This is a genomic window from Streptomyces sp. NPDC090499, assembly GCF_044769305.1.
GTDB lineage: Bacteria > Actinomycetota > Actinomycetes > Streptomycetales > Streptomycetaceae > Streptomyces.
Window position 1 is genome coordinate 84,838 of the sequence record NZ_JBIVXP010000016.1, and the last position, 56,546, is coordinate 141,383.

51 protein-coding genes and 1 pseudogene (1 of these 52 running past the window's edge) are annotated in these 56,546 nt (G+C 71.3%); 30 read left to right on the forward strand and 22 right to left on the reverse strand.

The window, feature by feature from the left end; translation table 11 throughout:
- Positions 1-166: 166 nt before the first annotated feature.
- From ACIQVL_RS39350 to ACIQVL_RS39360, 3 genes are all read right to left on the reverse strand, one after another.
- Positions 167-1,645 carry a purine-cytosine permease family protein gene (locus ACIQVL_RS39350; protein ID WP_403477775.1) on the reverse strand — a complete coding sequence of 493 codons (1,479 nt, stop codon included), beginning with the start codon at positions 1,643-1,645 and terminating at the stop codon, positions 167-169.
- 79 nt (positions 1,646-1,724) lie between these two features.
- Positions 1,725-2,717 (reverse strand): ADP-ribosylglycohydrolase family protein, encoded by a 993-nt coding sequence (locus ACIQVL_RS39355; protein ID WP_403477776.1) that lies wholly within the window; start codon positions 2,715-2,717, stop codon positions 1,725-1,727.
- Entirely contained in the window at positions 2,714-3,433 is a 720-nt protein-coding gene (locus ACIQVL_RS39360) for a GntR family transcriptional regulator (protein WP_403477777.1), read from the reverse strand. The genes ACIQVL_RS39355 and ACIQVL_RS39360 overlap by 4 nt, the downstream gene beginning before the upstream one ends.
- A gap of 184 nt (positions 3,434-3,617) precedes the next feature.
- Between ACIQVL_RS39360 and ACIQVL_RS39365 the strand changes: the two genes are divergently transcribed.
- From ACIQVL_RS39365 to ACIQVL_RS39385, 5 genes are all read left to right on the forward strand, one after another.
- Positions 3,618-3,824 carry a DUF2180 family protein gene (locus ACIQVL_RS39365; protein WP_351716927.1) on the forward strand — a complete coding sequence of 69 codons (207 nt, stop codon included), beginning with the start codon at positions 3,618-3,620 and terminating at the stop codon, positions 3,822-3,824.
- A gap of 73 nt (positions 3,825-3,897) precedes the next feature.
- Positions 3,898-4,344: a Fur family transcriptional regulator gene (locus tag ACIQVL_RS39370; protein ID WP_403440614.1), complete on the forward strand. Its 447-nt coding sequence runs from the start codon at positions 3,898-3,900 to the stop codon at positions 4,342-4,344.
- A 211-nt stretch (positions 4,345-4,555) separates the two neighbouring features.
- The gene (locus tag ACIQVL_RS39375; protein ID WP_403477778.1) at positions 4,556-5,791 is read left to right on the forward strand and encodes an MFS transporter; all 1,236 of its coding nucleotides are present in this window, start codon (positions 4,556-4,558) and stop codon (positions 5,789-5,791) included.
- A 95-nt stretch (positions 5,792-5,886) separates the two neighbouring features.
- Positions 5,887-6,555: a Type 1 glutamine amidotransferase-like domain-containing protein gene (locus tag ACIQVL_RS39380; protein WP_403440619.1), complete on the forward strand. Its 669-nt coding sequence runs from the start codon at positions 5,887-5,889 to the stop codon at positions 6,553-6,555.
- A 135-nt stretch (positions 6,556-6,690) separates the two neighbouring features.
- A complete protein-coding gene (locus ACIQVL_RS39385) occupies positions 6,691-7,173 on the forward strand; it encodes a hemerythrin domain-containing protein (RefSeq protein WP_403477779.1) in 483 nt (160 codons plus the stop codon).
- 157 nt (positions 7,174-7,330) lie between these two features.
- Here ACIQVL_RS39385 and ACIQVL_RS39390 read toward each other — a convergent pair whose 3' ends face one another.
- The 5 genes from ACIQVL_RS39390 to ACIQVL_RS39410 all read right to left on the reverse strand — a co-directional run bounded on the left by ACIQVL_RS39390 (position 7,331) and on the right by ACIQVL_RS39410 (position 12,670).
- The gene (locus ACIQVL_RS39390; protein ID WP_403477780.1) at positions 7,331-8,311 is read right to left on the reverse strand and encodes a hypothetical protein; all 981 of its coding nucleotides are present in this window, start codon (positions 8,309-8,311) and stop codon (positions 7,331-7,333) included.
- 184 nt (positions 8,312-8,495) lie between these two features.
- Entirely contained in the window at positions 8,496-10,217 is a 1,722-nt protein-coding gene (locus tag ACIQVL_RS39395) for an MFS transporter (protein WP_403477781.1), read from the reverse strand.
- Positions 10,218-10,392: 175 nt separating this feature from the next.
- Positions 10,393-10,797, reverse strand: coding sequence for a MarR family winged helix-turn-helix transcriptional regulator (locus ACIQVL_RS39400; protein ID WP_403477871.1), 405 nt, complete (start codon positions 10,795-10,797; stop codon positions 10,393-10,395).
- A 158-nt stretch (positions 10,798-10,955) separates the two neighbouring features.
- Positions 10,956-11,912 (reverse strand): ornithine cyclodeaminase family protein, encoded by a 957-nt coding sequence (locus ACIQVL_RS39405; protein ID WP_403477782.1) that lies wholly within the window; start codon positions 11,910-11,912, stop codon positions 10,956-10,958.
- Complete coding sequence (locus ACIQVL_RS39410; RefSeq protein WP_403440633.1) at positions 11,909-12,670, reverse strand: IclR family transcriptional regulator; 762 nt, start codon at positions 12,668-12,670, stop codon at positions 11,909-11,911. Before ACIQVL_RS39410 ends, ACIQVL_RS39405 begins: the two co-directional genes overlap by 4 nt.
- Before the next feature lie 185 nt (positions 12,671-12,855).
- Between ACIQVL_RS39410 and ACIQVL_RS39415 the strand changes: the two genes are divergently transcribed.
- Both ACIQVL_RS39415 and ACIQVL_RS39420 read left to right on the forward strand, forming a co-directional pair.
- Positions 12,856-14,169 carry an amidohydrolase family protein gene (locus tag ACIQVL_RS39415; RefSeq protein ID WP_403477783.1) on the forward strand — a complete coding sequence of 438 codons (1,314 nt, stop codon included), beginning with the start codon at positions 12,856-12,858 and terminating at the stop codon, positions 14,167-14,169.
- On the forward strand, positions 14,166-15,272 hold the full coding sequence (locus ACIQVL_RS39420) for a dipeptidase (protein WP_403477784.1): 1,107 nt from the start codon (positions 14,166-14,168) through the stop codon (positions 15,270-15,272). The genes ACIQVL_RS39415 and ACIQVL_RS39420 overlap by 4 nt, the downstream gene beginning before the upstream one ends.
- 15 nt (positions 15,273-15,287) lie before the next feature.
- On the opposite strand, the gene ACIQVL_RS39425 is transcribed toward ACIQVL_RS39420, so the two are convergent.
- Positions 15,288-16,511, reverse strand: coding sequence for an MFS transporter (locus ACIQVL_RS39425; RefSeq protein WP_403477785.1), 1,224 nt, complete (start codon positions 16,509-16,511; stop codon positions 15,288-15,290).
- A 54-nt stretch (positions 16,512-16,565) separates the two neighbouring features.
- Here ACIQVL_RS39425 and ACIQVL_RS39430 point away from each other — a divergent pair, with 54 nt between their 5' ends.
- Positions 16,566-17,312, forward strand: coding sequence for an AraC family transcriptional regulator (locus ACIQVL_RS39430; RefSeq protein ID WP_403477786.1), 747 nt, complete (start codon positions 16,566-16,568; stop codon positions 17,310-17,312).
- 61 nt (positions 17,313-17,373) lie between these two features.
- On the opposite strand, the gene ACIQVL_RS39435 is transcribed toward ACIQVL_RS39430, so the two are convergent.
- The gene (locus tag ACIQVL_RS39435) at positions 17,374-18,729 is read right to left on the reverse strand and encodes an RICIN domain-containing protein (protein WP_403477872.1); all 1,356 of its coding nucleotides are present in this window, start codon (positions 18,727-18,729) and stop codon (positions 17,374-17,376) included.
- A gap of 291 nt (positions 18,730-19,020) precedes the next feature.
- On the opposite strand from ACIQVL_RS39435, the gene ACIQVL_RS39440 reads away from it, so the two are divergent.
- A complete protein-coding gene (locus tag ACIQVL_RS39440) occupies positions 19,021-19,284 on the forward strand; it encodes a DUF2630 family protein (protein ID WP_403440649.1) in 264 nt (87 codons plus the stop codon).
- Positions 19,285-19,458: 174 nt separating this feature from the next.
- On the forward strand, positions 19,459-20,409 hold the full coding sequence (locus ACIQVL_RS39445; protein WP_403477787.1) for an amidohydrolase family protein: 951 nt from the start codon (positions 19,459-19,461) through the stop codon (positions 20,407-20,409).
- A 43-nt stretch (positions 20,410-20,452) separates the two neighbouring features.
- Here the strand turns inward: ACIQVL_RS39445 and ACIQVL_RS39450 are convergent, their stop codons facing one another.
- From ACIQVL_RS39450 to ACIQVL_RS39460, 3 genes are read right to left on the reverse strand one after another with little or no spacing between them, the layout of a single operon-like run.
- Positions 20,453-20,977, reverse strand: a complete 525-nt coding sequence (locus ACIQVL_RS39450; protein WP_403477788.1) for a hypothetical protein — start codon at positions 20,975-20,977, stop codon at positions 20,453-20,455.
- 45 nt (positions 20,978-21,022) lie between these two features.
- A complete protein-coding gene (locus ACIQVL_RS39455) occupies positions 21,023-21,688 on the reverse strand; it encodes a nitroreductase (RefSeq protein ID WP_403440657.1) in 666 nt (221 codons plus the stop codon).
- Positions 21,689-21,741: 53 nt separating this feature from the next.
- Positions 21,742-22,371, reverse strand: coding sequence for a TetR/AcrR family transcriptional regulator (locus ACIQVL_RS39460; protein ID WP_403477789.1), 630 nt, complete (start codon positions 22,369-22,371; stop codon positions 21,742-21,744).
- Between the two features lie 83 nt (positions 22,372-22,454).
- Here ACIQVL_RS39460 and ACIQVL_RS39465 point away from each other — a divergent pair, with 83 nt between their 5' ends.
- From ACIQVL_RS39465 to ACIQVL_RS39485, 5 genes are all read left to right on the forward strand, one after another.
- Positions 22,455-23,252, forward strand: a complete 798-nt coding sequence (locus tag ACIQVL_RS39465) for a sugar phosphate isomerase/epimerase family protein (protein WP_403477790.1) — start codon at positions 22,455-22,457, stop codon at positions 23,250-23,252.
- A complete protein-coding gene (locus ACIQVL_RS39470; RefSeq protein WP_403477791.1) occupies positions 23,252-24,370 on the forward strand; it encodes a Gfo/Idh/MocA family protein in 1,119 nt (372 codons plus the stop codon). Before ACIQVL_RS39465 ends, ACIQVL_RS39470 begins: the two co-directional genes overlap by 1 nt.
- Positions 24,371-24,639: 269 nt before the next feature.
- A complete protein-coding gene (locus ACIQVL_RS39475) occupies positions 24,640-25,368 on the forward strand; it encodes a FadR/GntR family transcriptional regulator (protein WP_403477792.1) in 729 nt (242 codons plus the stop codon).
- Positions 25,369-25,619: 251 nt separating this feature from the next.
- Positions 25,620-26,777: a DUF3103 family protein gene (locus ACIQVL_RS39480; protein WP_403477793.1), complete on the forward strand. Its 1,158-nt coding sequence runs from the start codon at positions 25,620-25,622 to the stop codon at positions 26,775-26,777.
- 105 nt (positions 26,778-26,882) lie between these two features.
- The gene (locus ACIQVL_RS39485; protein ID WP_403477794.1) at positions 26,883-27,317 is read left to right on the forward strand and encodes a VOC family protein; all 435 of its coding nucleotides are present in this window, start codon (positions 26,883-26,885) and stop codon (positions 27,315-27,317) included.
- A gap of 91 nt (positions 27,318-27,408) precedes the next feature.
- On the opposite strand, the gene ACIQVL_RS39490 is transcribed toward ACIQVL_RS39485, so the two are convergent.
- Entirely contained in the window at positions 27,409-29,037 is a 1,629-nt protein-coding gene (locus ACIQVL_RS39490) for a carboxylesterase/lipase family protein (RefSeq protein ID WP_403477795.1), read from the reverse strand.
- A 77-nt stretch (positions 29,038-29,114) separates the two neighbouring features.
- Positions 29,115-31,565: a glycoside hydrolase family 3 C-terminal domain-containing protein gene (locus ACIQVL_RS39495; RefSeq protein ID WP_403477796.1), complete on the reverse strand. Its 2,451-nt coding sequence runs from the start codon at positions 31,563-31,565 to the stop codon at positions 29,115-29,117.
- 186 nt (positions 31,566-31,751) lie between these two features.
- On the opposite strand from ACIQVL_RS39495, the gene ACIQVL_RS39500 reads away from it, so the two are divergent.
- Positions 31,752-32,903: an ROK family protein gene (locus tag ACIQVL_RS39500; protein ID WP_403477797.1), complete on the forward strand. Its 1,152-nt coding sequence runs from the start codon at positions 31,752-31,754 to the stop codon at positions 32,901-32,903.
- A gap of 186 nt (positions 32,904-33,089) precedes the next feature.
- A complete protein-coding gene (locus ACIQVL_RS39505; protein WP_403477798.1) occupies positions 33,090-33,665 on the forward strand; it encodes a hypothetical protein in 576 nt (191 codons plus the stop codon).
- Between the two features lie 73 nt (positions 33,666-33,738).
- On the opposite strand, the gene mgrA is transcribed toward ACIQVL_RS39505, so the two are convergent.
- Positions 33,739-34,782, reverse strand: a complete 1,044-nt coding sequence (gene mgrA, locus ACIQVL_RS39510; protein WP_403440685.1) for an L-glyceraldehyde 3-phosphate reductase — start codon at positions 34,780-34,782, stop codon at positions 33,739-33,741.
- A 470-nt stretch (positions 34,783-35,252) separates the two neighbouring features.
- On the opposite strand from mgrA, the gene ACIQVL_RS39515 reads away from it, so the two are divergent.
- The gene (locus ACIQVL_RS39515; RefSeq protein WP_403477799.1) at positions 35,253-37,718 is read left to right on the forward strand and encodes an endonuclease/exonuclease/phosphatase family protein; all 2,466 of its coding nucleotides are present in this window, start codon (positions 35,253-35,255) and stop codon (positions 37,716-37,718) included.
- 111 nt (positions 37,719-37,829) lie between these two features.
- On the opposite strand, the gene ACIQVL_RS39520 is transcribed toward ACIQVL_RS39515, so the two are convergent.
- Positions 37,830-38,480 carry a dihydrofolate reductase family protein gene (locus ACIQVL_RS39520; protein WP_403477800.1) on the reverse strand — a complete coding sequence of 217 codons (651 nt, stop codon included), beginning with the start codon at positions 38,478-38,480 and terminating at the stop codon, positions 37,830-37,832.
- A gap of 314 nt (positions 38,481-38,794) precedes the next feature.
- Here ACIQVL_RS39520 and ACIQVL_RS39525 point away from each other — a divergent pair, with 314 nt between their 5' ends.
- The 8 genes from ACIQVL_RS39525 to ACIQVL_RS39560 all read left to right on the forward strand — a co-directional run bounded on the left by ACIQVL_RS39525 (position 38,795) and on the right by ACIQVL_RS39560 (position 46,597).
- Positions 38,795-40,810 carry a discoidin domain-containing protein gene (locus tag ACIQVL_RS39525; protein ID WP_403477873.1) on the forward strand — a complete coding sequence of 672 codons (2,016 nt, stop codon included), beginning with the start codon at positions 38,795-38,797 and terminating at the stop codon, positions 40,808-40,810.
- A 106-nt stretch (positions 40,811-40,916) separates the two neighbouring features.
- On the forward strand, positions 40,917-42,092 hold the full coding sequence (locus ACIQVL_RS39530) for a cytochrome P450 (RefSeq protein WP_403477874.1): 1,176 nt from the start codon (positions 40,917-40,919) through the stop codon (positions 42,090-42,092).
- A gap of 106 nt (positions 42,093-42,198) precedes the next feature.
- On the forward strand, positions 42,199-42,645 hold the full coding sequence (locus tag ACIQVL_RS39535; RefSeq protein WP_403477801.1) for an excalibur calcium-binding domain-containing protein: 447 nt from the start codon (positions 42,199-42,201) through the stop codon (positions 42,643-42,645).
- A gap of 265 nt (positions 42,646-42,910) precedes the next feature.
- A complete protein-coding gene (locus ACIQVL_RS39540) occupies positions 42,911-43,507 on the forward strand; it encodes a hypothetical protein (RefSeq protein ID WP_403477802.1) in 597 nt (198 codons plus the stop codon).
- Positions 43,508-43,598: 91 nt separating this feature from the next.
- Entirely contained in the window at positions 43,599-44,024 is a 426-nt protein-coding gene (locus ACIQVL_RS39545) for a DUF1153 domain-containing protein (protein ID WP_403440699.1), read from the forward strand.
- 110 nt (positions 44,025-44,134) lie between these two features.
- A complete protein-coding gene (locus ACIQVL_RS39550; RefSeq protein ID WP_403477803.1) occupies positions 44,135-44,698 on the forward strand; it encodes a hypothetical protein in 564 nt (187 codons plus the stop codon).
- Between the two features lie 269 nt (positions 44,699-44,967).
- A complete protein-coding gene (locus ACIQVL_RS39555; RefSeq protein ID WP_403477804.1) occupies positions 44,968-45,429 on the forward strand; it encodes a VOC family protein in 462 nt (153 codons plus the stop codon).
- A gap of 181 nt (positions 45,430-45,610) precedes the next feature.
- The gene (locus ACIQVL_RS39560; protein WP_403477805.1) at positions 45,611-46,597 is read left to right on the forward strand and encodes an NAD(P)H-dependent flavin oxidoreductase; all 987 of its coding nucleotides are present in this window, start codon (positions 45,611-45,613) and stop codon (positions 46,595-46,597) included.
- 54 nt (positions 46,598-46,651) lie between these two features.
- Here the strand turns inward: ACIQVL_RS39560 and ACIQVL_RS39565 are convergent, their stop codons facing one another.
- Positions 46,652-47,269, reverse strand: coding sequence for a TetR/AcrR family transcriptional regulator (locus ACIQVL_RS39565; protein ID WP_403477806.1), 618 nt, complete (start codon positions 47,267-47,269; stop codon positions 46,652-46,654).
- Positions 47,270-47,652: 383 nt separating this feature from the next.
- Here ACIQVL_RS39565 and ACIQVL_RS39570 point away from each other — a divergent pair, with 383 nt between their 5' ends.
- The 3 genes from ACIQVL_RS39570 to ACIQVL_RS39580 all read left to right on the forward strand — a co-directional run bounded on the left by ACIQVL_RS39570 (position 47,653) and on the right by ACIQVL_RS39580 (position 52,123).
- The gene (locus ACIQVL_RS39570) at positions 47,653-49,089 is read left to right on the forward strand and encodes an aldehyde dehydrogenase (protein WP_403477807.1); all 1,437 of its coding nucleotides are present in this window, start codon (positions 47,653-47,655) and stop codon (positions 49,087-49,089) included.
- Positions 49,090-49,125: 36 nt separating this feature from the next.
- Positions 49,126-50,739: a GMC family oxidoreductase gene (locus tag ACIQVL_RS39575; RefSeq protein ID WP_403477808.1), complete on the forward strand. Its 1,614-nt coding sequence runs from the start codon at positions 49,126-49,128 to the stop codon at positions 50,737-50,739.
- A 229-nt stretch (positions 50,740-50,968) separates the two neighbouring features.
- Entirely contained in the window at positions 50,969-52,123 is a 1,155-nt protein-coding gene (locus ACIQVL_RS39580) for a tyrosine-type recombinase/integrase (protein ID WP_403477809.1), read from the forward strand.
- Positions 52,124-52,414: 291 nt separating this feature from the next.
- On the opposite strand, the gene ACIQVL_RS39585 is transcribed toward ACIQVL_RS39580, so the two are convergent.
- The 4 genes and pseudogenes from ACIQVL_RS39585 to ACIQVL_RS39600 form a co-directional block, all read right to left on the reverse strand.
- Entirely contained in the window at positions 52,415-52,885 is a 471-nt protein-coding gene (locus ACIQVL_RS39585) for a tyrosine-type recombinase/integrase (RefSeq protein WP_403477875.1), read from the reverse strand.
- Positions 52,783-53,151: a hypothetical protein gene (locus ACIQVL_RS39590; protein ID WP_403440853.1), complete on the reverse strand. Its 369-nt coding sequence runs from the start codon at positions 53,149-53,151 to the stop codon at positions 52,783-52,785. Before ACIQVL_RS39590 ends, ACIQVL_RS39585 begins: the two co-directional genes overlap by 103 nt.
- Before the next feature lie 89 nt (positions 53,152-53,240).
- Positions 53,241-53,906 carry a transposase gene (locus ACIQVL_RS39595; RefSeq protein ID WP_403477876.1) on the reverse strand — a complete coding sequence of 222 codons (666 nt, stop codon included), beginning with the start codon at positions 53,904-53,906 and terminating at the stop codon, positions 53,241-53,243.
- Positions 53,849-54,387, reverse strand: a pseudogene (locus ACIQVL_RS39600) (winged helix-turn-helix domain-containing protein). The gene ACIQVL_RS39595 and the pseudogene ACIQVL_RS39600 overlap by 58 nt, the downstream one beginning before the upstream one ends.
- A gap of 220 nt (positions 54,388-54,607) precedes the next feature.
- On the opposite strand from ACIQVL_RS39600, the gene ACIQVL_RS39605 reads away from it, so the two are divergent.
- Positions 54,608-56,546, forward strand: the 5' portion of a protein-coding gene (locus ACIQVL_RS39605) for a P-loop NTPase fold protein (RefSeq protein WP_403477810.1). The gene runs 179 nt beyond the window's last position; 1,939 of the gene's 2,118 nt are visible here — the first part of the coding sequence; the start codon lies at positions 54,608-54,610; its stop codon lies off the right edge, out of view.

A 56,546-nucleotide genomic window follows, 5' to 3' on the forward strand; every position in this document is an offset into this window, starting at 1 on the left:
CAGTGCGGGAACCTCGATCACCACGTCGGCGATCACGTTCCCGGCGAGCACGATCCGCCGGTTCACCGGCCCGCTCCCTGGAGGCGGGCGGCGGCGCGTTCGGGCAGTGCGGGAACCTCGATCACCACGTCGGCGATCACGTTCCCGGCGAGCACGATCCGCCGGTTCACCGGCCCGCTCCCTGGAGGCGGGCGGCGGCGGGTTCGCCGCTGTCACCCCGGGCGGGTGTGCCGAGCCGGCTGCTCAGTGCGTACACCGCCGCGCCGACGGCCATCGACACCGCCCAGCCCAGACCGTTGACGCCGAGCCAGGTGTCGCTGAGCGGCCCCGCGAACCAGACGTCGTCCGCGCTCGTCGAGGCCTTGGTGAACAGGAGGCCGGCGACGATGGCGAGCGCCCAGCCGAGGACCGCGGGCAGCCGGAAGCCGCCCGAGTACCAGTAGGCGCTGGACCGGGTGGTGTCCATCAGGGCCCGCGGGTCGTAGCCGCGGCCGCGCAGCGAGTCCACCGCGACCACTCCGATCCAGGCCGAGATGGGCACGGCCAGCAGAGTGAGGAAGGTCGAGAACGGTCCGTAGAAATCGTCGGCGACCAGCATGAAGTAGATGCCGCCCGCGAACATCAGCACGACGTCGAGAGCAACGGCGTACGCGCGGGGCACCCGCAGGCCGAGGGTGATCATCGTGAGCCCCGCCGAGTACGTGGAGAGGTGGTTCGACATCAGGAGCCCGCCGAAGGCCGCGACGAGGTACGGGATCGCCATCCAGGAGGGCAGCATCGCGTTGATCGCGGCGACCGGGTCGGAGGCGGTGGCGAGCGTCCGGTCGCCCGCGGAGAGCAGCGAGCCGAGCGAGATCAGCAGCACCAGCGGGATGCCCGCGCCGAACGCCGAGGCCGTCACGAGGCGCCGGCCCGGGATCGCACGCGGCAGGTAACGGGCGTAGTCCGCACCGGCGTTGGCCCAGCCGATGCCGGTGCCGGAGGCGATGAAGCCCACCCCGGCGACCACCGCGCTGGTCGGCCCCGTCGGCGCGCCGAGCACCTTGGACCAGTCCACGGTCGAGATCAGGAAGCCCACGACGACGAGGTTCAGCACGCCGAAGCCGACCGTGGCCCACTTGTTGATCCACATGATGGTGGCGTGCCCCAGGCCGCTGATGAGCAGCGTGCAGGCGATGAAGACCAGCAGGCAGACCACGGTGAGCACGGTGTTCTGCCGGACCCCGAACGCGGTGTCGAGGAGCGCGAGGAGCGCGTAGGCCGCGGTGGTCGTGGAGATGGTCTCCCAGCCCACCCGGCTCAGCCAGGTGATCAGGGTCGGCCCCGCGTTGCCCCGCTGACCGAAGACCGCACGGGACAGGGTGAGCGCCGGGGCGCCGCCCTTCTTGCCGGCGAGGCTCAGGGCACCGACGAGGGCGAAGGACCCGAAGGAACCGAGGACGGCCACGAGGACCGCCTGCCAGATGTCCAGGCCGCGGAACGCCACCAGGGTGGCACCGAGGGGCAGCCCGAGGATGCTGATGTTGGCGGCGAACCAGGTCCAGAACATCTGGCCGGCGTGACCGCGCCGTTCACTGTCGGGGACCGGTTCGATCCCGCGGGTCTCGACGGTACCGACGCGATCGTTCGTCTTCGAAACGGCCATGACGGAACCTCCTTGCAGGGTGCGGAAGAGTGGATGGCGGGGCAGGGCGCCGGCCGGCCGACGCGGGTGGCGGGACGGGTCAGCGGTGGGCGAGCAGGTCGGCCGTCAGCGGCTCCAGCTCCAGGGAGTTGACGGTGCGGAGGGTGCGGACGGCCTCGGCGGGCAGTGCGGAGAACCCGGCGACCGAGCCGGCGACGGCGCCTGCGATCGCTGCGATGGTGTCGCTGTCCCCGCCGAGGTTGGCGGCGAGCAGCGCGGTCCGCCACGGATCGCCGTCCGCCAGGGCGAGCACCGCGAACGCGGCGGGCACCGACTCCTGGCTCGCCACGCTGGTGCCGACGAGCGCCACGACCCGGTCCAGGGCCTCGGCCTCGCCGAGGCCGTGCACCAGCTCCCACGCCCACTCGATCCGGGCGGCGATGTCCGCCCCGGCGATCCAGTGGCCGCGCCGCGCACCGGCCCGCGCGGCGGCCACGGCGGCGGTGACGGCCTCGTCGAGCGAGCCGCCGCCGACCCCCGTGCTGACGGCCGCGGCCACGGCGGCCGCGCCGGCGATGCCGATGGTCGTGTCGTGGGTGACCTGGCAGGACTCCACGACCCGGTCGACGAACGGGCCGAGCGGGTCGGCGGCGAAGGCGATCCCCACCGGGGTGACGCGCATCGCGGCACCGTTCGTCGTACCGTTGCGGCCCGCCTCCCGCGGGGGCACGCCGCGGGCCACCGCGTCCAGCGCGGCCTTGGTGGACGGGCCGAGGAGGTCGAAGGACCCCTTGGCCTTCATCTCCTTCTCCCAGTCGAGCAGTTCGTGGGCGAGCCGCAGCGGATCGATCCGGCCGTGCCCCTCGACGAGGAGCCGGCCGACGATGACGGCCTGGTCGGTGTCGTCGGTGACGGAGCCGGCGGGCATGCCCGCGCTGACCGGGTTGTCCGGACGGGCGGCCTCGAAGCCGGTCACGGTGCCGTACACCCGTACGACGTCCGGCCTGGACATCACCTGGGTGGGCATGCCGAGCGCGTCACCGAGGGCGAGTCCGTAGAAGGCGCCCAGGGCGCGGTCGAGTCGGCCGGTCACGAGCGGCCCCCGTTGCCCGAGCGGACGTGCAGTTCGAAGCGGGCGGGATCGAGCAGACTGCCGACCTGCTCGACCACCGAGCCGTCGGCGGCCCGGTACACCTGGTCGAGGCGGAGGAAGGACTCGCCGGGGGAGCGGTGCAGTACGGCGGCCTCGGCCTCCGTGAGCCCGCGTACCGAGACGACGCCTTCGCCGGAGTCACTGACCCGGCCCGCCGCGATCAGTTCGCGGCTGAGCGAACCGCCGTCGAGGCCGCGCTCCGGCAGCCCGGCCAGTCCCTCGGTGACCGGCACCCTGCTGCGCTCCAGTGACACGCCCTGCCCGTCGGGGAGCCGCCGGACCCGGTCCAGGGCGAGGAACGCGTCGGACGCGAGCGCGAGCCGGGCGGCCAGTTCCGGATCGGTGATCTCCTCGAAGCGGAGGATCTCCGTCGCCAGTTCGGTGCCCTGCGCGGCCAGCGCCCGGGTCCAGCCGAGGCGGTTGTCGAGCGGCGCCCCGTCGAAGGTGACGAACGAGCCGATACCCGCGTGGGTGGCGATGAGGCCCTCCTCGCCGAGCACCTGCAGGGCCTGCCTGAGGGTGGTGCGGCTGACGCCGAAGCGCTCGGTGAGCGCGTGCTCCCCGGGGAGTCTGCTGCCGTCGGCATGGACCCCCGCTCGGATCTCGTCGGCGAGCACACGGGCGATGCGATGATGCTTGTGAACCTGTCCAGGCATGTCTAGACAGTAGGTGAACAAGTCGCGGCGGTCCAGAGGTTCCGATCCGCCTCCTACATTTGACTCTGTCAAAACTGGCGGGCTATGTTCGCTGTGTGCCGAGGTGGCGGGAGCCCGTCGATGCGCGGCCGTCACACAACCCACCGCACAAGGCGAGTGGGCCGACCTCATCGGGAGAAGCGACATGCACTGTTACGACTGCGCCCAGTCGGGGCGTCACGAGAGCAACGGGATCGGTGCCTGCACCCGCTGCGGCCTCTTCACCTGCGCCGACCACGCACGGGTCCTGCAGACCACCGTCCAGCGTCCCGTCGGGGTGATCCCCATGACGAGCGCCCTCCCGTCCCGGCGCCTGGTCTGCGGCACCTGCCGTACGGCCGAGGCCGCCTAGAACCGACCAGGTCAACTCTGGTTGTATCGTGCCCCCACCGGGTGGAACGGCCGGTATGCCGTAGGAGAGCGACATGACCACGGAGCAGCAGCTTGCGGGTGACCTGCTCAGGCGCAAGGGCCTGCGCAGCACGGCCCAGCGCAGGGCCGTCCTCACTGCTCTGCAGGGCCATCCGCACTCCACGGCGGCCGACCTGGAGACACGCATCGGCACGGACCGGGCCGAGGCCGGCGGACTCTCCCGGCAGGGCCTGTACAACGTGCTGGAGGACCTGACCAGGGCCCAGCTCGTCCGCTGCATCGAGCCCGCCGGCTCACCCGCCCGCTACGAGCTGCGCGTCGGCGACAACCACCACCATCTCGTCTGCCGCCGGTGCGGTCTGATCGAGGACGTCGACTGCAGCGTCGGCGTGGCGCCGTGCCTCACCCCCGACGAGGACCGCGGGTTCGCCGTCGACGAGGCCGAGATCACCTGGTGGGGACTGTGCGCGCAGTGCCGGCAGGCCACCGCACAGCAGTAGGCCCGCCCGGCGCCGCCCGCACGTGACACAGGTCACCCCGCCGCGACAGCCGATGCAGGAATGCGGGCTCACCGCATCCCGCTGCAACGTTCTAGGGGGTGGGCTGGGCAAGGGCGCTCGGTACGGCCGGTGACGGAAGGTGAAGCAACCATTCGGTTCCGCCGGTCACCCCTCCCGAACCCGCCGTCCCCGAAAGGTTCCCCCGCTCACCATGCCTCTGGCTCTGCTTGCCCTTGCCGTCGTCACGTTCGGCATCGGCACCACCGAGTTCGCCACCATGGGCCTGCTGCCCCAGATCGCGGACGGCCTCGGAGTGTCGGTGCCGCACGCCGGCAACCTCGTCTCGGCCTACGCCCTCGGCGTCGTCGTCGGCGCCCCCCTGCTCACCGGCATCGGCGCCCGCGTGCCCCACAAGCGGCTGCTGCTCCTGCTCACCGGGCTCTTCGTCATCGGCAACACGGCGTCCGCGCTCGCCCCGAACTTCGGCCTGCTGTTCGCGGCCCGCTTCCTCGCCGGACTGCCGCACGGCGCCCTCTTCGGCGTGGGCGCCGTCGTCGCCTCCCGGCTGGTCGCCGCCGACCGCGCGGCCCGCGCCGTCTCCCGGGTGTTCCTCGGCCTCACCATCGCCAACATCGTCGGCGTCCCGGCCGGCACCGCCCTCGGTCAGCACCTGGGCTGGCGGTACGCCTACTGCGCGGTCGCCGTCATCGGCCTGGTGGCGCTCCTCGCCCTCGCCCTGCTCGTACCCGACCAGCCGCGCGGACCGCAGGCCGGCATCCGGCAGGAACTGCGCGCCATGGGCAACCGGCAGGTCGTCATCGGCCTGGCCACCGCCGTCGTCGGCTTCGGCGGCTTCTTCGCCGTCTACAGCTACCTCGTCCCCATGCTGACGCACCTGACCGGCCTCTCCGACGCCTCGACCACCTGGGTCCTCGCCCTCTACGGCGTCGGCATGACCCTCGGCACCCTCGTCGCCGGACCCCTCACCGACCGCGCCCTGCGCCCCACCCTGTACGCCGGGATCACCCTGCTGGGGGCCGCGCTGGTCACGTTCTACTTCACCGTCCACAGCACGGTGCCGGCCCTCGTGACCGTCACCTTCATCGGCGCGATGGGCGCGCTGGTCACCACGCCCGTCCAGATGCTGCTGATGCTGAACGCGAAGGACGCCCCGACGATGGCGGCGGCCTCCAACCACTCCGCCTTCAACATGGCCAACGCGGCCGGCGCCTGGCTCGGCGGCCTGGTCATCTCGGCGGGCTGGGGCTGGGCCGCACCCAACCTGGTCGGCGCGGCCCTCGCCGCGGCCGGCCTGGGACTGGCCGTCACCGGCGGCCTCCTGGACCGCGGCAACCGCCCCTCGAAGGTGGTCACCGGCCAGGAACCCGCAGAGCCGGACCGCCCCACGGTACCCGCCCAGGGGATGACCGAGCCGAACCGGGGCTGACCTCGTCGCCGCAGGCGGCCCGGCATCATGGCCGGCGCCCGCCCGCGGCGCCCGGGTCCGTTGCACACGCCCGTCGCTCGTGCTTGGCTCGCCCGATGAACCTACTGCTGACGGCGAGCGGCCTGCGCAACGAGACGCTGAGGGACGCGCTGCGGGACATGCTGGGAAAGCCGTTCGGATCGGCGAACGTCGTGTACGTTCCCACGGCGTCCGTCGCCGAGCCCGGGGACCACGGGTGGGTCGTCGCGGACATGAACCGGCTGCACGGCCTCGGCTGGCGCGAGTTCGACCTCCTGGAACTGAACGGCCTGCCCCGGCAGATGGTGCTCGACCGGCTGCGCAACGCCGACGTCGTCTATGCCGGGGGCGGCAACCACTACCACCTCGCGCGCAGCATCACCGGCAACGACCTGGCCGGCGGATTTGTGGAGGCGCTGGAGAACCGGGTCTATGTGGGGTTCAGCGCCGGATCGATGATCTTCAGCCGCCATCTCACCGCGCACTCCGCCGACGTCATCGGGGACACCGCGGACCTGCACGTACTCGGCGCGACGACCGTTCAGCCGCCGTTCGGCCTCTTCGACTGGTACCTCAAGCCCCACCTGTACTCGCCGGACTTCCCCGAGCGGGACGACGCCTGGGCCGACCGCATCGCCGCGCGGGCGGACTTCCCGGTCTACTTCATCGACGACGAGACGGCCGTGCGCGTCAGGGACGGCAAGGTGGACGTCATTTCCGAAGGGCGGTGGCGGTTCCATCCGTGACCCGGCGCGCGGTGCGGCGGCCGGGCGACCGTGCTTGCTGTTCCACGACGCCGCGTGATCGGATGGCGGCAGCATCGCGTGCCGGTGACGGTCTGCGTCAGGCATGGAGGTGCGGAAACGAAGGGGCCGCCACCCGTGGCTTCCCGTGACGGCGACCGCGCAGTCGCCCTGAGCCGACAGCTTGCGCGAGCGCATCAGGAACTGCGCCGCCGGATCCGTGAGATCAGGACGAGTCTGGGACACGGCCGGTCGGGCGACGACGTCCTGCTCACCCATTGCCTGGCTTTCTGTACCGCGTTGACCTCCCACCATCAGGGTGAGGACAACGGGATGTTCGCTCAACTGCTCCGGGAACGCCCGGATCTTGACGCCACGGTCGCGAACCTTGTCGAGGACCATGGACTGATCGCCTCGATCCTGTCCCGGGTGAGCGAACTCGCGGACAGGGCTGCCGAACCAGGTGGTTCAGCCCTGGAGGCGATCGGGCGTGAGCTCGACGGACTGGCGGCGATCATGGAATCCCACTTCGGCTACGAGGAGCGGACGATCAGCGAGGCGCTCGACGCCGGGAATCCCGACACGGACTGGCCTGACCTGGTGTTCGGGTTCGGGACGTGACCCGGAGCGCCTGCTCCCGGACGCCGTGGGCGCCTTCGGCGGGACCTCGGAGCCGGCCCGCCTCGTCCGTGCCGGTGCCCGCCGGGAGCCCGGCCGGCCTGTCGGGCATCCGTCGGCCGACTCGCCGTGGGTACCGTCTCGGCCCGGCACGGGGCGGTCAGCCGGCCCCCGCTCCGGCGATCAGCGCGTCGTCGATCGCCCTGCGTAGCGCCGCCAGTTCGGCCGGGGTGGGATCGGCCGGTTCGTGCGGAACCAGCGCTGCGGGGTTCACCACGGGGGTGGTGCCCTCAGGGCCTGCGGCTCCCGTGGCGCGGGCCAGGGGAGCGCTCATGTCGGGCAGCGGGGCGCTGTGGCCGTCCGCGAGTCTGTGCAGCGCGGCCGCGAGCGGAGGCACAGGGAAGCGGAAGTCCGCGGGCAACAGCCCGGCCTGCCGGGTGTGGTCGTCGCCGTGGAAGTCCAGAACCCAGTCCTCCCAGCCCGGCAACGGCCAGCCGGGAACGCCGGTCACGGTCTGCACCGCCCAGAGCGAGACGGTGTGGGCCTGCGGGTCGAAATGGACGCCGCCGCACGGCATGGCGGTGGGCACAGGGGTGGCCGGTGACGCGGCGATCAGGTCGATCAGGCCGGGGCCGCCGGCGACGTGCGCGACGGGCTCCCAGCAACTGCCCCAGGCGCGAACGCCGCCGTCGGACAGGCGCACGGAGACGACGGACCAGGGCGTGGTGTCCTCGGTGCCCTGGAACCCGGAGGGTTCGAAGTTCTCGAACCAGCCCGGCGTCCGGGTCAGGTCCCTGCCGAGGCCCAGGTGGTGGGTCAGATCGCCCATGCCGTCGTGCGCGAAGCGGACGTCCCAGCCGGGCCAGGTCCGGGCCAGAACGGTGCGGGCGGCGACGTAGTCGTCCCAACTGTCCACGAAGGCGAACCAGAGCAGGACCCGGCGGTCGTGATCGACGAGTGCGGCACCCTCGCACCACACGTCGTCGAGCCATTCGTCGATCTCCTGGTTGGCCCGGAAGCAGCGTGTCGCCGCGGCCGGGCCGGGCAGCAGGTCGTCGACGACCCGGTTGGCGGCCCAGTGCGAGTAGTACCGCTGCCAGGCGCCGTTCTCCACCACCACGTACTGTGCTCGTGCTCCCATGACCAGCGAGGCTAGCGCCGCAGCACGACGGGTGCCGAACGAATTCCGGGCGACCGGCTCGGGCTCGCCGCCCAGGGCGACGGGGCTCGTGGTCCCCTCTTCCCGCGTCCCACCGCAGGACACCGCACCGGGCGCGACGCCACCGCACGCCTCCCTGCGACAGCGCGGGTCGGGCCTTCGTCGGTCAGGCCGGCCGCTCCTGCAGCTCGGCGAGCGTCGACGCGGTCAGCGGAAGCGGCGCGTCGGCCGGGTCGACGAGGACGACCGTGCAGGTCGCGGCGTGGGCGAGCGCCGTGGTGAGGCTGCCGTCGGCGAACTGGGCGAGCGGCCCGCGCGGTGAACGGCCGACGGCGACGGCACGGGCGTGGACCTCGGCGGCGTGCCGGGCGAGGACCCGGCCGGCGGCGGCGTGGTCGCCGACGCTGTCCAGGATCTGGCCGGTCGCGGTGACCCCCTGGGCCGCGAGCCGGTCGAGATGGGCGACGACCGCGGCGCGGGCCGCGTCGGAGGTCTCCGTGTCCGCCGCCAGTTCCTCCACGACGGCGGTCCGCTGGACGTGCACCACCTCCAGCGGGCTGCCGGTGTCCCGCGCGAGCCGGGCGGCGGCGTCCACGACGGCCGCGGCCCCCTCGTGGGCGCCCACGGCCACGACGACCGGGCGCGGGCCGGAGGCGGCCTGCCGGCCGACAGGCGTGAGAGCGGGTACGGCGGGCTCGCCGTCGGCCAGGTGGTGCTCCGCGTCCCGCAGCAGCCGGTGCCCGCTCGCCAGCACCGGGATCGCGAGCAGGAAGGTGCCGGCGCCCAGGTAGAACGGCACGCTCAGGTCGGTCGCGTCCGCCAGCTTCCCGGCGACGTACGGCGCCAGACCGCCGCCGATGAACCGCAGGAAGCCGTAGGCGGAGGAGGCGACGGGACGCTCGACCGGCGAGACCACCATCACCGCCTGGGTGGTGAGGGTGTTGTTGACACCGATGAAGACGCCGCTGACGATCACCGCGACGATCACGACCGTCGGTGTGCCGACTCCCGCCGCGATGACCGCCATCACCGCGCCGAGGCCGACGAGGTTCGCGTACAGCACGGGTGCGGTGCCGAAGCGGGCCTGCAGGCGCGGCGCGAAGAAGACGCTGAACGCGGCCACCAGCAGCCCCCACCCGGTGAAGACCAGCCCCAGCTGATGGGCGTTCAGCTCCATCGGATAGGGCGCGTAGCCGAGCATCGTGAAGAAGCCCCAGTTGTACAGCAGGGCCATGATGCCCATGGTCAGCAGGCCGCGGTGGCGCAGCGCCGTGATCGGCGCCAGCGGCGACGTGCGGCGCTCGGGCCTGGGCAGTTCGGGGACGAAGGCCAGTGTCGCGACGAGCGCGATCGCCATCAGGACGGCCACACCGAAGAACGGGCCCCGCCAGCTGATGGCGCCCAGCTCGCCGCCCAGCAGCGGGCCGACGGCTATGCCGAGGCCGAGGGCGGTCTCGTAGAGGATGATCGCGCCGGCGAAGCCGCCGCTCGCCGAGGCGACGATGACGGCCAGCGAGGTGGCGATGAACAGGGCGTTGCCAAGACCCCACCCGGCCCGGAATCCGACGATGCCGTTGATCGAGCCGGAGGCGCCGGCGAGCGCGGCGAACACGACGATGATCGCGAGACCGGTGACGAGGGTGCGCTTGGCGCCGATCCGGCTGGACACCCAGCCGACGATCAGCATCGCGACCGCGGTCACGATCAGGTAGCTGCTGAACAGGAGCGAGACCTGGCTGGGGGAGGCGTGCAGGCTCTGGGCCAGCGCGGGCAGGATCGGGTCCACCAGGCCGATGCCCATGAACGAGATCACGCAGGCGAACGCCACGGCCCACACGGCCTTCGGCTGCCTGAAGGGGCTCGCGGCCCCCTGGCGCGGTGCACTCATCGACGGTCCTCTCTCCGGATGCGGACGGATACGGATGGCTGTGGACGGACGGAACGGGCGGAACCGACGGCACGGACTGAACCGACGGGACGGGCGGCATGGTCGCGACGGATGGCATGGTCGGGACGGTTGCGGGCGGGTGTCGCTCCGGGTGGCGTGCGGGTGCGCGGGTGCGTCAGTCGTGTGCCCGGCGTTCCTCGATCGCGCGGGCCAGGGCGGGCAGGGCGAGCCGTACGGCCCGTTGTTCGGGCTCGGTCAGCTCCTCGACCAGTTCCTGGAGAGCCTGGGTGCGTTCGGCGCGGCGCTGCCGGAAGACGTCGAGGCCGGTCGCGGTGATCTCCACGAGAACCCCCCGGCCGTCGGTGCTGTCGGCGTTTCGTGCCACCAGCCCCGCGCGCTCCAGCCGGCCGATGAGCTGGGTCATCCCCGGCTGCGAGACGCCTTCGGCGCGGGCCAGTTCGGTCAGCCGCAGCGGGCCCTCCCGCCCCAGCCGGGCCAGCGTGGCGGAGGCGGTGGTGCTCAGACCGCCGGCGGTGGCGCTGTGCCGTACATGCCGTACCAACTGCTCGACGGCGGCCATCAGTTGCTCCGGTGCCCCGGCGAGACCCGGCTCGCCGCCCGGTCGGCCGTCGGTGGCCCGCTGTTCGACCCGGTCGTCCATAACGGCATTATGCATCTAGATGTAGTGTGAAACAAAGGGTTCGGCGGTTTCTCCCTGCAGGCCGTTCCCGGGGACCGTCACAGGTCCACGCGCACGCCCAACCCCCGCGCCCGTGCCACGTCGTAGGCCACCCGGACCGCCGCGACGTCCAGGGCCGCGTGCCCGGTGGACTTGAAGGCGGTGAGGGCCCCGGTGTCGCCGGCCCGTCCCGGACGGTCGCCGGCGAGGACGGAGCCGAGGAGGGTGACGCGCCGTCCCGGAGGCAGGTCCTGGAGTTCGTGGGCCCCGGCCGGCGGCGGCGATGCGACCGCGCCGGTCCACTCCGTGAACAGGGCCGCGTCCCGGACCGTGCCGGGATCCAGTTCGGGCCCGTGCGAGCCGCCGACCGAGGAGACATGGGCGCCGGGGGAGAGCCACTGTCTGCGGACGACGGGAGTGGTGGCGCCGGTGCAGCAGAACACCACGTCGGCCGTGCGCACCGCGTCCTCGATGCCCGCGACGACCCGCGCGCCCGGGAACAGCGCGGCCGCCTCACCCGCCCGCACCGGGTCACGGCCGGCCACGACGACCTGCGCCTGCGGCCGGACGGCGGCGAGCAGCGCCAACTGGGCCCGCGCCTGGGCCCCCGTCCCCACCACCGCCACCCGCCCGAGACCGGGCCGGGCGGCCAGGGCCAGCGCACTCTGCGTGGCGGACGCGGCCGTCCGGATCCCGGTCAGCGCCTCGGCGTCCACCAGTGCGAGAGTCCGCCCGTCCTGCTCGTCGAACAGGACCACGAGCCCACGGTGGAAGCTCCGTCCGGGGTGTTCCGGATCGGAGGTCACGGTCACCAGCTTCGCCGCCAGGCCGAGCCCGTTGACGTACCCGGGCATCGCGCCGAGCAGGCCGGAGGGCGTCAGGGCGGCGATCCGCGGCGGAACGGAGACCTCGCCACGGGCGACCGCGACGAGCGCCCGGCCCACCGCGTCGAGGACGGCGGCCGGCTCCAGCGCGGCGGCCGTCTGCCGGCGGTCCAGCACCAACACCCCGCTCACCGGCCCGCCTTCGCTCCGTCGGCGGTCAACGCCGCGACCAGTTCACCGGCAGCCGCGGTCAACTCCCGCTCGACGGAGGCCAGTTTCGCGCCGTCGAACTCGGCCTCCGGTCCCACGACCGTCAGCGCGCACACCGGCGCCCCCGGGTCGGGCACCACCGCCCGGCTGACGGAGGCCACCAGCTTGTCGTTCCGGCCGTGCTCCACGGCGACACCGGTACGCGCCACCTCGGCCAACTCCCTTGTCAGATCGGCGTCGTCCCCGGGGAGTCCGGCCAGCCACCGCCTCCGTGCCTCCGGTTCGAGCGCGGCGACCAGGGCCAGCGGCCCGGCGAACCGCCGTACGGGCAGCAACTCGCCCCGCAGATGGCTGATCATGGCGAGCCGTTCGGGCCGGACCACGTCGATCACCCGGCCGCCGCCCTCCTCCAGCACCTGGAGGTTGACCATCATCGAGGTCGCGGCCGACAACCGCTCCAGCACCGGACGGGCCAGCGCGGTCAGCGAGTTGCCCGCGGCCGAGGCGGACATCCGCAGCACGGCGGCGCCCGGCAGATAGCGGTCACCGGCCCGCAGCACCCAGCCCCGCCGGACCAGGTCCAGCAGGATCCGGTACGCGGTGGCACGGTGCAGCCCGACCTCGGCGGCGAGGTCGGTCAGCCGCACGGGGTGCGGCGCGCGCGAGACGGCCTCGACCAGGTCGAGGGCCTTGTCCACGGCCGACCGGGGCGGCCCCGGGGCGACGGGTGCGTCGGGCATGACGGCGGCTCTTCCCTCTCGTCCCCGGAGCCGCGACGACCGCGGCCCGGCGCGTGCTGTCCGGTGCGTCCGGTACCGGGCCTTGCGGCGGCCCGCCGGCTGCAGAGTACAGTGACCTGTATTTTCGCCACACGATACAACTGTTACGTACCGCGTAACAAACCACAGCGGACCGAAGGGTGACCATGACCGACCTGCCCCCGGGCGCCCCGACCCCCTGGGCCGCCCCGCCCGCCGGAACCGTCACCGTCTACCGCGGCGCCACCCTCTTCGACGGCACCGGCGGCCCGCTCCGGCCGAACACCACGATCGTCACCGACGGCGCCCGCCTGCACACCGTCGCCGGCGACGCCGACCCGCTGCCCCCGCACGCCGCCGACGCCCCGCAGGTCGACCTCGCCGGACGGTTCGTCGTCCCCGGACTCATCGACACCCACCAGCACCTGGCCACCCCGCCCGACCGGCCCGTCGCCGAGGCGGTGCTCCGCCGCCTGGTGCACAGCGGGGTCACCGCCGTCCGCGACATGGCCGACGACCTGCGGCACGTCGGCGACCTCGCCCGGGCCACCCTGGTCGGCGAGATCCCCGGCCCGGACATCCGCTACGCCGCCCTCATGGCCGGGCCCTCCTTCTTCGACGACCCCCGCACCCACGAGGTGTCCCGCGGCGCCGTCCCCGGCGCCGTCCCCTGGATGCAGGCCGTCACCCCCGGTACCGACCTGCCGATCGCCGTCGCCCTCGCCCGCGGCACCCACGCCGCCGCGATCAAGGTCTACGCCGACCTGGACGCCGCGACCGTCGCCGCCGTCACCGCCGAGGCACACCGCCAGGGCATCGCCGTCTGGGCGCACGCCACCGTCTTCCCGGCCGCGCCCGGCGAGGTCGTCGCCGCGGGTGTCGACAGCGTCTCCCACGTCACCCTGCTCGCCTTCGAGGACCCCACCGAGCCGCTGAGCAGCTACAAGACCAAACCGCCGGTCGACCACGACCGTTTCGCGGCGGGCGACGACCCGAAACTGGCCGCCCTGTTCGCCGGCATGCGCCGCCGCGGCACCGTCCTTGACGCCACCGCGTCCATGTGGACCAGCGACGAACTCCGGGGCGACACCGCCGAGTCCGCCGAACGGGCCGCCCGCAACGCCGCGCTGGCCGCCGCCGTCACCGCCCAGGCGTACCGCGCCGGCGTCGACGTCTGCACCGGCACCGACCACGAGACCGACCCCGGCGACCCCTTCCCCGCCCTCTACGGCGAACTCGCCTTCCTCGTCGACCGCTGCGGCATCCCCGCCGCCGACGTCCTGCGCTCGGCCACCCTCGTCGGTGCCCGCGCCGCCGGCACCGAGGCCGACACGGGCACCGTCGAACCCGGCAAACTCGCCAACTTCGCCGTCCTGGACGAGAACCCCCTCCACGACATCGGCAACCTGCGCACCATCACGTACACCGTCAGACGCGGACACCGTTTCGACCGCGCCGAGTTCGAGAAGGACGCCCAGTGACCGACACCGACACCGACACCCCCGCCGGCGGCCGCCCCGTGATCGTCAACGCCCTGGGCCAGCTCGACAACCCCAACACCCCGGCCGCCCGCGCCGCCGCCACCCAGCTCAACCCCGCCAGCGACCAGCTCGCGGTCGACGCCCGCGCCATCGCCGACGCCCACGCCTCCGGCCTGACCGCCGTGAACATCACCCTCGGCTACACCATGGGCGACCTGCCGCCGTACGAGCACACCCTGGCCGAGATCGCGGTCTGGGACCGGATCATCGAGGCGCACCCCCGCGACCTGCTCAAGGTCCGCACCACCGCCGACATCCACCGCGCGCACCGGGAGGGGCGGATCGGCGTCGTCTACGGCTTCCAGAACGCCGTCGCCGTCGGCGAGGACCCCGCCCTCGTCGACAGCCGGGTCGCGACCTTCGCGGACGCCGGGGTACGCGTCGTACAACTCACCTACAACCAGGCCAACCACCTCGGTGACGGCTCCATGGCCCCCGCCAACCGCGGCCTGACCCCCTTCGGACGGCAGGTCGTCGAGGCTCTCAACGACCACCGCCTGATGGTCGACCTCTCCCACAGCGGCGAGCGCACCTGCCTGGACGCGGCCCGGCACTCCCGGCAGCCCGTCTCCGTCAACCACACCGGATGCCGTGCCCTGGCCGACCTGCCCCGCAACAAGACCGACGAGGAACTCCGCCTGGTCGCGGACCGGGACGGGTTCGTCGGCATCTACTTCATGCCCTTCCTCGACCTCACCGGCCAGGCCACCGCCGCCGACGTCGTGGCCCACATCGCGCACGCCGTGGACGTCTGCGGAGAGGACCACGTCGGCATCGGCACCGACGGCACCGTCACCGCCGTCGACGACCTCGACGCCTACCGTGCCGCCCTCGCCGAACACGTGGCCGCCCGGCAGGCGGCCGGCGTCGGGGCGGCCGGTGAACGGGCCGACACCTACCCCTTCGTCGTCGACCTGCGCGGCGTCGACCAGTTCCGCGACCTGATCCGCCTCCTGGAGAAGCGCGGCTACCGCTCCGGGCGCATCGAGAAGATCCTCGGCCGCAACTTCCTCGACTACGCCGACCGCGTCTGGACGGCCTGACGGCCGGCGCGGGAGTCAGCCACTCGCCGACGGCCGGTCGGCGACGGCGACGGCGCCGTCCGCAGCCGTCCCCGGCACGGCCCCGCGGCGCCGGACCCCACCGGGCTCGCGCAGGGTGCCGAACAGCACCCGGCTCAGTACCGGCATCAGGACCAGCGGCGCCAGAGCCGTCTGCAGGGAGGTAGCGTCGGCGAGGCTGCCGAGGAGCGGGCCGGCCAGGCCGCCGACGCTCACCGTCAGACCGAGGGTGACCCCGCTGGCTGTGCCGATCCGCGACGGCAGGTAGTCCTGGCCGAGGGTCACCTGGAGCGAGAACGGCACGTACAGGCCGACCGACGTGAGCGCCACGAACAGGTAGAGCCCCGGACCCGGCACCCACACCACACCCGCGACGGCCACCACCGAGAGGACGTACGACCAGCGGCACACGGTCACCCGGTCCCAGCGGCCCGCCAGCGAGCCGCCCAGCACGGAACCGACCGCGCCGCCGAGGTAGAGCACCGTCAGCGCCGCGGAACCGGCGGCGGCCCCGCCACCCGTGCGCTGCCGGGCGTACAGCGAGATGAAGGTGCTCAGGCCGACGAAGGCGACCGACCGGAACACCACGGCCAGCGACAGCCGCACGAAGGACGCCACGTCGTCGCTCCCGCCCGGCCCCTGCGCGGCGGCGCCGGCAGCCCTGCCCGCGCGCAGTCCGCGCAGCACCGGCAGGCACAGCGTGGTACCGGCCAGCGCCGGTACCACCAGCAGCGGCGTCCAGCGCAGCCCGCCGCCCGCCACCACGGCACCCACCATCAGCGGGGCCAGCGCGAAGCCGATGTTGCCGCCGGTGGCGAACACCCCCATCGCACCGTGGCTGCCCCGGCTGGCGAGCCGCGCGATCCGGGCGGACTCGGGATGGTAGGCGGCCACGCCGATCCCGGACAGTGCCATGAACACGAGGGTCAGCGCATAGGAGTCGCCCAGGCCGCTGAGCGCCACCCCCGCACCGCCGAGCAGGGTGCTCGCCGGCAGCAGCCAGGGCAGCGGCCGGCGGTCGGTGAGCGCCCCGAACAGCGGTTGCGCCACCGACGAGAGCACGGACGCGGCCAGTACCACCCCGGAGGCGACCGCATACGAATAGCCGCGCTCGGCGACGAAGAACGGCAGCAGCGCCGCGACGGCGCCCTGGTAGATGTCGACACAGCCATGGCCGACGGACAGCAGAGTGATCGATGTCATCGATGAATTCCTTCGCACCCCGCCATGCTCCGCGCCCTGCCGCCTGTCGCACTTCCGGTAATCTGCCAAGTGATGCCGGAAATCCGCCACGAGGCCGTCGCCCCCACCGACACCCGGTGGCTCGCCGCCGGCCACGAGATCGACGCCCACCGCCATGACGACCACCAGATCGTCTACGCGGGCCGCGGCGTGCTGGCCGTGACGACCGACAAGGGCTCCTGGGTCGCCCCGGGCAACCGGGCGATCTGGGTGCCGGCCGGCACCGTCCACGCGCACCGGGCCCACGGCGAACTCGCACTCCACTTCGTCGGGCTGCCCGCCACCGAGAACCCGCTCGCGCTCGGCACCCCGACCGTGCTGGCCGTCGGCCCGCTGCTGCGCGAGCTGATCATCGCCTACACCCGCGACGAGGACGACGACAGCCCCGAGCGGGCCCGCCTGCGCACCGTCCTCCTCGATCAGCTGCGGGCCTCACCGCAACAGCCCCTGCACCTGCCGGCCCCCACCGCACCCCTGCTCCGCGAGGTGTGCGCGATCCTGCAGGCGGACCCCGCGGACAGCCGCACCCTCAGGGAGCTCGGCCGCACCGTCGGCGCCGGCGACCGAACCCTCTCCCGGCTCTTCCGCGCCGACCTGGGCATGACCTTCCCGCAGTGGCGCACCCAGCTGCGCCTTCAGCACGCCCTGGTCCTGCTCGCCGACCGGATGCCGGTGACGGCGGTGGCCCACGCGTGCGGCTGGTCCTCGGCCAGCGCCTTCATCGACGCCTTCCGCCGCGCCTTCGGCCACACCCCGGGCGCCCACCGCGACGGCCCCTGAACCGGACGTGCCCGGGTGCCGGCCGGGGCGGCGAGCAGTCCTAGCCCCGGCCGGCCGCCGCTCACTGGCCCGGCGCGAGGATGTACGTGTTCAGGGTGCCCACCGTGGTCAGCGGGGTGGGCGACCCGGTGTCGTACCGGTCCACGGCCACGTAGTTCGGCTTCTTCCGGGCAGCCGGAGTGCAGAAGCTCTGCGCCCGGTTGAGGATCTTGCCGTTGTCGGTGGCGGCGGTGCCGGCGATGGGGTAGTCCCGGAAGTGGTTCATCACGAACAGCGGGTGGAACGCGGCCGAGTCCGTGGTCAGCGGTCTGTCGGTGCCCCAGCGGCTGTAGCAGGACCAGTCGGAGTCACCGAGACCGGCACCCATGGACCAGTAGTTCTCCACGGTCCACTCGCGTTGGTACATCACACCGAACGTGTCGCGGGTGGCATACCCGTTGGCGGTGTCGCTCGCCCGGGTCCGGTCGCTGAAGACCAGCAGCTGCTTGCCTCGGGCCGCGAGGTCGGCCATGGTGGGCCAGCCCTTGGCGGCGACGCCGTCCTGGTCGGGCCGGTACAGCACGTCGTACAGGCCGTTGACGGAGGCGAGGGACGACTTCAGCACGTCGGAGGAGGCGTAGTCCTCCAGGAACACGGTGGCGAACTGGCCGGGGTTGGCCTTGAGGAAGTCCACGATGCGCTGCAGGTCGGTGGCGAGCGGGACCGGGTTGCTCACGCCGTCGCAGCTGTTGTGGCACAGCACGGCCTGCCCGGACACGGTGTAGTCGTCGAGCATGAACCCCCGGACCCCGTCGGACAGTTGCCGGCTGATCCCGTAGTTCTGGTTGGGGAACAGGTTGACCGGGAAGGACGCGAAGTTGCCGTCCGAGCCGTTGGCGAAGGCGTTGTGGGCGGTCAGGAACGTGACCTGGTCGAGGGTGCGGGTGTCCGCGGAGGGCATCGCCGTGGTGGCGTAGGAGACCGGGGTGAGGTACCAGCGAGCGAGGTCGCCCGAGGACCCGACCTGCACGGCTGCAGAGTCGGAGGACGACCCGGTGAGGTACTGCGAGGTGCCGGGGACGGTGACGGAGTACGTGCCGCCGGCACCGGCGGTGACCGTCCAGGTCGTGCCGTCCGCACCGCAGGCGGCGGTGACCGCGGCGGTCCCGCTGCGGCCCAGGCACTTGCCGGATTCGTCGGCGTTCTGGAGTTGGTAGCCGCCGCCGACCGCGACGGCGGTCCACTGCTGGTGGTCCTCGTTGCCCTTGGGGTTGTGCGCGGCGACGGTGCCGCCGCTGTCGGCGGCGTTCAGACCGGTGACGTAGTTCTGCAGGTAGACCGAGGAGGCGGGGACCGCGGCCGACGCGGTGCCCGGGAGGAACGCGGGCGCCGACAGGGCGAGGACGGCGGAACAGCACAGGACGCGCAAGGGGCGCAGACGCACGGGGGGTATCCCTTCGCTGTGACACGAGTTGCCGAAGGTGGCAGAGCCATGAATTACCCGCTGGTAGGTGTGGAGCGCCAGTGCTGTCGCCTGAATTCCGCAGCAACCAAAGAAAATTGACGCTCCGTCATCACTGCGGCGGTCCCGGCCCGCGCCCCGCCGATGCGGCCGGGGGCCGAGTGGGAGAGGGTAGGAGGAGGTGGGACGGGGACGTACGCGCCGGTACCGGCGAACGTCGCGCCCGTCCGGGCCGTGACCTGCTCCGTCGTCCGGAAAGAGGCAGCCATGACAGGACCAGAGGCCGAGGCCGAGAAGGAGATCCTCGGCCGCATCACGGAAATGATCGGCCAGGAGAAGGATCTTCGTGACCGCCTGGCACAGGAGGAGATCGACGGGACGACCGAGCACGCCCGGCTGGCCCGCCTGGAGACCGAACTCGACCAGTGCTGGGACCTGCTGCGCCAGCGCCGGGCCAGGATCGCGGCAGGTCAGGACCCCGCCGAGGCGAACGTCCGCCCGGCGTCCCAGGTGGAGCGCTACCTGTCCTGAGCGCCGCACCGGCCCGGGGCCGCAGGCCCGGCGCACCAGGAGGGCGGCCCCGCACCGGCCGGGCCGCCCTCCGCGCCGTCGTACGGGCGTGCCCGCCCCCGGGGTACACGCCGGCAGGCACCGCGGCCCGGCAGGGACTGGACTCGCCGCTCTCCTGCACCGATCGTTGGCGGTATGGACGATCACCGCACGGCCCCCGCCGCCTCCGCCGTCCCGGTCGGATCCGCTTCCGCCCACGGTCCCGATCACGGTGAGGAGGCCGAGGCGATCCGCCTCTTCCGGGAACGGATCGGCCTGGCCGGACTGATCGACGTCCACACCCACTTCATGCCCGAGCGGGTCCTGCACAAGGTCTGGAACTACTTCGACACGAACGGACCGCTGATCGGCGACCTGGCGTGGCCCATCACCTACCGCAAGGAGGAGGCGGAACGCACCGCTCTCCTCAGGTCGTTCGGTGTCAGGTCCTTCACCTCGATGCTCTACCCGCACAAACCCGGCATGGCGGCCTGGCTGAACACGTGGGCCGCCGACTTCGCCGGCCGCACCCCCGACTGCCTGCACACGGCGACCCTCTTCCCCGAGCCCGGTGTCGAGACGTACGTCCGCGCGGCCGTCGAGGCGGGCGCCCGGGTGTTCAAGGCACACGTGCAGGTGGGAGCGTACGACCCGGCCGACGAACTGCTCGACGGAGCGTGGGGACTGCTGGCCGAGGCCGGGATTCCCGTCGTGATCCACTGCGGCTCGGGTCCGGCCCCCGGCAAGCAGACCGGCCCCGGTCCGGTCGCGCGGGTACTGGCCCGGCACCCGAGGCTGCGGCTGGTCGTCGCGCACATGGGGATGCCGGAGTACGAGGAGTTCACCGACCTCGCCGAACGGTACGGGGAGGTGCGGCTGGACACCACGATGGCGTTCACGGACTTCACCGAGCGGTTCATGCCGTTCCCGCCCCGGGCCCTGCCCCGGATCGCCGCGCTGGGCGAGCGCGTCCTGCTCGGCTCCGACTTCCCCAACATCCCCTACCCGTACGTGCACCAGCTCCACGCCCTGGAACGGCTGGAGCTCGGCGACGAGTGGCTGCGGGCGGTCTGCCACGACAACGCGGCCCGCCTCTTCGGACTGTGACCGCTGCCTGTCCACGGCGTGCCGCAGCGCCGGACCGGCACGGTCAGGCGGCCGGTGCCTTGGGTGCGGCGACGACCGCGACGCCCGCCTCCTGCCGTGCGAACAGGCTCATCAGCTCGGTCAGGGCGACCGGCCCGTCGCCGTGCTCCACGCTGTGGTCGATCAGCACCACGGGCTGCTGGAAGCCGTCCCGCTCGGCGGGCACGAAGTCGGTGACGGTCTCCCGGCGCACGAGGACGACACGCCCGTCGTGCAGGGGATCGCGGGGGAGCAGGTCGAGGTGCGCACGCCACGCGGCCGGGCGCGAGGCCAGGTCCTGGGCGAGCACGTCCCGGCGGGCGAGCAGGGACACCGTGAGCCGGTTCCCGGTCCGCTCGTACCGGGCCGAAAGATCCTCCGGCAGCAGGTGGAACACTCCGGCCTCGCCCTCGTGCCCCCGGTTCAGCAGCATGCAGGCCATCCGCTCGGCGGGATCGGCGGACGTCTGGTCGAGATCGAGAATCACTTCCCGGGCGTCCGGGTCGAGGGCGGGGATCTCGCTGATCCACATGCGGGCGGAGCCGTCCATGCCCGGCATTCAAGCACACCCCCGCACCCGGTCCGACCGGCCCGTTCAACCGCCGATGAACCGCACGCTCTCGGAGATTCCGGCCCGCCCGGTACGCACCCGTGCCGCGCCCTCCTCCTCGAAGCCCACCGCGAGACCGCACAGCAGCACGAGACGGTCCCCGGCACCGACCAGCCGGCTGACCGTCCGGCGGTACATCGTCCACATGACCTGCGGGCAGCTGTGCAGGCCTTCGGCTCTCAGGAGCAGCATGACCGTCTGGAGATACATCCCGGCGTCCGCCCACTGCCCGGGGCCCATCGCCCGGTCGAGGTAGCAGAACAGCACGAGGGGTGCCCCGAACGCCTGCGTGTTCAACGCGGCGATCCGCACCGGCCGTTGCGGGTCCTCGCGTTCGATGCCCAGTGCCGCGTACCGCTGGGCGGCCGCCTCGGCGAAGCGCTCCCGGTACGGCGCGGTCAGCTCGGCCGGGTACATCGGGTACTCCCGCTCGTCGCCCGGGTCGCCCGCCAGCGCCCTGGCCGTGGCCTGCCGCTTCAGGTCGGCCAGGGGCTCGCCGGAGACCACGTACACCTGCCAGGGCTGGAGGTTGCCGCTCGACGGCGCCCGCGAGGCCGCGGCCAGTACCCGTGTCAGCACTTCCCTGGGCACCGGGCGCTCGCTGAACGCCCGTACGGCCCGGCGGCCGTCCACCGCCTCGTACACATCCATGCCGACTCGGCCTTTCGGGAACGTCGCAGAGGGCCCTCGCAACGGGCCGGAGACTAGGGGAGTTCGACACCGACGACGTTGCGCAGCATCCCGCGCAGGTGATCCGGCATGTCGATGATGTCCGGGCTGAGCAGCCACTGGACCTGCAGGCCGTCGAGGTACGCGACCAGATCCGCCGCCAGGTGCGAGGCATCGACGTGGGGGCGCAACAGCCCGCGCCGTGCCAGGTCGTCGACGGCCGACTGCATCTCGCGGCGGGTGCGCTCGTAGCGGGCGGTGAAGTACGGGCGCGCCGGGTGGTCCGCCGCGGTGGCCTCGCTGGACAGCACCGCGAACAGGCTCACGATGAGGGGGTTGGCCTGGTTGTGCGCGACGAGCCTGATCATCGCGGCGAAGTAGGCGAGGCCGTCCTGGCTGAGCGCGCCCGATTCGAGGAAGTGCTCGCCGTCCTGCCGGTCGCGGGCCTCCAGGACCGCCTCCAGGAGCGACTCCTTGGTCGGGAAGTGGTGCAGCAGGCCCGCGCGCGAGACACCGCAGGCGGCGGCGAGCTGCACCATGCTCGCGTTGCGGTAGCCCACCTGCCCGAACGCGGTGAACGCGGCCTCGATGATCTGGGCGCGCCGCCGCTCCCCCTTGGGGTAGTTCCGCGGGGCCGCCCCCGGCCGAGCCGTTTCCCTTGCCATGAACGAGATGCTAACGACTCCTAGAAACCATCACCCCTGTCGGTATTCTGTTTCCCGGCGGTCCGCCACGAGAGGAGTCCCCCTTGTCGACACCACAGTTGTCGGTTCAGCTCTACTCCGTACGCCAGGCCCTGGAGGCAGACGAGGACGCCGCCCTCGCCCGTCTGGCGGCCCTGGGACTGACCAACGTCGAGGCCTTCGGCTTCACGCACCGCGCGGACGAACTCGCCGACGCGCTCGCCCGGCACGGCCTCTCCGCGCGGACCGGACACGCCGGGTTCCTGTCGCCCGACGGTGCGTCGGGGGCCGATCTCGACGGCACCTTCCGGGCCGCCCGGCGACTGGGTGTGGAGATCCTCTTCGACCCGTTCGTGCCCGCCTCCCGGTGGGCCGACGAGCAGGAGATCGCGCGTACCGCGGCCCTCCTGAACGAGGCCGCCGAGCGCGCCGCCGGGCACGGCCTCAGGGTCGGCTACCACAACCATTCCCAGGAGTTCGTGCACACCGTCGCCGGCGTCAGCGCCTTCGACCGCTTCGCAGACCTCCTGAACCCGGAAGTCGCCCTGGAGATCGACCTGTTCTGGGCCGCGGCCGGCGGCAACGACGTCGTCGCCCTCCTCGACCGGCTGGGCTCCCGGGTGCGCGCCCTGCACGTGAAGGACGGCCCCGTCATCGACGACCCGTTCACCTCGGGCGCCCCCTTCGACCCCGCCGACGCCGGCCAGGTCGCGGCGGGCCGCGGGCAGATCCCGCTGGCCGCCTCGCTGGCCGCGGCCCCGCACGCCGAGTACGCCGTCATCGAGTTCGACCACTACGGCGGCGACGTCTTCGAGGGCATCGCGGCAGGCATCTCCTACCTGAAGGGCCAGGGCATCGCCTGATGACGGCACACCACCCGGTCGGCGTCGGCGTCATCGGCGCCGGCAACATCAGCGACCAGTACCTGACCAGCCTCACCCGCTATCCCGACCTGCACGTGGCCGCCGTGGGCGACCTCGACACCGCGCGCGCCGAGGCCCAGGCCCGCGCCTACGGGGTCAAGGAGTGGGGAACGGCCGCGGACGTCCTCGCCCACCCGGACGTCGAGATCGTCGTCAACCTGACCGTTCCCGCCGTGCACGCCGAGGTCAGCTCCGCGATCCTGGCCGCCGGCAAGCACGTCTGGTCCGAGAAGCCCATCGCCCTGGACCGCGCCGACGCACGAGCTCTTCTCGACCAGGCCGCCGCGGCCGGCCTGCGGGTCGGAATCGCCCCCGACACGATCCTCGGCCCCGGCCTCCAGACCGCCCTGCGCGCGATCGCCCGCGGCGCCATCGGCTCCCCGCTGTCCGCGCAGACCGTCATGCAGTACGCGGGGCCCGACCTGTGGCACCCGAACCCGGAGTTCCTGTTCGCGAGGGGCGCCGGCCCCCTCTTCGACATGGGGCCCTACTACCTCACCGCGCTGGTCTGCCTGTTCGGGCCGGTCTCCCGGGTCGCCGCGCTCGGCTCGACCGCCCGCACGGTCCGTACGGTCCGCAGCGGGGAGCGGGCCGGCACCGAGTTCACCGTCGCCGTACCGACCCACGTCAGCGCGCTCACGCAGTTCGAGAGCGGCGGCGTCGGCCAGAGCGTCTTCAGCTTCGACTCCCCGCTCACCCGCACCGGGTTCGTGGAGGTCACCGGCACCGAGGGCACCCTGGTCCTGCCCGACCCCAACACCTTCGCCGGCGAGGTCAGGATCACGCGCGTGCAGCAGCGGGGCCGGGAGGCGGAGTGGGAGACCGTCCCGCCCGTCGGCGTCGAGGGCGGCCGCGGCCTCGGCGTCCTGGACATGGCGCGGGCCCTGCGCGACGGCACCCCGCACATCGCCGGCGGGGACCTCGGCTACCACGTGCTGGACGTCATGGTGTCCATCGACGAGGCCGTCACCTCCGGCGAGACCGTCCGCGTCGCCAGCACGGCGCCCGCGACACCGCTCGTCCCCGAGGACCGCGACCCCTACGGCGCCACCCTCTGACCGGGCCCCGGCACGCCTGCTCCCCGAGCGCCCCGTCGGTCCGCGTCTCCGGCGGGCCGCACGGGGCGCCGGCCGGTCCCGGCGCGCCGGGACACCCGCCGCAGACGCCCAACTGCTCCGCTCTCACAGGCAATTGACGCGGCGGTCGGGCGGCTGCTTCACTGGTCCAGTGGCTGAGCCACTGGACCAACAGGTCGCAGAACCAGCGGACCGCTCGACCAGCGAGCCGCTGACCGCTGAACCACTGACCGAAGCCTGGGAGAACCTCCGTGGCCGTCGAGAGCATTCCGCGCCGAACCGTGGTCGACCTGCTGGAAGCACGGCTGCGTGAGGACATCCTCAGCGGCACCCACGGCCCCGGAGCCCTGCTGCCCCCCGAGCGGGAGCTGGCCGCCGGGTACGGGGTCACCCGTACGACGCTCAAGCACGCGCTGACGCGGTTGGAGCAGGCGGGACTGCTGAGCACCCGGCACGGCATCGGCACCCGCGTCCTGGACTACCTGCGGATCGGTGGCGCCGACCTGCTTCCGATGCTGGCGGCACAGGACCCCGCGTGGCTGCGGGAGGTCTTCGAGGTACGCCGGCACATCGGCACCCTGATCGCCGGCCGCGCCGCCGACCGGCGCACGGACCGCCAGGCCCGGCGGCTGGAGCACCTGCTGCGTCAGGTCGCGGACGGCCCGGACGTCGACGCCGTCCAGCTCGCCGACGTGGAAGTGCACCGCGAACTGGCGCGGGCCACGGGCAACCGGGTCTATCTGCTCCTCACGAACACCCTGTTCAACGCCTACCTTCCGGTACGGGCCGCGCTGCGGGTGCCGTTCGAGGACGCGGCGCGGGCGGCGGACCGCCTCGCGCCGGTGGTACGGGCCGTGGTCGGCCGGGACGCCGCGGAGGCGCGGCGCGCGGCGGAGACGTATCTGGCCGACACCGAGAAGATCATGCTCGGTTCACTGAGCAGCCCACGCGGCCGCCCGCCCGCCGACAGCCCCCGGTAGCCGCGCTTCCCGGCCGCGGCACCGCATCACCGGCTCCCGATCCGGCTCTCGGTCCGGCTCCCGTCGGCGCAGGGCGTCTGCGGGCGAACAGGCCTTCCTTCGGCGTGGTCCCGTTCATGCGGGGGGATGCCCGTTCGGCCTCCGCTCATTTCTATGTCATGTCCCGGTCATTTTTGCATGGGTCGGGACCCACCCCTCATGACGGCCGCCCGCTCACCGTGGGCGCGGCGGCGACCGACAACACAAGGAGCATGGTGAGCAGATCGAGCAAGAGACGCAGCGTCCTCGTCGGCGTGATGCTGTCCGCGGTCATCGGCGGCTTCGTCCAGCCGGCGATCGCGGCGCCGGTGCGGGACGCGGGGGACCAGGCCACGACGTTCCGCAGGTCTCCGGTGCTGTCGACCGAACAGGACATCGCGCGGACGCTGTCCGCCACGCTCCGCGACCCGCGGTGGCGCGAGCAGATCCGAGCGGCCGCGCTCGGCGGCGAGGACGTGGACCTGCAGGCACTGGCGAGCAGCACCGCCGACCCCGAGGGCCGGAACCTCCTCGCCTCCGTCGCCGCCGCGGACCGTCGCATCGCCGCCCTGAAGGGCCTGCCCGCCTCGACCGGCTCGCTGCTGCGCGTCCGGCTGGGCGCGCCGTCCATGCGGTCGCACCTGAACGCCGGAGCCACCCCCTGGATCGCCGTCGCCGCGGCCGACGACGACGCCAGGACCATCACGGCGTACGACAGTCAGGGCCACGCCCACGCCGTTAGCACCGCGCACGTCCCCGGACGCCCGCTGTACATCCTGGACATCGACGTCACGAAGGCCCACCGGGCCGGCCTGAAGGTGCTGCAGCAGGCCTTCGCCGACAAGGGCCTGACCAGCCTCCCGTCGAAGGCCGCGAACAGCACCCGAGCCGCGAGCACGGCAGGCTGGTGGGCGACCAAGGTCACGGCCGTCGAGGTGAACGACGACCAGGAACCCTGGTTCAAGGGCGCCGCCGAGATGTTCTCGCTGGTGACCGGCTTCGGCCAGGACGGCACGGCGCGCGTCGACTCGGTGGACATGCCCTACCTGGACTACGACGGCACCGTCTACTACCCGAACCAGATCCTGGTCAACTGGTCCAACTACAAGTACAACCTGGCCGACGTCGTCATGATGGAGGACGACGACGGCACCAACTACCGTGCGCTGGCGCAGGCGATCACCACCGCCCTGCTCACCGTGACCGACCAGGGCACCTACATCCCGCTGGTGAACGCGGTCCTGAGCGCGATCCCCGACAGCTGGTTCACCGACGACCCCGACTACGTGGAGTCCTGGTACACCCTCGCCCAGAACTCCACGGGCCGGCTGAACGGCGCCTCGGGCAACGGCTGGATGACCGTCGAGCCCTACTTCGTCGAGGAGTTCTAGACCTCGCACCCGGGCGCGGACCGGTTGCCACCCGTCGACGAGGGCACCGGTCCGCCCCGGGGAAACGAGCGGCAGGCTCCGTCCGGTACGCGGTACGGTGCGCCGATGTCCACGATCAGGAAGTTCCAAGTCACCTTCGACTGCGCGGAACCCGAGCGCCTCGCCCGCTTCTGGTGTGAAGTCCTGGGGTACGTCGTGCCGCCGCCACCGGAGGGGTTCACCACCTGGGACGATCACAACCGCACCCTGCCTCCCGAGGAGCAGGGATCATGGTTCGCCTGCAGTGATCCCTCGGGCGTGGGCCCGCGCCTGTACTTCCAGCGCGTCCCCGAGGGCAAGGTCGTGAAGAATCGGGTGCATCTCGACGTCCGGGTCGGCACCGGTCTCGTGGGGGACGAGCGCCTCGCCGTGCTCGAAGCCGAGTGCGCACGTCTGGTCGCGCTCGGCGCGACCCACGTGCGCACGCTGTACGCCGACGAGGATAACGAGTCCTGCATCCCGATGCTGGACGTCGAGGGCAACGAGTTCTGTATCGACTGAACACGCACCGGGCCCGGGGAGGCGGGGAGCCGCCTCCCCGGGGCCGCTCCGGTCTCGTGCGGGGCGGGAGACACCCGGGCGCGTCGTGCTCTCAGGAACCCTGAGTGGCCGTCATGCCGTCCCAGAACGTGCACTGGTGCTCGGCGGAAATCCGGGCGTCGTCGATCAGGGCGCTCCTGCCTCCCGCCCGCAGCGACAGCGTCAGCCCCTTGCCGCCGTGGTGGGCGGGCCAGGCGGACTGCCGCGCGACGTGCGGTCGGCCGGTCTTCGTGAAGGCTCCCCAGTACTGCGTCATCTCGCGGGCCAGCCGGCGCTCGGCCGCGTCGAACAGCGGCGCGATCGGCGTGCCGTTGTCGAAGCTGGGCCAGATGTAGGCGAGTTCCGCGGCATGGCCGGCTCCCCAGAGGTAACCCGGTATCTGCGTCAGGCCGGGACCGGTCCGGTGGTCGAACTCGTAGGAGTAGGTCGGGGTGTAGCGCTCGAAGGTCCGCACGAGCGAGCGTTGCGCGCACCCGCCGATCCCGCCGATCATCCCCGAGTCGGTCATGATCGCGCCGACCAGGTAGGCCGCGGTGTACGCGTCGGACGTCCCGGGCCAGGGGTAGCGGGCGAGTACCTCGCCGGCGCGGTCCCCGGCGAACCCCTGGACGAAGGCGAGGTAGGCCTCCTTGCCCGCGTCTATGTAGCCCTGGGCGAAGGTGCGGCCCTCGTCGCGGTTGGCGCCGACGACCACGGGCACGCGGGCGAACCGCCCGCTGTCCACCGCCTCGCGCACGTTGACCGGGAACGTCGGCGTCCCGTCCACGAAGCCGGCCGAGAAGGTCCGGCTCGCGTCGAGGAGGGAACCCGCCGAGGCCGACCGCAGACAGCCGAGGACGGCCGCCTGGTCGGCGCCGTCGCAGCCTGCCGCGCGGGCGAACGCCGTTCCGGTGGCCTCGGCCCGAGCCTGCGGCTCGCTGGGGCAGGAACCGCTCTGGAGCACGGCGCGCGCGAACAGCCCCCGCGAGCCGGGCGACACCAGATGCCCGCAGACGGACCAGCCGCCCGCGGACTCGCCGTCGACGGTGACCGCGGCGGGGTTCCCGCCGAAGGCCGCGATGTTGCGCTGCACCCAGCGCAGCGCGGCCTGCTGGTCCATGAAGCCGTAGTTGCCGGACTCGCCGCCCTCCTCGGTGAGGGCGGGCAGCCCGAGGAAGCCGAAGACGCCGAGCCGGTAGTTGAGCGAGACGCCGATGACCCCCGTCTCCCGTACGAGCTTCGACTCGTCGTTCTGCGCTCCGCTGCCGTTGGTCAGGCCACCGCCGTGGATGAACACGTGCACGGGAAGACGAGCCCCGGCGCGCACTCCCGCCGGCCGCCACACGTTGATGTCGAGACAGTCCTCGGTCTCGCTGCGCGGGCCGTTGCCGCTGGGCAGGACCGGGCAGGGGTTGCCGAAGGCGGTGGCTTCCCGGACGCCGGTCCAGCGCGCCGCCGGCCGCGGCGGCTTCCAGCGGAGGGAACCGGTGGGGGCCGCCGCGTAGGGGATGCCGACGAACCGCTCGACACCCTGGGACACGGCACCGCGCACGGCGCCCTTGTCCGTGCCCACTGCGGCCGGCGCACTCGCGGACGCCGTGACGGCCGTCGCTCCGGCCGCCGTCGCGGGCAGCAGCCCGACGGCGGTCATGGACAGGATCAGCGCGCCGCCCAGGGCAGCACGGATTCTGCTCGCAGTCATGAGGACCTCTCTGGCGGGATGCCGGCCACGGCGGTGCGGCCGGCACGCGTGGTGGTGCGGAGGGAGGAACCGGGCGGTCAGCGGGTGACGCCGACGCTGCCGTGCAGGGGGAGCGTCCGCGACGAGGAGCCGACCCACACGTCCCGCCTCCCGGTACCGAGCACCCAGGAGTGGGCGGACGTGTCCCAGTACTCCAGCTGCCGGGCGTCGACCCGGATGCGCACGGTCTTCGACTGCCCCGCGCGCAGCCGCACCTTCTGGTAGCCGCCGAGCGAGCGCACCGCCTGCGGCGCGGTGGTCCGCGGGCTCGCGCCGACGTAGACCTGGGCGACCTCGGCACCGGCGCGGGTGCCGGTGTTCTTCAGGGTGAACGAGACGGTCAACGCGCCGTGACTCTGCCGTACCGCGAGGTCGCGGTAGGCGAAGGAGGTGTACGACAGTCCGTAACCGAACGGGAAGAGCGGGGCGGTGTGCTCCTTGTCGTACCAGCGGTAGCCCACGTAGACGCCCTCGGAGTAGTTCTCCTGGTCGCCCACTCCCGGGTACCTCAGCGGGTCGCCGGCCACCGGGGTGGCGGACTCGCTCGCGGGGAACGTCTGGGTGAGCTTGCCCGACGGGTTCACGTCGCCGAAGAGCAGCCCGGCGGTGGCCTCGGCGCCGTTCTCCCCGGGGTAGTACATGTCGAGGACCGCCTTGACCTTGGACAGCCACGGCATGGTGATCGACGACCCGGTGTTGAGGACGACGACCGTGTTCGGGTTGGCGTCGGCGACGGCGGAGATGAGCCCGTCCTGGTCGGCCGGCAGGGAGAGGTTCTTCCGGTCGAAGCCCTCGGTGCCGTCGTCGTAGGCGAACACGACGGGGGTCTTCACCTGGCGGGCCAGGGCCACTGCCTCCTCCCGTGCGGCCTGCGCGGCCTGCGGGGTGACCCAGCTCAGCCGGACCTTCGTCGGTCCGCCCTGGATCGCGAGGGCACCGGCCTCGAGGCTGTGCGTGCCCGCCGTGAGGTGCACCGTGGCGCTGCTGGAGCCCAGGAAACCGGTGATGACGCTGTTCCCGTCGATCTTCAGCACACCGTACGCGGCGGGAAGGTCGAAGACGAAGGAGTAGTCGCCGTCGGCCGGCACGGTGAGGGTGCCGCTGTAGTAGAAGGAGGCGTCCGGTGTGACGGGGATCGTGCCGTCGGCGTCGACCGGCAGGGCGGGGCTGAGGGCCGAGGCGGGGACGGGGACGCCGGTGTTGTCGCCGCCCGCCGCGTAGCGCACCGTGGTGTGCCGGCCGGCCCGCGCGGTGACGGTGTCCAGCGGCGAGGCCGCGGAGTCCGGTACGACGTTGGAGCTGCCGCCGCCGGTGACCTTCGGTGTCCTCGCGGTCGGGCCGATGAGTCCGATGCTGGTGTCCTTGCCGGTCAGCGGAAGCGCCGCGCCGGTGTTCTTCAGCAGGACCGCGCCGGATTCGGCCACCTTCTGGGCGACTTTCGCGCTGCCTTTCGGATCGCGTGCGGGCCGCCGGGCAGCCGCACCGTCGAGGAGACCGAATTTCGCCATCTGCTGCAGAATACGTGCGACCGAATCATTCAGTTCCGAGACCGGAATGGTGCCGTCGGTTATCGCGGTCTTCAGTTCCTCGCCCAGGAAGACACCGCTCGGCATCTCCTGGTCGAGGCCGTTCACGATGTCGGTCGTCGCGTGCGTCGCTCCCCAGTCCGACATGACCCAGCCCTGGAAGCCCCACTGCTCCTTGAGAACCGAGTCCAGCAGCTCGTCGCTGCCGCAGCCGTGGCTGCCGTTCACCGAGTTGTACGAGCACATCACCGCCCCCGCCCCGGCCTTGACGGCGGCCTCGAAGGCGGGCAGCTCGATCTGGCGCAGGGTCTGCTCGTCGACGTTGACGTTCACCCCCATGCGGTTGTCCTCCTGGTTGTTCTCCGCGTAGTGCTTGACGGTGGCGATCAGGCCCTGGCTCTGGACGCCCTCGACCTCGCCGGCCACCATGCGGGAACTCAGCAGCGGGTCCTCGCCGAAGGTCTCGAAGTTCCGCCCCGCGTACGGCACCCGGATGGTGTTCGTCATGGGCGCGAGCAGGACGTCCTGGCCGAGCGCGCGGCCGTCGCGGCCGACGGTCCGGCCGAACTCCCGGGCCAGCCCGTCGTCGAAGGACGAGGCCAGGGCGACCGGCGCCGGCATCGCGGTGGCGTGTTCGTTGACCCGGACCCCCGCCGGGCCGTCGGTCAGCCGCAGTTCGGGGATGCCGAGGCGGGGCACCCCCGGGATGTAACCGGCCTGCCCGAGCGCCCGGGGATCGGTGCCGCCGTGGACGAAGGACAACTTCTCGTCCAGCGTCATCCGGGCGATGAGGGCGGCGACGCGGGGGGACACCCCGACGGTCACGCCGGCGCCGTCCGCGCCCGAGGCGCCGGGTGCCACGGCCGTGCCCCCGGTCAGGAGCGCCGCGCTCACGCCCGCGATCAGCGCCGTACGGCGTAAACGGCTGCCGCGGCGTCGTACCGATCTCCGATCGAGCTCCATGCGGACTCCTCACCACTGAAGTGCTCGACGATTTATGTCTCCGCTGGACAGAATTCGAGTCAAAGCAGGTGGCTCTGTAAAAGATCGAACGTTCAAGGAGGTTAAATTCGCACATTCGATGCGTCAACCCTCTGGAATTCCGCTCTTGCCGGACATAAATTGACGCCCTCGCAAGGGAGGTGACACGTGTCTCCACGGGACGAGGTCCTGGCCCATGTCCGGCGGCACGGGAGCGCGTCGCGGCCCGAACTGCAGACGGCACTCGGCATGAGCCGTCCGGTCGTCGCGGCCGTCGTCCGCGACCTCCTCGCCGCGGAGCTGCTGACCGAGCACCAGGGGGAGAACACGGGCGGCCGTGGCCGCCCCGGCCGCCGCCTGCGGCCGCGCTATCCGGCAGGCGCGGTCCTCGGAGTGGACGTCGGCCACCGGCATCTCACCGTCGCAGCGGCCACCCTCGACCTGACGGTGCGGGCCGAGCGGCGGGTGGCGATCGATGTGGACGCGCGGCCCACCGCGGCCCTGGACATCACGGCCGACATGATCCGGCAGACGGTCGAGGAGCTCCGGCGCACGGTCGGCGGACCCGTGAGCGCGTGTGTCGTCGGCATACCGGGGCCGCTGGACACCGGCAAACGGGCGATCGCCTCGCCCACCATCCTGTCCAGCTGGTCCGGGCTCGACCTGGCGGCCGAACTGGGCTCCCGGACGGGACTGACGGTCTCCCTCGACAACGACGCGAATCTCGGAGCCCTCGCCGAACACCGCCACGGTGCCGCCGACAGCCGCGGAAACCTGATCTACGTCAAGGCGTCCGACGGCATCGGGGCGGGCCTCGTCGTGCACGGGATCCCGGTCAGCGGCAGCTTCGGGGCCGCGGGCGAGATCGGGCACACCCAGGTGATCCCCGACGGCGACTGGTGCCGGTGCGGCAACCGCGGCTGCCTGGAGACCATCGTCTCGGTCCGCCAGGTGCTCCAGCAGGTCCGGCACTTCTACCCGGGCGACACCGACCTGCGGTCCCGGCTGCCGGAGATCGCCCACCACCCCGTGGCCCGGAAGATCTTCGCCGAGTCCGGCCGCACCCTCGGCCGGGTCCTGGCCAACCTGTGCGCACTGCTCGACCCCGCGGCCGTCGTCATCGGCGGCGAGATGAGCCAGGCCGGCGAGGCGTTCGTCGACGGCGTCCGCGACTCGATCGAACGCCTCGCCCAGCCGGGCTTCGACAGCCGCGTCCGCGTCACCGCGTCCGCACTCGGCACCCGCGCCGAGCTGATCGGGAGCCTCACACTCGCCCGGGACATCGCCCTGCGCGGCGGCATCCGGACCGCCGAGGGCTGATCACCGACCAAGGCGGTGGCTCCGCCCGCGGGCCGGCCGGGAGCTCGCCGTACCATCGAAGAGCGATCGACAGGTTTCGCGGCGTGGGTCCCACGCCCGCGCACGGCCCGCGTGACGCGACGACCGGCAGCGCGGCCGCCGAAGGAGTGGACCCGGGCCGGGACCTGCTCTCAGGGACAGGCAAGGATGAGCGAACAGAGCAACCCCACCGCCACGACGGACACGACGGTCCAGGTGTTCGCACCGGACAGCCCCACGCTGCGCCGCCGCCACCGACGGGCGGTAGGGCAGTTCGCCCTCTGCGTGTTCGTGCTCGTCCCGTGGACCGTCTACCTGGCCGTCTCGCTGCCCGACCGCTTCGAGGCCCGGTACTGGCCCATGGTGTGGGTGGGCTTCGACGTCATGCTGCTCGTGTCGCTGGTCGGCGCCGGGCTGGCGGTCTGGCTCAGACGGCAGGTCCTGGTCCCGATGTCCTTCGTGGCAGCCGCGCTCCTGGTCTGCGACGCCTGGTTCGACGTCTCCCTGAGCTGGGGGCGAGCCGACGTTTGGGAGAGCATAGCCTCGGCCGTGCTGGTGGAACTGCCGCTCGCCTTCCTGCTCGTCATGCGCGCGCGCCGGGTGCTCAAGATCTCGGCTCGGCTGGCCTGGCAGCGACTCGGACTGCCGGGCGAGCCTCCCGCGCTGTACAGGTTGCCGCTGTTCGTCACTCTGGCATCGCCTGGCGGCACCCGAGCGGACCTTGAGGCGACCAGGGACGCCTGACGCCCCGGGGCCCACCCGGGAGCCAGGGCCGCGTCGGCCGTCGAGCGGGCCGTCGGCCGACGCGTGGGCGGCCTCAGTTCATCCTGCCGGTCCTGGCGTCGTGCCACAGGTCGACGCCGCCGTCGACGGCGTAGGTGTCGATCTCGGCCAGCTCCTCGGCGGTGAACTCCAGGTTCTCCAGCGCGGCGACGTTCTGCGTGAGCTGCTCGGTGCGCGACGCGCCGATGACCAGCGAGGTGACCCGCCTGTCACGCAGTGCCCAGGCGAGCGCCATCTGCGCGAGGGTCTGCCCACGGCGCTCGGCGATGGAGTTGAGCGCGCGGAGCCTGTTCAGCATGTCCTCGGACAGCCAGCCGGTGTCGAACGACGTGCCGGCCGCGGCCCGTGAGCCCTCCGGGATGCCGTCGAGGTAGCGCCCGGTGAGCAGGCCCTGCGCGAGCGCCGTGAAGCCGATGACGCCGAAGCCCTCCTCCTGTGCCGCGTCGAGCAGCCCGTCCGTCTCGATCCAGCGGTTCACCATGCTGTACGACGGCTGGTGGATGAGGAGGGGCGTCCCCAGATCCCGCAGGATCGCGGCGGCCTGCCGGGTGCGCTCGGCATCGTAGGAGGAGATCCCGACGTACAGGGCCTTGCCCTGGCGGACGGCGGTGTCCAGCGCGCCCATGGTCTCCTCCAGGGGCGTACCGGCGTCGAGCCGGTGGGAGTAGAAGATGTCGACGTAGTCGAGGCCCATGCGCTGCAGGGACTGGTCGAGGGAGGCCAGCAGGTACTTGCGGGAGCCGCCGCCCTGGCCGTAGGGGCCGGGCCACATGTCCCAGCCGGCCTTGGTGGAGACGACCAGCTCGTCGCGGTACGGCGCGAGGTCCTGCTTCAGCAGCCGCCCGAAGTTGACTTCCGCGGAGCCGTAGGGCGGCCCGTAGTTGTTGGCCAGGTCGTGATGGGTGATTCCGAGGTCGAAGGCGCGCAGGGCGATGTCCCGCTGGCTCTCGAACGACCGGTCGTCGCCGAAGTTGTGCCAGTAGCCCAGGGACAGCACGGGCAGGTCGAGGCCCGAACGGCCGGTGCGCCGGTAACGCATCGTGCCGTTGTACCGCTCGGGGTCCGCGACGTGGTTCATGGGGGTCTCCGCAGGTGACAGTGGGCTTCATGCCGTTCGGGGGGTGAACGTGCCTACTGTGCCCCGGCTCGATTTCCGAGTCCAACAGCTCACGCACATCGCATTTATCGGTGTCACTTCTCAAAGAGGGCCGTACGGAGCACGCCGTGGCCGCCGGGTGGACCCGGTGAGAGGGGCCGGACGCCACCCGGCAGGGGGTGCGGCGGTCGGGCCGGCCGTGCAGGCCGTGCGGGAACGACGTGTCCACCGGCACTCTGCTCCAGCCGTACACGTGCAACCCCGTCGCCGGGACACACGCGAACATCACGTCACCGAACCGGAATACCGGACTGTCGTTTGTGTCTCAGAGTTCATCTCCCAAGTATTGGGGCCGCGTTGTCTACGCGCGTATCTTGGCTGGTCGTACGCCCGGGCGGGCCCGGTGCGGTCAAGTACCCACGTCACGCAGTCTGTATGAAGGAGACTCCTCCGTGTCGCACCCCTCATCCGAGGCCGCCGAGCCGCGTCCGCGGCGCTCCAGACACAAGCGAGCCCTGCCCTACGGCATCGCGGGAGCCGTCGTGCTCGCCACGGCCGGTCTGAGCATCAACGCCATGGCCGCCTCGCACGAGGCGCTGATCGCCGAGGTCTACGGCGGCGGCGGCAACTCGGGCGCCACGTACACCAACGACTTCGTCGAGCTGGCCAACGCCGGCAGCGGCTCGGTCGACCTGAGCGGCTACAGCGTCCAGTACCTGCCGGGCGCGCCGACCGCCTCCTCCAAGTGGCAGTCGACCCCGCTCACCGGCTCGCTCGCCGGTGGCGGCCGCTACCTGGTCCAGGAGGCCGCGGGCACGGGCGGCACCAAGGCGCTGCCGACGCCCGACGCGACCGGCTCGATCAACATGTCGGGTACCAACGGCACCATCGCGCTGGTCACCGGCAGCGACCCGCTGACCTGCCTCACCGCCGCCGACTGCCAGGCCGACTCGCGGGTCAAGGACCTGGTCGGCTTCGGTACCGCCGTCGTGCACGAGGGCAACGGCGCCGCGGCCGGCGCCGGCAACACCGCGTCCGTGGCGCGCGCGGCCACCCTCGCCGACACCGACGACAACGCCGCGGACTTCACCGCGGGCGATCCGTCCCCGGAGAACTCCGGGGGCGGCGGTACGACCCCGACCGACCCGGCGAGCACGCCGCCCGCCACCACCCCGCCGGCCACCCCGGCGAAGATCCACGACATCCAGGGCGACGCCCGTATCTCGCCGCTCAACGGCAAGACCGTCTCCGGTGTCACCGGCATCGTCACGGGCGTCCGCTCGTACGGCTCCTCGCAGGGCTACTGGGTCCAGGACCCGAACCCGGACGCCGACCCGCGTACCAGCGAGGGCATCTTCGTCTTCACCGGCTCGACCACGCCCACCGTGAAGGTCGGCGACAGCGTCTCCCTCGACGCCACGGTCCAGGAGTACTACCCGGGCGGCCAGGACACCGGCATCCAGTCCGTCACCGAACTGACCAAGGCCACCGTGAACCTCGTGTCGAGCGGCAACGCCGTGCCGGCCCCGGTCGTCCTCGACGAGCACTCGGTGCCCGAGCAGTTCGCCCCCCAGGCGGGCGGCGCGAGCATCGAGAACCTGCCGCTGCGCCCCGACGAGTACGCCCTCGACACCTACGAGTCGCTGGAGGGCATGAACGTCCGCATCGGCAGCAGCCGGGTGGTCGGCGCGACCGACCCGTACTCGGAGATGTGGGTGACGGTCCAGCCGGACCAGAACCCCACCAAGCGGGGCGGCACCCTCTACACGGGCTACGACGAGCCCAACTCGGGCCGGCTGATGGTCCAGTCGCTGATCCCGACCGCCCAGCAGGCGTTCCCCGTGGCGAACGTGGGCGACACGCTGGCGGGCAGCACGGAAGGGCCGCTGGACTACAACCAGTTCGCCGGCACCTACGCGGTCGAGGCCCGCACCATCGGCACCGTCCACAGCGGCGGCATCAAGCCCGAGGTGACGGCGAAGCAGAGCTCCTCGCAGGTGAGCGTCGCCACGTACAACGTGGAGAACCTCGCGCCGGGCAACGCGCAGTCGAAGTTCGACGCGCTCGCCAAGGGCCTGGTGACGAACCTCCGTTCGCCCGACATCGTCGCCCTGGAGGAGATCCAGGACAACAGCGGCGCCACCGACGACGGCACGGTCGCCGCCGACAAGACGCTCGGCAAGCTGGTCGACGCGATCGTCGCGGCCGGCGGCCCGCGCTACGAGTGGCGGCAGATCGACCCCGTCAACGACAAGGACGGCGGCCAGCCGGGCGGCAACATCCGCCAGGTGTTCCTGTTCAACCCCGACCGCGTGCAGTTCAACGACCGGCCGGGCGGCGACTCCACGACGGCCGTCGGTGTCACCGGCACGGGTGCCGACACGCACCTGACCGCGTCGCCGGGCCGGATCGCGCCGACCGACAGCGCCTGGACCGACTCGCGCAAGCCGCTCGCCGGCGAGTTCACCTTCCGCGGCAAGACGCTGTTCGTCATCGCCAACCACTTCAACAGCAAGGGCGGCGACCAGGCGCTCGACAGCCGTTTCCAGCCGCCGGTACGCAGCTCCGAAGCGCAGCGCAACCGACAGGCCCTGGTGGAGCGGGAGTTCGTCGAGTCGCTGGAGAAGGCGAACCCCAAGGCGGACCTGGTCGTCCTGGGCGACCTGAACGACTACCAGTTCTCGCCCGCGGCGACCTCGCTCACGGCGAACGGCGAGATCCTCACCGACCTGGTGAACACCCTGCCGGTCAGGGAGCGTTACTCGTACGTCTACGAGGGCAACTCCCAGGTCCTCGACCACATCCTGGTCAGCCCGGGCCTCAAGCACGGCGCCGACTACGACGTGGTGCACATCAACAGCGAGTTCGCCGACCAGACCAGCGACCACGACCCGCAGATCGTCCGCGTGAAGCCGTAACGGCTCCCCGCCCCTGCCGACCGCCGTCCGGCCGTCCCGTGAGGGACGGCCGGACGGCGTCGTGGCGGAGTCTCCTCACTCACGGCCGGCGGCGGTCCGGGCGTCCTCGTGTCACCTTCGCCAGAACAGGTGGTGGGTGACGCCGCTCGGGCTGGGGACGACCTCCAGGTGAAACCGGTCGAGGAGTTCGTCGGGGGACTCCCACAGCCGTAGTCCGGACCCGAACTTCACCGGCGAGACCGCCACGTGCAGGGTGTCGACGAGGTCGGCGTCGAGGAACTGCCGGACGGTGGTGACCCCGCCGCCGAGTCGGACGTCCTTGCCCTGCGCCGCCTCCCGAGCCTGTTCGAGGACCGTGGCCGGGGTGCCGTCGACGAAGTGGAACGTGGTGTCGGAGAGCGTGAACGACGGGCGCCCGTGGTGGGTCATGACGAACACCGGCGTGCGGAACGGGGGCTCCTCGCCCCACCAGCCGCGCCACTCGTGGTCCTGCCAGGGCCCGCGCTGCGGCCCGAACTTGTTGCGGCCCATGATCTCGGCGCCGATGTTGCGCGGGAAGTCCCGGGTGAAGTAGTCGTCCAGGCCCCGGCTGCCGCCGGCGTCCGTACGGTTGGGCCAGCTCGCCGTGGCCCCGGCCCAGGCGAACAGCCGCTCGGCACGGTCGAGGCCGAACGGCTGCTCAAGACTCTGCTGCTCATCGGGACCGGCACCGATTCCGTCGGCCGAGACGACGAAGTTCATCACTCTCAGCAATTGATCCATGCGCATCCTCACCGAACCCTGTCGTGTCGTCGTGCGGCCGAGCGCCCCACACCATGGTGTCGAACGGAAAGCGGCCGGATCGACAGCGGCACACGACTTTCTTCCGGAGCGGGCCGAGATGCCCCCCCGCCGCGGGATGCCGGGTCGGGCGTCCCGGGCCCTTGACTCCGTCGGCGCGGGGCATGATCCTCGTCCCAGGTATTGCGCGGTTCATGACAACCCCATGGTTTCGTCAATCGCGCCCTCTCGTCGACCGAGGGACGTGGACCGTGACGCCGACCGGACGCTCGCACCGCAGACGCAAGAACGTCACCATGCTGTCGCTGCTGCTCCTGGTACTGACCATGGCCCTCGGGCCGACCCCGAGCTCCGCGGCCGGCGGCGACTGGTGGATCCCGACCGCACGACCCGCCCCGGACGTCGGGATCGACGTCACCGGCGAGCCGTTCACCGGCATCAACTCCGCAGGCGAAGTACAGGGGTTCGTCGACGCGCACAACCACCTGTTCGGCAACGAGGCCTTCGGCGGCCGGCTGATCTGCGGCAAGGTCTTCTCCGAGGCCGGTGTCGCCGACGCCCTCAAGGACTGCCCCGAGCACTACCCCGACGGCACCCTTGCCCTGTTCGACTACATCACCCACGGCGGCGACGGCAAGCACGACCCGGTCGGCTGGCCCACCTTCAAGGACTGGCCCGCATACGACTCGATGACCCACCAGGCCGACTACTACGCCTGGGTGGAGCGGGCCTGGCGCGGCGGACAGCGCGTGCTCGTCAACGACCTCGTCACCAACGGCGTGATCTGCTCCGTCTACCCCTTCAAGGACCGCAGTTGTGACGAGATGACCTCGATCCGGCTGCAGGCGAAGATGACCTACGCCCTCCAGGCCTACATCGACACGATGTACGGCGGCACCGGCAAGGGCTGGTTCCGGATCGTCACCGACAGCGCCCAGGCACGGCAGGTCATCGAGGAGGGCAAACTCGCCGTCGTCCTCGGCGTCGAGACCTCCGAACCCTTCGGCTGCAAGCAGATCCTCGACATCCCGCAGTGCAGCAAGGCGGACATCGACAAGGGCCTCGACGAGCTCTACGCACTCGGCGTCCGCTCCATGTTCCTCTGCCACAAGTTCGACAACGCGCTGTGCGGCGTCCGCTTCGACTCCGGCGGCCTCGGAACGGCCATCAACGTCGGCCAGTTCCTGTCCACCGGGACCTTCTGGCAGACCGAGAAGTGCACCGGCCCGCAGCACGACAACCCCATCGGCAGCGCCTCCTCGGCGGCCGAGTCGGACCTGCCGGCGGGCGTGGACGTCCCCGCGTACGACTCGGACGCCCAGTGCAACAAGCGCGGTCTCACCGAACTCGGCGAGTACGCCGTGCGCGGCATGATGAAACGCAAGATGATGCTGGAGATCGACCACATGGGCGTCAAGGCCGTCGGCCAGGCCCTCGACATCCTGGAGTCCGCGTCCTACCCCGGCGTGATCTCCTCGCACAGCTGGATGGACCTGAACTGGACCGAGCGGGTCTACGCCCTCGGCGGCTTCGTCGCCCAGTACATGCACGGCTCCGAGGGCTTCGTCGCGGAAGCCGCCCGGACCAAGGCGCTGCGCGACAAGTACGGCGTGGGCTACGGCTACGGCACCGACTTCAACGGCATCGGCGACCACCCCGCCCCGCGCGGCGCGGACGCCACGAACAAGGTGACGTACCCCTTCAGGAGCGTCGACGGCGGCTCCGTCATCGACAGGCAGACCTCCGGCGACCGCACCTTCGACATCAACACCGACGGCGCGGCCCACGCCGGCATGATCCCCGACTGGATCGAGGACATCCGGCAGGTCGGCGGCCAGAGTGTGGTGAACGACCTGTTCCGGGGCGCCGAATCCTACCTCGACACCTGGGGGGCCACCGAACAGCACCAGGCCTCGGTCGACCTCGCCGAGGGACAGCCGGCCACGGCCAGTTCGTCCGAGTCGAACCCGTTCACCAGCTACCAGCCGGGCCGCGCCGTCGACGGCGACGACGGCACCCGCTGGGCCAGCGACTGGAGCGACGACCAGTGGTGGCAGGTCGACCTGGGCTCCACCCACCTCGTCTCCCGGGTGACGCTGGACTGGGAACGCGCCTACGGCAAGTCGTACCGCGTCGAACTCTCCACCGACGGCACCAACTGGCAGACCGCCTGGTCCACCACAACCGGCGACGGCGGCCTGGACACGGCCCGGTTCACCGGCACCCCGGCCCGCTACGTCCGTATCCACGGCCTCGACCGCGGCACCGACTGGGGGTACTCGCTGTACGAGGTCGGGGTCCACAGCGCCTGAACCGGCCCTCCGGCGACGGCACGCAGGAGGTCGCTGCCGTCGCCCCTACCCGACCGTGATTACGATGCCCTGTGCACCGTTTCCCCTCTCCCGGCCGGACATCGCGATGAGCACCGCCGACACGTTCCCCCTCGGGGCCTCGACCACGCTCGCCGAACTCGCCCGGGATCCGCACCCGCGCCTGGCACTGCTCCGCGCCCACGAGCCCGTGTCGTGGCTGCCCGAGCTGAACGGCTGGCTGGTCACCCGCCGCGACCTCGGGCTGGACGTGATGAGGGACTCCGCCGGCTTCACCGTCGACGACCCCCGCTTCACCACCGCCCAGGTCGTGGGACCGAGCATGCTGTCCCTGGACGGTGCCGCGCACACCCGCCACCGCGAGCCCTTCGCGGCCCCCTTCCGGCCCCGAAGAGTGCACGACAACTTCGCGGAGTTCATAGAACGGGAGACCGACCGCCTCATCACCGCACTGGAACCCGAGGGCGCCACCGAACTGCGCCGCGCCTTCGCCGGACCGCTCGCGGTGGCCGTCGTCACCGACGCCCTCGGCCTGGTCGGGGCGACCACCGACACGGTGCTCTCCTGGTACGACGCCATCGTACGGTCGGTCTCGGACATCACCGAGGGTCTGGCGGCAGGCCCGGCGGGTGCCGCCGCCTACGCGCAGCTGCGGGCCGCCGTCGAGGCGACCGTCGCCGACCCGCACGCCTCCTCGCTCCTCGTCTCCGCCGCCGGACACCTGGACGTGCCCGAAGTCGCCTCCAACGCGGCGGTGCTCATGTTCGGCGGCATCGAGACGACCGAGGCGATGATCACCAACGCCCTCCTCCACCTGCTGCAGAACCCCGGCCAACTCGCCCTGGTGCAGGCCGACTCCGGCCTGCTGGACGGAGCCGTCGAGGAGTCCCTGCGGCTGGAGCCCGGCGCGGCCGTGGTGGACCGCTATGCCACCCGCGACATCGTGCTGGGCCCGGCCGCCATCCGCCGCGGCGACCTCGTCAGCGTCTCCCTGACCGGCGCCAACCGCGATCCGGCCGTCTTCGCCGACCCGGACCGGTTCGACGTCCGGCGTCCCGAAGCCCGCCTGCAACTGGCCTTCGCCCACGGCCCGCACCACTGCCTCGCCGCCCATCTGGCCCGCCTGGAAACCCGCATCGCCCTGCAGCGCCTGCTCGAACGCCTCCCCGGACTCCGCCTCGACCCGCAGCGCCCCGCCACCCCGCACGGCTTGGTCTTCCGCAAGCCGGCCGCCCTCCACGTGCTCTGGGACGTTCCGGCCTGACGGCCCACGGGCGGACGTCCGTCACGAACAGGTGACCGCTACCGCAAAGCCGCTTCACCACCCCACCTGACGGCTGTCATCGTTCTCACAGCAACCAGGGGGGAACATGAGCAACCCGTACAACACCCCGCAACCCGCCGGGTCCATACCCAAGTGGGCTCGCAAAAGGGTCGTACTGCCCGCCCTCGCCGTGGCCTTCGTCGTCGGCATCGCCGTCGGCGGCAGTGGGAACGACGACAAGAAGACCGTCGCGGACGACAAGCCCCGGCCCACCGTGACCGCCACGGTGACGGCGACGGCAACCGCCACGGAGACCGCCGCACCCGAGCCGGCGCCCACCGTCACCGAGACGAAGACGGTCAAGGTGCGGGTGACCGTGACCGCGGACGCGGCCGGTGGCGACTCCGTGAGCTCCGGCGACGACAGCGGTGGAAGCACCTACTACGCCAACTGCACCGCCGCCCGCGCCGCGGGCGTCACCCCTCTCTACCGGGGCGAGCCCGGATACGACTCGCATCTCGACCGGGACGGCGACGGCGTCGCCTGCGAATGACGGCGGTGCCGCTGGAGCGGACCCTCGTGCGTGGTGGCGGGCAATGACGTCACGGCGTCCAGTTGCGCCTTTTACCCGATTAATCCCGCGGGGTCAAGTCACGACCCCTCGGAACGTGACCGTGCGGTTCTCGCAGGGCCTACTTGAAGTGCGGGCCTCACCGGAAAAGAAATCCGGAACACAAATGAGGCAGAACGGTGGGACGGAAATCCGCCGGAATTTCAGGGGCAGACAGAAAACCCCGCGCATCGACAGGAGAGAACCCATGAACCGTATTTTTCGCACCAGCAGCAAGACCCGGCACGGGCGTCGTCGCTTCGGTCTCGCGGCGCTCGCGGCCTCGGCCGCGGTGGTCACCGGGGGAGTCGTCCTGCCGGCGTCCGCGGCGATGGCCGCACCGATGCCCACCGCGCCTGTCGTGAGCTTCGTCCACGGCGGTGGCGCCGGCGGCGACGGAGGTGCGGGCGGCGGCGGCCTCATCGGCGGCGGCGGGGGCTCCGGCGGCTCCGGCGGCGGCAGCGTCCTGGGCACCGGCGGTGACGGAGGCAGGGGCGGCAACGGCGGCAACGGCATCCTGTCAGGCGGCGGTGGAGGCGGCGGGGGCGGTGGCGGCGACGGTGTCGTGGGCGGCAACGGCGGTGGCGGCGGCAACGGCGGCACCGGCCTGTTCGGCGGCAGCGCGGGCTCCGGCGGCTCCGGCGGCGACGGCATCCTCAAGGGCGGCAACGGGGGCAAGGGCGGCAACGGAGGCTTCGGGATCTTCCAGGGCGGCTCCGGCGGCAAGGGCGGCGCGGGCGGGCTCGGTGTCCTCTTCGGCGGCCTGGGCGGTGCCGGTGGCGCCGGCGGCGGCAGCCTCTTCTGACCGTCCGGCCCGGTGGGGGCGCAGGCCCGGACGGCCGGCGCCCCCACCCACCACCGGCCCTCAACCCTGACCAAGGAAAGCGAGAATCCTCATGTCCAGAAATCGCTGGCAGCGTCCGTTCGTCCTGGCGGTGGCCTCGGTGGCCCTCGCCGCCGGTACCGCGTGCGCCGCCCAGGCGGCGCCGGGCAACACCCCGGCCGCCGCCCCGGCTTCGTCCCACTGCGGCCAGGGCGGGGAAGGCGGCAAGGGCGGTGCGCCCGGCCGGCCGGGAGAGCCCGGCAAACCCGGCCGCTCCGGCTGTCTCAGCCTCGGCGACCTGCCCGACAGACCGAAGTCGGATCTCACGGGCCTGGACAGGGCGCGGATCGTCCTGGCCGTGGAGTCCGGGCAGGCGAAGAAGGCCGACGTCCTCAAGAAATACAAGATCTCCGAGAAGGAGTTCGACACCTGGGACCGGCAGCTCCGGGGCGGGGACTGGGCCGCGCTGCTGGGCCTGGATTCGCTCTTCGGCTCCTGAGGGAAATCCCCGGCGCCCCGGCCCGGTGTGGGCCGGGGCGTTCCGGTTCCTGCCCATTCCGTGGCGGAAGCAGCCGTACGGAAAACAATTCTTCGGAAATGAGAAATGCCATGCGTACGTGTTCTTGGAAGGCCCGTCTCGGACTCACGGCCTCGGCCGCCCTGGCCGCCGGCGTCGCGGTCGGCGCGCTGGCACCGGCCGCCACGGCGGCGCCGGCACCGCAGAGCCAGCCGGCCGTCACGGCCGCCCGGCAGCTTCCCGCCGACACCGCGGGACCGGGCAGCGGCCGCATCCAGTTCGGCACGGTCCAGGCGGGCGACGGCAGTGTACGGATCGGCGACCGGGTGTGTGCGGGAGACTGCAACGCCACCGTGAACGGAAGCAACGGCAGCCGGGGCGGGATCTGCGCCGGACTGTGCAACGGCAGCGCCAACGGCGGCACCGGTACGGCCGGCGCGCCCGGACGCGAGGGCGGCACCGGCGGCACGGGCGGGATCTGCGCCGGGATCTGCGGCGGCAGCGCCAACGGTGGCACGGGTGGAGCGGGCGGGGCCGCGGTGGGCACCGGAGACGGCGGCCGCGGCGGCACGGGCGGCACCGGCGGGATCTGTCTCGGACTCGGCTGCGCGACCGGCGGCCGCGGCGGCACGGGCGGGACAGGCGGCATCGGCTGACCGGCCCGCCCTGCGGCCGACCGAACCGTTACCGTCACCGCCACCGAAGCGCCTGCTGCCGCTGCCGAGGCCGTGGACCGTAGAGATGGAACCCGCCTCACTGCGTCCGGTCGCAATCTCCCACCGGATGCTCATCGGCCGGTTATCAGACCTGATCACGAACATGCGCAGCTTGAATAGATCGCACCCCACCGCACGATAGTCTGAACCGCCTGATTCGTCGCGCCATCCCCTGATGGTCCAGCAGGATCGGAGTGATTGCGATGCCCATGCCGGCCCACCCGCCGAAAAACCCGTCGAGTCCCTTTTCGTCCTTCAGCGGTCACCATGTCGGTATCCGCGTTCCCGACTACGACGCGGCGAAGGCCTGGTACACGGAGAAGCTGGACTTCCGGGTGCTCCAGGAGTGGCCCTACGGTGAGCTGAAACTCGCGTACCTCTGCCCGCCCAACGACGACACCTTCCATGTGGAACTGCTGGCAGGGCCCGTGCCGTTCCCGAACGAGATCCTCGACGACCTCGGAGCCAGCCTGCAGCACGGCGGTTACCAGCACATCTGTGTTCATGTCGACGATGTCGACGAAGCACGGGCGGAACTCGCCGACCGCGGTGTCGATCTCATCGGTGAACCGTTCGAGATCGAGGACATCAGCCGGCGACTGGCGTTCTTCCGCGACCCGTGGGGCAACATGATCGAGATTTCGCAGAAGCTGCCCGGCGCTGGTTCCTGACCCGCCTCGCGACATCGGCATCCACGCACACGGCCCGAGCCCCGTTCCACCCGGCTCGGGTCGCCGAACGGTCCTACCGGCCGCGGCAGTTGTACAGGTTTCTGCTTGCCCGGCGTACCGTCCGCGAGGACCGGCGCGTGTATCGCCCTGCTGTGCGCACCGTGTTCGCTAGCGTCTGACCATGTTGCATACGAGATTCACCGAAATGTTCGGTATCACCTATCCGGTGATGGCGGCCCCGATGGCCTTGCACAGCGGCGGAACACTCGCCGCCGCGGTCTCCGCGGCCGGCGGGCTCGGCTCGTTCGGGGGGACACACCCCTGGAAAGGGCCTGACTGGATCCGCGCGGAGATCGCGACCGTCCGCGCCAGGACCGGCCGCCCGTTCGGGGTCGGCTTCATCACGCCGTTCCTCCCCTTCACGGAACCGCAATTCGAGGCTGCTCTCGAAGAGCGGCCTGACGTCGTCGCGCTGTCGTTCGCCGACCCGCAGCCGTGGCTTGCCCGCGCCAAGGCCGCAGGGGCCCGGGTGATGTGCCAGGTGCAGAACTACGACGACGCGCGGACGGCCGTTGCCGCGGGTGCCGATGTCCTGGTGGCGCAGGGCACCGAGGCCGGTGGCCATACCGGGACGATGGGCCTCCTGCCGTTCCTGGCCGGGATCGTGCGGCGCTACCCCGACGTCCCGGTGCTGGCCGCGGGGGGCATCGGCGACGGCCGCACCCTCGCTGCCGTCCTCACCGCGGGGGCGGACGGCGCCTGGCTCGGCACGGCGTTTCTGGCCACGCCGGAGGCGATCGAGGTGCACGACGCCCACAAGCGTCTGATCGTCGAGAGCGACGGCGGCGACACCGTGTGGACGCGGGCCTACGACATCGTGTCGGGGCTGCCGTGGCCGGCGGCGATCGGTGAACGGGTCCGCCGCAACCGGTTCACCGACGAGTGGTCGGAGCACGAGGCGGAGCTGCGCGCCCGCAGGGAGGAAATCGCACCCCCGAAGGACATCAGTCCGGTCGAGGGCCCGCCCGACCCCGACACGGGCGCGATTCTCTACGGTCAGTCGGCGGTCTTCGTCGACGCCGTCCGTCCTGCCGCGGAGGTGGTCCGGACGATCGCCGAAGAGGCCGAGGCCATCCTGACCGCACGCCCGCGCTCGCTGCTCAGCTGACGACCGGCCCCCACTCTCGTGGGGACGACGCAGCCGCTCCCGGTGGCTGCTCGGTCATTCTCGTGATGCCGGCGACACGTGCCCGGTGATCGCCTCGAACAGGAGGAGGCCCTGGTCCACCAGCTCCTCCCTCGAGACACCCAGCTCTCCGTTGAACCAGCTCAGCAGCATCTCGCTGACCGCCCCCACGACGGCCACGGACAGGGTGGCGGGATCGACCCGGGGATCTTGAAGCCCTTCCCGCAGGAGGGAGTCCACGAGGCCGCTCATACGCCGCAGGCCCAGGCGCCGTTCGCGTGCGGTGAGAGGACCGGCCCCCAGGGATTCCGTGAGTTTGACGCGCCCTTTTCTCGGGTCCTCCAGAGAAAGGCCGACGACGGTGTCGATGACGTTGCGGGCACGGTCGCGCAGCGGCTGGTCTGTGGCGACCGCGTCGGCGCACCGGGTGATCTGCTCCTCGTAGATGTCCCTCATGATCGCCGCCATCACGTCGTCGAGGGACGTGAAGCTCTCCGCGAAGTACCTGTCCTTCAGCCCGGCGTGGCGGAGTACGGCACGGACGGAGGTGTGGGCGTATCCCAGGCTGGAGAAGAGTTCGAGGCCACTTTCCATGAGGCGCCGACGGCGGAGCGACGCGCGCTCCTCGGCCGTGGCTCCGCCGTATGTCCGCATGAGATGCCACCTCTCCTTGAGGCGTCCGAGCCGTCCGAGCCGTCCGTCCGGGCCTTCCTCGCCGCCTCACGGCCAAGGCGTTCTGCCCGTGTTTATTCCATCTGGTGACAGATTACCCCAGATGGGTGTAACGTCACATTCATTCAGTCGTGAACCGTGAAAGTGCCCCCAAGAGCCGGTACGCCGTACGCCGGTACCAGGCGTAAGGGGCGTCGCAGAGGTGGCCCACCCGCAGGTTCTGCGTGCGGAGCCACTTCGCAGGAAAGCCATGACCGACAGCGGTCCGCGTACCGCGCTCGGCGCCCTTGCGCCCGCTGGTCATCCACGTATCGCACACCACGGAGTGCCGTGGTCCCAGGGCCATGCCGTGGGGAGAGTTCACCATGGATCCCAACCATCTGTTCATCGGCGGGCGCTGGGTGCACACCACCGGCGACCGTGTCGTCAACGTCGCCTCCGCGAGCACCGGCGATCATCTCGGTGCCGTGCCGGACGGTTCCCCCGGCGACATCGACCGGGCGGTCGGAGCCGCCCGTACCGCATTCGACGCACCGACCGGCTGGGCCTCCTGGGGCCCTGGACGTCGCGGCGCCGCCATGATCCGTCTCGCGGATGCGCTCGACGCCAGGAAAGAGGCGACATCCGCCGCCGTCAGCGCCCAGAACGGCATGCCGATCACCGTCGCCCGGTCCTTCGAAGGCGCGGTGCCCTCGGCTGCGCTGCGCTACTACGCGGAACTGGCCGGCAGCATGTCGTCCGAGGAACTGCGCACCGGACTGCCCCGGGGCACCACCCTGGTCCGCCGGGAACCCGCAGGCGTCGTAGCCGCCATCATGACCTGGAACTTCCCGCAGACCATCGCCTTCTTCAAGGCGGCCCCGGCCCTGGCGGCCGGCTGCGCGCTCGTCCTCAAGCCGGCACCGGAGACGGTCCTCGACTCGGTGCTGCTGGCGGAAGCGGCCGAGGAGGCGGGCATACCCGACGGCGTGATCAACATCGTTCCGGGCGGTCGCGAGACCGGCGCGTACCTGGTCTCCCATCCCGGCGTCGACAAGGTGTCGTTCACCGGATCCACCAGGGCGGGACGCCAGGTGGCCGCCGCATGCGCCGAGTTGCTGCGGCCGGTGACCCTGGAACTCGGAGGCAAGTCCGCCGCCGTCGTCCTCGACGACGCCGACCTCACCGCGCACGCGGAGCAGTTCTTCATGACCACTCTGCTGAACAACGGCCAGACCTGCTACGCGAGCACCAGAATCCTGGCCCCCCGCAGCAGGTACCGGGACGTGGTCGAGTTCTGCACGGCGATGGCGCGTGACGCCGTCGTCGGCGACGCGCTCGACCCCACCACCCGGGTCGGTCCTCTGGTCAGCGAGCACCAGCGCGATCGGGTCCTGGGCCACATCAAGACCGGCCTCAACGAAGGGGCTCGGCTCACCACCGGAGGCGGCCGCCCTCCCCGCCTCGACCGAGGCTGGTTCGTCGAACCCACCGTGTTCGCCGACGTCGACAACGCGTCGACCATCGCGCAGGAAGAGATCTTCGGCCCGGTCCTCACGGTCACGCCCTACGACGGCGAGGACGAGGCGGTGCGCCTGGCGAACGAGTCGGCCTACGGCCTCGCCGGCACCGTATGGACCACGGACGTGGACCACGGCGCCCGGGTGGCCCGCCGTCTGCGGACCGGCACCGTCGGGCTCAACGGCTACCTTCCCGACCTCAACTCCCCCTACGGAGGCAGGAAGGACAGCGGACTCGGCAGCGAACTGGGGCCCGAGGGGCTCCAGGCATACCAGCAATTCCAGTCGATCTACCACCCTTGATGCCACGACGGAAGCTCGCCCGGCAAGGAAACCACCATGAACTCCACCGGAACCGAAGGATTCGACTACGTCATCGTGGGCGCCGGCAGCGCCGGCTGCGTGCTTGCGGACCGCCTGAGCCGCGACGAGCGCGTCCGCGTCCTGCTCCTCGAAGCGGGCGGCCCCGACACCGACGAACTCCTCCACATCCCGGCCGCGCTCGGCATGCTCTTCGGATCGCAGAGCGACTGGAGCTACCGGACGGTCGAACAGCCCCGGCCGGGCCGCACCTTCTCCTGGCCCCGGGGCCGGACACTGGGCGGCTCGTCCACCACCAACATCATGATCTACATCCGGGGCAGCCGACACGACTACGACAGCTGGCGTGACGAGCACGGAGCCAAGGGCTGGGGCTACGACGACGTCCTGCCCTACTTCAGGAAGGCCGAGTCGAACAGCCGCCTCGGCGAGCCCTACCACGGTGCGGACGGGCCCCTGCACGTCGAGGACCGCGTCTACACCCACGAACTCTCACGGTCCTGGCTGGAGGCCGCCGTGGCCTGGGGACTGGCCCGCAACGACGACTTCGCGGGAGCGTCCCCTGTCGGCGCCGGCCCGTACCAGGTGACGTGCCATCACGGCCGACGGTGGTCCACGGCCGACGCCTATCTGCGCCGTGCCCTCGATCGGCCCAACCTCACGGTACGCACCGGCGCCCTGGCAACGCGGATCACACTCGACGGATCACGCGCGACCGGCGTCACCTACCTCCGGGACGGCCAGGAGCGGACGGCCCACGCCGACAGGGAGATCCTGCTCTGCGGCGGATCCGTCAACTCGCCCCAGCTGCTGCTCCTGTCGGGCATCGGCGATCCCGACGAGCTGCACGACGTGGGGACGGACGTCCGGATCCCCCTGCCCGGGGTCGGGCGCAACCTGCAGGACCATCTGATGACTCCCGTGGTGTGGGAGACCCGGAACTCCACCGACATCGTCCGGGACCTGCTCACCCCGGACAACCTCGAACGGTGGCGCGCCCACGGCGACGGGCCGTTCGCCTCCAACTACGGCGAGGTCGGCGCGTTCCTCGACGTCACGGACGGCCCACACCGTCCGGACGTCCAGCTGGTGGGAGGGGCCACGGCACTCATCCTCAGCGGTGCGGATCGCCCCGACTGCCCGGTGTTCACGATGAACTGCGTCCTCCTGCACCCGCAGACCCGCGGCACCGTCCGCCTTGCCTCGGCCGATCCCCAGGCCCCACCGCTGATCGATCCCCACTACTTCGACGCGCCCGCGGACACCTCACGCATGGTCGCCGGACTCAGAGCAGTCATGGAGATCGCGCACTGCGCACCGTTCGCCGACTACCTCAAGCGGTCCTATCTGCCGGCCGGCGACGACTTGGACCACCTCGACGGCCTCGGCGACGCGGCGCTCGAAGAGCACGCCCGCAGATGGAGTGCGACGGCCTACCACCCGGTGGGCACCTGTGCCATGGGAACCGGACCCGACGCCGTCGTCGATTCCGATCTGCAGGTCTACGGAGCCGAACGACTCCGGGTCGTCGACGCCTCCGTCATGCCGACGATCACCAGCGGGAACACCAACGCACCCACCATCATGATCGCCGAAAGGGCGGCCGACCTGATCGCGGAGCGGCCTCACTGAACTCGACGGCATCTCGGGCACGTACAGCGGGGCCCCGCCGTAATCCCTCACCTCACCGAAACGGGAGCCCTCGGCCCAGTCCTCACAGGCCTCTTCGCCCTCCTGCCGGGTGCAGCCGACGAAGTTCCACCACATATCGAACCCCATCGCTGTTCCTGCTGGTCAGACGGGATCGAGACCCCTGCTGGTCAGCAAAAGGTCAGCATCGGTCGTGGGGAGTCGGTTCGACGTGGCACAGAATTCGTTGCCCAGGGGGATGGGGTCGTTCTTCAAGGAGTGCGGGCATCCGCAGTCGCGGTGGGCGAAGTGCCCTCACCCCTATGCGATCCGGTACCGGTCGGCCGCCGGTAAACAGGTGGAAGAGTCCGGGTTCGCGAACAAGGACTTGGCCATCGAGCGTTTGACGGAGGTCTACAAAGAGAAGAAGACGGCGAAGCAGGGGCAGCCGAGGGCGGAGCGCATCCGCAGGTACGGGGCGATGCGCTTCGCGGACTACGCCGAGGAGTGGAAGGCCGGCCAGCGGCATTTGGCCGTCCAGTCGGTCAAGCACCTCGACTCGCTGCTGGAGCATCACCTCTACCCCGCGCTCGGCAGCCGGCGTATGAACTCCTTTGACCACAAGGTCGTCGACGGATTCATCCGCACCATGGAGCGCAACGGTGCCGGGCTGGCCACCCAGTCCAACGCCTTCGACAAACTGCGCGCCATCCTCCTCGATGCCCAGCGTCTCGGCATCTTCCCCGAAAACCCCGTGGCGGGAGTGAAGGCGCCGCAGTACGACCCCGCGCGAGCTGTCATCCCCTCCCCGGAACAGCTGCGCGGGATACGTACCGCCGGCGACGACGCGTTCATGCTCATCGTCGACTTGATGAGCGGATGCGGCCTGCGCAACGGCGAAGCGGCCGCAGTGAACCTCGACAACATCGTGGCCGACGACGTGTACCGGGTCAGTGAGCAGGTCATCATGGCCACCCGGCAGTACGGGCCGCTCAAACACCGGAAGCCCAGGGAGTACCGCGACGTTCCTCTGCCCGTCCGGGTCAGGGAGACGATCGAGTGGTACGCCGAGAAGCACGGAACGGTCGACGGCTACCTGCTGCGCCAGGCAACCGATCCCAGCAGGCCGTACCAGCACTACGCGATGGACAATCAGTGGCGGCGGATCAGGGCTGCGGGCACGGTGGACGTTCCGGAGGGGATGGTGCTCTACGGGAACCGTCACTTCTTCGCGTCGAACTGTCTCAGCAACGGCATTCCGATCACGGACGTTGCCGAGTGGATGGGCCACAGGAGCATCGACGTCACCTTCAAGATCTACAGGCATCTCATGCCGGGCTCGATCAGCTCCGCCGCACAGCTCCTCAACGTGGGCCTTGCTGCTTGAGCCTCGTGATGGGGAGGAAGGCGCTGCTGCGGAAGCGCTGCGGCGCATCGGCTCGTTGGGTGATTGCCTGTGCGTCTGGGGCCAGATCGAGAACGTGCGCTGCACGGACGTGCAGATGCCGATACTGGGGTCTCGGCCCACGTGCCGTTGTTGTCGGGCTCTCGTGAGTTGGTGGGGCGGAGGGTGTTTGCGGATGGCCTCTGGCACAGGTGCATCGTGCTTCGTGTACCTGGGCTGGGGTCGCAGAACGTGGGGGAGTTCCGGGCGACCGTTGGTTCGCGTTGGCCGCGGTCAGGTTGCCAAGACGAGATTCTGGTTGAGGACCTGAGCGGCGGAGCTGATCGAGCCCGGCATGAGATGCCGGTAGATCTTGAAGGTGACGTCGATGTTCCTGTGTCCCATCCACTCGGCGACGTCGGTGATGGGGATCCCCTGGGCCAAGCAGTTGGAGGCGAAGAAGTGTCGAAAGCTGTAAAGCACCATCCCTGGGGGGATGTCCACCCGTTCCCGCACCTTAATACGCCTCCATTGGTTGCTGAGGCTGTAATGGGGGAACGGCCGTGAGAGATCGTTAGGGTGGCGCAGTAGATACTGAAGTTGAATGGGTGATGTCGGGACGCTGCGTCCCGGTTGGCCGGTCTGAGCTCCGTCCCGTGGACCTAACTGAACAGGTCGTCGGAGAAGCCGGCGGCCTCCAGTAGCGCGTCTTGGGTCATCCAGAGCGACACGGTGTCGATCGCGAGTTCCCTGCCGATGAAGCAGTCGCTCGGGATCTCCAGCAGGTCGTCGAAGAGGACCCTGTGCCGAGTCCCCGGCTGGCTTCGCGGACCTCGCGTCACGGTCTGGAAGAACTCACCATCGGTGTGGATGAGGGCCCAGCCCGTTGGACCGATGGCGAGGTTGAGCGCGTTCTCGGGCAGGTCGGCGCCCCGCCACAGAGAGACGCCGGGCAGACAATCGGCCCCTTCCGCTCTGTAGGCCTGCGCAGCCTCGTCAGCCCGTGCGACGACTTCGGCGACGCTGGCCACGTGACATCCGATCTCCATGTTGTTGGCCGGCTGCCAGTACCGAAGGAAGAAGGCTCTCGAAGTCCCTCGTCCGCTCATGTCGCCTCGGTTCAGTGTTGGGCCTTCCCAGCAGCGGGCAGCTCCGGGCGTGAGCTGCTATTGGAGCACGGGTCTGCGCAGGCGCGACTGCAAGCTGAGGCATCCGGGGAGAGTCCGGTGCCGGCAAGGCATCCGTCGATCACGTCCGGACGGTACTGGAGCCTCTTGAGCCGGCGCTTCACTGCACGCGTGACGTCCGCGAGGTTCGCGGCGGCGAGGTTGCCGATGTCCCGCTTGACCAGGGACCAGACTCCTTCGGTCGGGTTGAGGTCGGGCGCGTAGGTGGGAAGTTGGAAGACCGTGAGCCATTCGGCGTTCGCGTCGATGAACTCCCGTAGCTGCTTCGTCAGGTGCAGGCGGACGTTGTCCCACACCAGGACAATCGGGCCGCCCAACTGGATGCGGGCACGGACGATCAGATCCCGGAAGTCGCGCCAGCCGAAGCCCTTCGGCTGGTCCTTGCGCCCGTTGTACTCCCGGACGGCGAAGAACAGCCGCGACCGCTGGCCGGGTTTGTAGCAGGTCATGCCGACCATCGACACCCGCCCGGAGCCCCGGCCGCGCACTCTCACGACCGGCGTGCAGCCCCGGCGCCCCCAGGTTCTGGCGCGCGGCGGAGTCAGTGCCTGTCCGGCTTCGTCCTCGAAGACCAGCCAGGCCCCGCGCTCCGCCGCGATGCTCTTACCCGCGGCCAGGTCTCCTTCTTCCAGACCTCGACCGCGCTGTCGTCTCGCTCGATCGCCCGTCGGGCGGGTTGCTGCCAGGACCAACCGTGCCGCTTCAGCAGTCGCCAGGTGCCCTCCACGGTGTACGAGACATGGAACAGCCGCCCGATCAGCGTCTTCACCCGGCCAGTGTCCACCGCTGATCCGCCCAGCCGTGCGCCAGCGGTCCCCGTTCCAACTCGCTTTCCAGACGCGAGACCTGGACCTCGGACAACCGTGGCCGCCCTGGTGATCCCTTTGACAGCAGCCCGGCTTCGCCCTGCTCCCGCCAGGCCCGGCGCCACCGCTCGACCGACCGCTCGCTCACGCGCAACACCGCAGCGATCTCGCCGTTCTTCTCCCCGCTCTCGAACAGCCCCACGGCTTGTAGCCGCAGCCGCTCTCTTGCGGTCCTCCCGGCGTCGGTCAGCCCGCCGCCCTGCGCGTACCTCACACCCCAGGGCTACCGGACCGGCCCAGCTCCGCGCAGGCAAACGACCCCGACATCACTCAATCAAGTTCAGTAGCAGGAGCGTGTGCTGAATTGCGGGCGCGCAGGCTGTTCTGTGGAGGGAGTCCGCCCTCCTGTACGTGTCCTCATGTTGGCCACTGCTTCGTTGTCAGTCGCTGTCGGTACGCTTCCTTCCCCCACGGTGACCAGGGCGGTGCAGGGCATGGACGACAGCGGATCGATCAACGTCAGCAGTCTCCTCAACGGGGATGACCCGATTGAGGACGTCGACGAGGATCTGCTGCGGCGGACCGAACTCGCGGAGGCGATCGCGGCGGAGCTTCGCAGGACTCCCGCGAGGCACGGCGCCGTTGTCGCCCTCTGCGGAAAGTGGGGTTCGGGCAAGACCTCGCTGCTGAACCTCACCGGGGGCGCCCTGGAGGCGGTCGACGACGTGCAGGTCGTGAAGTTCAACCCGTGGTTCTTCTCCGGCACCGACCAGCTGATGCGGTTCTTCTTCGACGAGCTTGCCGCACAGCTCCGGGAGGAACGTGGCCTCAAGGACAAGCTCAAGAGCGTCGGCCGCACCGTCGCCGAGCGACTGGGACGATACTCGTCCGCTCTGTCGCCGCTGAAGTTCATTCCCGGCGCGAGTGCCGTTCTGGACGGTACGACCGCTGTCGCCGAGGGCGCGTCCAAGCTCCTGGGCGAGGAAGAGACGAGCGTCCACCAGCAACGGATGGAGATCACCGGACTACTCGCGGACCTGCCGGGACGCATCGTGGTCTTCGTCGACGACATCGACCGCCTGGAGCGGCAGGAGATCCGCGATCTCTTTCGGCTCGTACGGCTGACCGGCTCTTTCCCGAACATCGTGTACGTTTTGTGCTTCGATCGGGCGGTCGTGGAAACGGCGTTGACCGACGGAGCCGTCGAGGGATCCGCCTATCTCGAAAAGATCGTGAAAATCGCCGTGGACGTGCCACCACTGCCCACACAGGCGCTCACACCGGTCATCGACGGAGGCCTGGCACAGGTGCTCGAAGGCATCGAAACGGGGCCGTTCGACCGCGAGCGCTGGTACGACGTGCTCGTGCAGCTCATCCTTCCCATGTTCGCGACCATCCGCGATGTGAAGCGGTACCTGGCGTCCGTGTCCCTGGCCGCGCGCAGTGCCGGCAGCGAGGTCGCACTGGTGGATGTGCTGGCGCTGGAGGCGCTTCGGGTCCGGTATCCCGCGGCGCACGACCTCCTGCCGGACGCCGTGGATCTCCTCACCGGCACAACCTCGATCCATGGGCGACGCGGCAACGAGCCGTTGCCGCGTGAGCAGACCTTCGTCGACGAGTTCACCCGACTTTCGAACGGGCACGCGTCGACGGTCATCCGGTTGTTGTTCCCCGCCGCTGAGCGTCTCGTCGGCGGCGCCAACTACGGTCCCGACTGGGGTCCGGTCTGGGAGCGGGAACGGCGCGTGGCCTCCGCCAAGGTCCTGGACTACTACCTGCACCGCCAGCTTCCTCCGGGGCGGGCTCCCAGCTGGTGCGTCGACCGCGCCGCTGACGCGATCGGTGACCAGGTGGCACTCACCGATGCACTGGAGCAGGTGCCGACTCCTCTGCTGGACGATGTTCTGAAGCGCCTCATCTCCCATGTGCAGGAGGCGACCGCGGACCAGGTACTGCCGACGGCCGCGGCACTGCTGAGTCAGCTGCCGCGGGTTCGGCTGGGTTCCACCGGGATGAGGTCCCCGGTCGGCGAATGGGCCGTGCTGGGTCCGGTGAAGGCCCTGCTCGGTAAGCTCGTCGTCGGTGACGGTGCCGACCAGGCGGTCAGGAGTCTCTTCGACGGCGTCCCGAACCTCTACGGGAAGAGCCTGCTCCTCGGCATCGCCGTGGGCCGTCCCGACCGTCGAGGAATCCTCTCGGAGGACGTCGGCCGCGCGCTGAAGGAGGCCCTCCACGCGCAGCTTCTCGCGGCCGCTCCCGAGGATCTTGCCGGTGAGAGGATGCTGCTATGGACGGTGGTTGCGGCTACCGGCGACGCAGGTGATCCCGAGCCCCTTGAAGCGCTTTTCGATGCCCAGGTCGTGGCGCGTGTGCTGGAGAGCGCGATGTCGCCGGTGCACAGCCAGACGTTTGGCAGCGTGACGGTGCGGACCG

What these genes read in the sequence shown, in the direction of transcription:
- ACIQVL_RS39430 (WP_403477786.1), top strand. Translation starts at nt 16,566, where the DNA reads ATGCCGGAAATCCGCCACGAGGCCGTCGCCCCCACCGACACCCGGTGG.
- ACIQVL_RS39495 (WP_403477796.1), bottom strand. Translation starts at nt 31,565, where the DNA reads ATGGAGCTCGATCGGAGATCGGTACGACGCCGCGGCAGCCGTTTACGC.
- ACIQVL_RS39575 (WP_403477808.1), top strand. Translation starts at nt 49,126, where the DNA reads ATGAACTCCACCGGAACCGAAGGATTCGACTACGTCATCGTGGGCGCC.
- ACIQVL_RS39455 (WP_403440657.1), bottom strand. Translation starts at nt 21,688, where the DNA reads ATGGATGTGTACGAGGCGGTGGACGGCCGCCGGGCCGTACGGGCGTTC.
- ACIQVL_RS39375 (WP_403477778.1), top strand. Translation starts at nt 4,556, where the DNA reads ATGCCTCTGGCTCTGCTTGCCCTTGCCGTCGTCACGTTCGGCATCGGC.
- ACIQVL_RS39540 (WP_403477802.1), top strand. Translation starts at nt 42,911, where the DNA reads ATGAACCGTATTTTTCGCACCAGCAGCAAGACCCGGCACGGGCGTCGT.
- ACIQVL_RS39530 (WP_403477874.1), top strand. Translation starts at nt 40,917, where the DNA reads ATGAGCACCGCCGACACGTTCCCCCTCGGGGCCTCGACCACGCTCGCC.
- ACIQVL_RS39440 (WP_403440649.1), top strand. Translation starts at nt 19,021, where the DNA reads ATGACAGGACCAGAGGCCGAGGCCGAGAAGGAGATCCTCGGCCGCATC.
- ACIQVL_RS39410 (WP_403440633.1), bottom strand. Translation starts at nt 12,670, where the DNA reads ATGCCCGACGCACCCGTCGCCCCGGGGCCGCCCCGGTCGGCCGTGGAC.
- ACIQVL_RS39460 (WP_403477789.1), bottom strand. Translation starts at nt 22,371, where the DNA reads ATGGCAAGGGAAACGGCTCGGCCGGGGGCGGCCCCGCGGAACTACCCC.
- ACIQVL_RS39390 (WP_403477780.1), bottom strand. Translation starts at nt 8,311, where the DNA reads ATGGGAGCACGAGCACAGTACGTGGTGGTGGAGAACGGCGCCTGGCAG.
- ACIQVL_RS39565 (WP_403477806.1), bottom strand. Translation starts at nt 47,269, where the DNA reads ATGCGGACATACGGCGGAGCCACGGCCGAGGAGCGCGCGTCGCTCCGC.
- ACIQVL_RS39415 (WP_403477783.1), top strand. Translation starts at nt 12,856, where the DNA reads ATGACCGACCTGCCCCCGGGCGCCCCGACCCCCTGGGCCGCCCCGCCC.
- ACIQVL_RS39365 (WP_351716927.1), top strand. Translation starts at nt 3,618, where the DNA reads ATGCACTGTTACGACTGCGCCCAGTCGGGGCGTCACGAGAGCAACGGG.
- ACIQVL_RS39490 (WP_403477795.1), bottom strand. Translation starts at nt 29,037, where the DNA reads ATGACTGCGAGCAGAATCCGTGCTGCCCTGGGCGGCGCGCTGATCCTG.
- ACIQVL_RS39445 (WP_403477787.1), top strand. Translation starts at nt 19,459, where the DNA reads ATGGACGATCACCGCACGGCCCCCGCCGCCTCCGCCGTCCCGGTCGGA.
- ACIQVL_RS39570 (WP_403477807.1), top strand. Translation starts at nt 47,653, where the DNA reads ATGGATCCCAACCATCTGTTCATCGGCGGGCGCTGGGTGCACACCACC.
- ACIQVL_RS39485 (WP_403477794.1), top strand. Translation starts at nt 26,883, where the DNA reads ATGTCCACGATCAGGAAGTTCCAAGTCACCTTCGACTGCGCGGAACCC.
- ACIQVL_RS39380 (WP_403440619.1), top strand. Translation starts at nt 5,887, where the DNA reads ATGAACCTACTGCTGACGGCGAGCGGCCTGCGCAACGAGACGCTGAGG.
- ACIQVL_RS39525 (WP_403477873.1), top strand. Translation starts at nt 38,795, where the DNA reads ATGCTGTCGCTGCTGCTCCTGGTACTGACCATGGCCCTCGGGCCGACC.
- ACIQVL_RS39480 (WP_403477793.1), top strand. Translation starts at nt 25,620, where the DNA reads ATGGTGAGCAGATCGAGCAAGAGACGCAGCGTCCTCGTCGGCGTGATG.
- ACIQVL_RS39550 (WP_403477803.1), top strand. Translation starts at nt 44,135, where the DNA reads ATGCGTACGTGTTCTTGGAAGGCCCGTCTCGGACTCACGGCCTCGGCC.
- ACIQVL_RS39395 (WP_403477781.1), bottom strand. Translation starts at nt 10,217, where the DNA reads ATGAGTGCACCGCGCCAGGGGGCCGCGAGCCCCTTCAGGCAGCCGAAG.
- ACIQVL_RS39555 (WP_403477804.1), top strand. Translation starts at nt 44,968, where the DNA reads ATGCCGGCCCACCCGCCGAAAAACCCGTCGAGTCCCTTTTCGTCCTTC.
- mgrA (WP_403440685.1), bottom strand. Translation starts at nt 34,782, where the DNA reads ATGAACCACGTCGCGGACCCCGAGCGGTACAACGGCACGATGCGTTAC.
- ACIQVL_RS39400 (WP_403477871.1), bottom strand. Translation starts at nt 10,797, where the DNA reads ATGGCCGCCGTCGAGCAGTTGGTACGGCATGTACGGCACAGCGCCACC.
- ACIQVL_RS39370 (WP_403440614.1), top strand. Translation starts at nt 3,898, where the DNA reads ATGACCACGGAGCAGCAGCTTGCGGGTGACCTGCTCAGGCGCAAGGGC.
- ACIQVL_RS39470 (WP_403477791.1), top strand. Translation starts at nt 23,252, where the DNA reads ATGACGGCACACCACCCGGTCGGCGTCGGCGTCATCGGCGCCGGCAAC.
- ACIQVL_RS39505 (WP_403477798.1), top strand. Translation starts at nt 33,090, where the DNA reads ATGAGCGAACAGAGCAACCCCACCGCCACGACGGACACGACGGTCCAG.
- ACIQVL_RS39350 (WP_403477775.1), bottom strand. Translation starts at nt 1,645, where the DNA reads ATGGCCGTTTCGAAGACGAACGATCGCGTCGGTACCGTCGAGACCCGC.
- ACIQVL_RS39450 (WP_403477788.1), bottom strand. Translation starts at nt 20,977, where the DNA reads ATGGACGGCTCCGCCCGCATGTGGATCAGCGAGATCCCCGCCCTCGAC.
- ACIQVL_RS39360 (WP_403477777.1), bottom strand. Translation starts at nt 3,433, where the DNA reads ATGCCTGGACAGGTTCACAAGCATCATCGCATCGCCCGTGTGCTCGCC.
- ACIQVL_RS39520 (WP_403477800.1), bottom strand. Translation starts at nt 38,480, where the DNA reads ATGGATCAATTGCTGAGAGTGATGAACTTCGTCGTCTCGGCCGACGGA.
- ACIQVL_RS39545 (WP_403440699.1), top strand. Translation starts at nt 43,599, where the DNA reads ATGTCCAGAAATCGCTGGCAGCGTCCGTTCGTCCTGGCGGTGGCCTCG.
- ACIQVL_RS39535 (WP_403477801.1), top strand. Translation starts at nt 42,199, where the DNA reads ATGAGCAACCCGTACAACACCCCGCAACCCGCCGGGTCCATACCCAAG.
- ACIQVL_RS39560 (WP_403477805.1), top strand. Translation starts at nt 45,611, where the DNA reads ATGTTGCATACGAGATTCACCGAAATGTTCGGTATCACCTATCCGGTG.